Annotated in this window: 55 protein-coding genes and 3 pseudogenes (1 of these 58 only partly in view); 27 read left to right on the top strand and 31 right to left on the bottom strand. The window is 66.7% G+C overall.

The window, feature by feature from the left end; all coding sequences use genetic code 11:
* The 5 genes from LGN19_RS33355 to LGN19_RS33335 form a co-directional block, all read right to left on the bottom strand.
* Positions 1-135, bottom strand: the beginning of a protein-coding gene (locus LGN19_RS33355) for a polysaccharide biosynthesis tyrosine autokinase (RefSeq protein ID WP_226219499.1). The gene continues 2,160 nt to the left of window position 1, outside the view; only the first 135 of its 2,295 coding nucleotides appear in the window; the start codon lies at positions 133-135; its stop codon lies off the left edge, out of view.
* A complete protein-coding gene (locus LGN19_RS33350; RefSeq protein ID WP_226219497.1) occupies positions 132-611 on the bottom strand; it encodes a low molecular weight protein-tyrosine-phosphatase in 480 nt (159 codons plus the stop codon). The genes LGN19_RS33355 and LGN19_RS33350 overlap by 4 nt, the downstream gene beginning before the upstream one ends.
* Entirely contained in the window at positions 608-1,777 is a 1,170-nt protein-coding gene (locus LGN19_RS33345; RefSeq protein WP_226219496.1) for a polysaccharide biosynthesis/export family protein, read from the bottom strand. The genes LGN19_RS33350 and LGN19_RS33345 overlap by 4 nt, the downstream gene beginning before the upstream one ends.
* Before the next feature lie 52 nt (positions 1,778-1,829).
* Entirely contained in the window at positions 1,830-3,242 is a 1,413-nt protein-coding gene (locus tag LGN19_RS33340) for an undecaprenyl-phosphate glucose phosphotransferase (RefSeq protein ID WP_226219495.1), read from the bottom strand.
* Between the two features lie 586 nt (positions 3,243-3,828).
* Positions 3,829-4,845, bottom strand: coding sequence for a 1-aminocyclopropane-1-carboxylate deaminase (locus LGN19_RS33335; RefSeq protein ID WP_226219493.1), 1,017 nt, complete (start codon positions 4,843-4,845; stop codon positions 3,829-3,831).
* Between the two features lie 188 nt (positions 4,846-5,033).
* Between LGN19_RS33335 and LGN19_RS33330 the strand changes: the two genes are divergently transcribed.
* The 3 genes from LGN19_RS33330 to LGN19_RS33320 all read left to right on the top strand — a co-directional run bounded on the left by LGN19_RS33330 (position 5,034) and on the right by LGN19_RS33320 (position 8,046).
* Complete coding sequence (locus LGN19_RS33330) at positions 5,034-5,534, top strand: Lrp/AsnC family transcriptional regulator (protein ID WP_122949689.1); 501 nt, start codon at positions 5,034-5,036, stop codon at positions 5,532-5,534.
* 244 nt (positions 5,535-5,778) lie between these two features.
* Entirely contained in the window at positions 5,779-7,500 is a 1,722-nt protein-coding gene (poxB, locus tag LGN19_RS33325) for a ubiquinone-dependent pyruvate dehydrogenase (RefSeq protein WP_226219491.1), read from the top strand.
* 105 nt (positions 7,501-7,605) lie between these two features.
* Positions 7,606-8,046 (top strand): GNAT family N-acetyltransferase, encoded by a 441-nt coding sequence (locus tag LGN19_RS33320; protein WP_122948628.1) that lies wholly within the window; start codon positions 7,606-7,608, stop codon positions 8,044-8,046.
* Positions 8,047-8,128: 82 nt separating this feature from the next.
* On the opposite strand, the gene LGN19_RS33315 is transcribed toward LGN19_RS33320, so the two are convergent.
* Complete coding sequence (locus LGN19_RS33315; protein ID WP_226219490.1) at positions 8,129-9,046, bottom strand: LysR family transcriptional regulator; 918 nt, start codon at positions 9,044-9,046, stop codon at positions 8,129-8,131.
* A 119-nt stretch (positions 9,047-9,165) separates the two neighbouring features.
* Between LGN19_RS33315 and LGN19_RS33310 the strand changes: the two genes are divergently transcribed.
* From LGN19_RS33310 to LGN19_RS33290, 5 genes are all read left to right on the top strand, one after another.
* Entirely contained in the window at positions 9,166-10,149 is a 984-nt protein-coding gene (locus LGN19_RS33310; RefSeq protein ID WP_226219488.1) for an aldo/keto reductase, read from the top strand.
* 227 nt (positions 10,150-10,376) lie between these two features.
* Entirely contained in the window at positions 10,377-10,967 is a 591-nt protein-coding gene (locus LGN19_RS33305) for a class I SAM-dependent methyltransferase (protein ID WP_122948631.1), read from the top strand.
* Between the two features lie 152 nt (positions 10,968-11,119).
* A complete protein-coding gene (locus LGN19_RS33300) occupies positions 11,120-12,556 on the top strand; it encodes an alkaline phosphatase (protein ID WP_122948632.1) in 1,437 nt (478 codons plus the stop codon).
* A 32-nt stretch (positions 12,557-12,588) separates the two neighbouring features.
* Positions 12,589-13,980, top strand: coding sequence for an alkaline phosphatase (locus tag LGN19_RS33295; protein WP_122948633.1), 1,392 nt, complete (start codon positions 12,589-12,591; stop codon positions 13,978-13,980).
* Positions 13,981-14,012: 32 nt separating this feature from the next.
* Positions 14,013-14,765: a hypothetical protein gene (locus LGN19_RS33290; RefSeq protein ID WP_174956753.1), complete on the top strand. Its 753-nt coding sequence runs from the start codon at positions 14,013-14,015 to the stop codon at positions 14,763-14,765.
* 129 nt (positions 14,766-14,894) lie between these two features.
* On the opposite strand, the gene LGN19_RS33285 is transcribed toward LGN19_RS33290, so the two are convergent.
* The 5 genes and pseudogenes from LGN19_RS33285 to LGN19_RS33265 all read right to left on the bottom strand — a co-directional run bounded on the left by LGN19_RS33285 (position 14,895) and on the right by LGN19_RS33265 (position 20,174).
* The gene (locus tag LGN19_RS33285; RefSeq protein ID WP_226219486.1) at positions 14,895-16,034 is read right to left on the bottom strand and encodes an acyltransferase family protein; all 1,140 of its coding nucleotides are present in this window, start codon (positions 16,032-16,034) and stop codon (positions 14,895-14,897) included.
* Positions 16,031-16,840 (bottom strand): OXA-1043 family class D beta-lactamase, encoded by an 810-nt coding sequence (blaOXA, locus tag LGN19_RS33280; protein WP_226219485.1) that lies wholly within the window; start codon positions 16,838-16,840, stop codon positions 16,031-16,033. Before blaOXA ends, LGN19_RS33285 begins: the two co-directional genes overlap by 4 nt.
* A gap of 325 nt (positions 16,841-17,165) precedes the next feature.
* Positions 17,166-17,420 (bottom strand): annotated as a pseudogene (locus LGN19_RS33275) (porin); the annotation flags it as partial.
* 108 nt (positions 17,421-17,528) lie between these two features.
* Positions 17,529-18,518, bottom strand: a complete 990-nt coding sequence (locus LGN19_RS33270) for an RDD family protein (RefSeq protein WP_226219483.1) — start codon at positions 18,516-18,518, stop codon at positions 17,529-17,531.
* A gap of 504 nt (positions 18,519-19,022) precedes the next feature.
* Positions 19,023-20,174 carry a porin gene (locus LGN19_RS33265; protein ID WP_226219482.1) on the bottom strand — a complete coding sequence of 384 codons (1,152 nt, stop codon included), beginning with the start codon at positions 20,172-20,174 and terminating at the stop codon, positions 19,023-19,025.
* Between the two features lie 570 nt (positions 20,175-20,744).
* Between LGN19_RS33265 and LGN19_RS33260 the strand changes: the two genes are divergently transcribed.
* The 3 genes from LGN19_RS33260 to LGN19_RS33250 all read left to right on the top strand — a co-directional run bounded on the left by LGN19_RS33260 (position 20,745) and on the right by LGN19_RS33250 (position 23,654).
* Positions 20,745-21,782, top strand: coding sequence for an ABC transporter substrate-binding protein (locus LGN19_RS33260; RefSeq protein WP_011356435.1), 1,038 nt, complete (start codon positions 20,745-20,747; stop codon positions 21,780-21,782).
* Between the two features lie 70 nt (positions 21,783-21,852).
* Positions 21,853-22,818, top strand: coding sequence for an ABC transporter permease (locus LGN19_RS33255; RefSeq protein ID WP_226219480.1), 966 nt, complete (start codon positions 21,853-21,855; stop codon positions 22,816-22,818).
* Between the two features lie 14 nt (positions 22,819-22,832).
* Positions 22,833-23,654: a quaternary amine ABC transporter ATP-binding protein gene (locus LGN19_RS33250; RefSeq protein WP_226219479.1), complete on the top strand. Its 822-nt coding sequence runs from the start codon at positions 22,833-22,835 to the stop codon at positions 23,652-23,654.
* 50 nt (positions 23,655-23,704) lie between these two features.
* Here the strand turns inward: LGN19_RS33250 and LGN19_RS33245 are convergent, their stop codons facing one another.
* The 3 genes from LGN19_RS33245 to LGN19_RS33235 form a co-directional block, all read right to left on the bottom strand.
* Positions 23,705-24,172, bottom strand: a complete 468-nt coding sequence (locus LGN19_RS33245) for an immunity 22 family protein (protein WP_226219477.1) — start codon at positions 24,170-24,172, stop codon at positions 23,705-23,707.
* Between the two features lie 161 nt (positions 24,173-24,333).
* Complete coding sequence (locus tag LGN19_RS33240; protein WP_226219475.1) at positions 24,334-24,897, bottom strand: hypothetical protein; 564 nt, start codon at positions 24,895-24,897, stop codon at positions 24,334-24,336.
* 76 nt (positions 24,898-24,973) lie between these two features.
* Positions 24,974-25,681 carry a hypothetical protein gene (locus LGN19_RS33235; RefSeq protein ID WP_226219474.1) on the bottom strand — a complete coding sequence of 236 codons (708 nt, stop codon included), beginning with the start codon at positions 25,679-25,681 and terminating at the stop codon, positions 24,974-24,976.
* Positions 25,682-25,790: 109 nt separating this feature from the next.
* On the opposite strand from LGN19_RS33235, the gene LGN19_RS33230 reads away from it, so the two are divergent.
* Positions 25,791-26,693, top strand: a complete 903-nt coding sequence (locus tag LGN19_RS33230; RefSeq protein WP_122948644.1) for a LysR substrate-binding domain-containing protein — start codon at positions 25,791-25,793, stop codon at positions 26,691-26,693.
* 39 nt (positions 26,694-26,732) lie between these two features.
* On the opposite strand, the gene LGN19_RS33225 is transcribed toward LGN19_RS33230, so the two are convergent.
* From LGN19_RS33225 to LGN19_RS33205, 5 genes are all read right to left on the bottom strand, one after another.
* Complete coding sequence (locus LGN19_RS33225; RefSeq protein WP_226219472.1) at positions 26,733-28,400, bottom strand: GMC family oxidoreductase; 1,668 nt, start codon at positions 28,398-28,400, stop codon at positions 26,733-26,735.
* A gap of 15 nt (positions 28,401-28,415) precedes the next feature.
* Positions 28,416-29,633, bottom strand: coding sequence for a mandelate racemase/muconate lactonizing enzyme family protein (locus LGN19_RS33220; protein ID WP_174914157.1), 1,218 nt, complete (start codon positions 29,631-29,633; stop codon positions 28,416-28,418).
* Positions 29,630-30,967 carry an MFS transporter gene (locus tag LGN19_RS33215; protein ID WP_175218995.1) on the bottom strand — a complete coding sequence of 446 codons (1,338 nt, stop codon included), beginning with the start codon at positions 30,965-30,967 and terminating at the stop codon, positions 29,630-29,632. The genes LGN19_RS33220 and LGN19_RS33215 overlap by 4 nt, the downstream gene beginning before the upstream one ends.
* Positions 30,968-31,099: 132 nt before the next feature.
* Positions 31,100-32,524 (bottom strand): aldehyde dehydrogenase, encoded by a 1,425-nt coding sequence (aldA, locus tag LGN19_RS33210; RefSeq protein WP_226219470.1) that lies wholly within the window; start codon positions 32,522-32,524, stop codon positions 31,100-31,102.
* 324 nt (positions 32,525-32,848) lie between these two features.
* Positions 32,849-33,787 carry a LysR substrate-binding domain-containing protein gene (locus LGN19_RS33205; RefSeq protein ID WP_011356424.1) on the bottom strand — a complete coding sequence of 313 codons (939 nt, stop codon included), beginning with the start codon at positions 33,785-33,787 and terminating at the stop codon, positions 32,849-32,851.
* Between the two features lie 213 nt (positions 33,788-34,000).
* Between LGN19_RS33205 and LGN19_RS33200 the strand changes: the two genes are divergently transcribed.
* Entirely contained in the window at positions 34,001-34,876 is an 876-nt protein-coding gene (locus LGN19_RS33200; RefSeq protein ID WP_226219468.1) for a LysR family transcriptional regulator, read from the top strand.
* Positions 34,877-35,049: 173 nt separating this feature from the next.
* Here the strand turns inward: LGN19_RS33200 and LGN19_RS33195 are convergent, their stop codons facing one another.
* The 4 genes and pseudogenes from LGN19_RS33195 to LGN19_RS33180 all read right to left on the bottom strand — a co-directional run.
* Positions 35,050-35,403 (bottom strand): hypothetical protein, encoded by a 354-nt coding sequence (locus LGN19_RS33195; RefSeq protein WP_226219466.1) that lies wholly within the window; start codon positions 35,401-35,403, stop codon positions 35,050-35,052.
* Entirely contained in the window at positions 35,400-36,158 is a 759-nt protein-coding gene (locus LGN19_RS33190) for a hypothetical protein (RefSeq protein WP_226219464.1), read from the bottom strand. The genes LGN19_RS33195 and LGN19_RS33190 overlap by 4 nt, the downstream gene beginning before the upstream one ends.
* Before the next feature lie 75 nt (positions 36,159-36,233).
* Positions 36,234-36,953, bottom strand: a complete 720-nt coding sequence (locus LGN19_RS33185) for a hypothetical protein (RefSeq protein ID WP_226219463.1) — start codon at positions 36,951-36,953, stop codon at positions 36,234-36,236.
* A gap of 235 nt (positions 36,954-37,188) precedes the next feature.
* Positions 37,189-37,317, bottom strand: a pseudogene (locus LGN19_RS33180) (transposase); the annotation flags it as partial.
* Positions 37,318-37,391: 74 nt separating this feature from the next.
* On the opposite strand from LGN19_RS33180, the gene LGN19_RS33175 reads away from it, so the two are divergent.
* The 3 genes from LGN19_RS33175 (at position 37,392) to LGN19_RS33165 (ending at position 39,270) form a co-directional block, all read left to right on the top strand.
* Positions 37,392-38,594, top strand: a complete 1,203-nt coding sequence (locus LGN19_RS33175) for an RNA-guided endonuclease InsQ/TnpB family protein (RefSeq protein WP_175219005.1) — start codon at positions 37,392-37,394, stop codon at positions 38,592-38,594.
* 122 nt (positions 38,595-38,716) lie between these two features.
* Positions 38,717-38,974 (top strand): type II toxin-antitoxin system ParD family antitoxin, encoded by a 258-nt coding sequence (locus LGN19_RS33170; RefSeq protein ID WP_122948656.1) that lies wholly within the window; start codon positions 38,717-38,719, stop codon positions 38,972-38,974.
* A gap of 2 nt (positions 38,975-38,976) precedes the next feature.
* Positions 38,977-39,270, top strand: a complete 294-nt coding sequence (locus tag LGN19_RS33165) for a type II toxin-antitoxin system RelE/ParE family toxin (RefSeq protein WP_413227261.1) — start codon at positions 38,977-38,979, stop codon at positions 39,268-39,270.
* A gap of 161 nt (positions 39,271-39,431) precedes the next feature.
* Here the strand turns inward: LGN19_RS33165 and LGN19_RS33160 are convergent, their stop codons facing one another.
* The 4 genes from LGN19_RS33160 to fae form a co-directional block, all read right to left on the bottom strand.
* On the bottom strand, positions 39,432-40,766 hold the full coding sequence (locus LGN19_RS33160) for an MFS transporter (protein WP_226219572.1): 1,335 nt from the start codon (positions 40,764-40,766) through the stop codon (positions 39,432-39,434).
* A gap of 170 nt (positions 40,767-40,936) precedes the next feature.
* Positions 40,937-42,388 (bottom strand): NAD-dependent succinate-semialdehyde dehydrogenase, encoded by a 1,452-nt coding sequence (locus tag LGN19_RS33155; RefSeq protein WP_226219462.1) that lies wholly within the window; start codon positions 42,386-42,388, stop codon positions 40,937-40,939.
* Between the two features lie 38 nt (positions 42,389-42,426).
* The gene (locus LGN19_RS33150; protein WP_122948660.1) at positions 42,427-43,449 is read right to left on the bottom strand and encodes an aldo/keto reductase; all 1,023 of its coding nucleotides are present in this window, start codon (positions 43,447-43,449) and stop codon (positions 42,427-42,429) included.
* Between the two features lie 41 nt (positions 43,450-43,490).
* Entirely contained in the window at positions 43,491-44,015 is a 525-nt protein-coding gene (fae, locus tag LGN19_RS33145; protein WP_011356415.1) for a formaldehyde-activating enzyme, read from the bottom strand.
* A 326-nt stretch (positions 44,016-44,341) separates the two neighbouring features.
* Between fae and LGN19_RS33140 the strand changes: the two genes are divergently transcribed.
* From LGN19_RS33140 to LGN19_RS33130, 3 genes are all read left to right on the top strand, one after another.
* Positions 44,342-45,259: a LysR family transcriptional regulator gene (locus tag LGN19_RS33140; RefSeq protein ID WP_122948662.1), complete on the top strand. Its 918-nt coding sequence runs from the start codon at positions 44,342-44,344 to the stop codon at positions 45,257-45,259.
* Positions 45,260-45,617: 358 nt separating this feature from the next.
* Positions 45,618-45,968 (top strand): hypothetical protein, encoded by a 351-nt coding sequence (locus LGN19_RS33135; RefSeq protein ID WP_226219570.1) that lies wholly within the window; start codon positions 45,618-45,620, stop codon positions 45,966-45,968.
* Positions 45,969-46,109: 141 nt separating this feature from the next.
* Positions 46,110-46,670: a hypothetical protein gene (locus LGN19_RS33130; RefSeq protein ID WP_226219461.1), complete on the top strand. Its 561-nt coding sequence runs from the start codon at positions 46,110-46,112 to the stop codon at positions 46,668-46,670.
* On the opposite strand, the gene LGN19_RS33125 is transcribed toward LGN19_RS33130, so the two are convergent.
* Positions 46,671-47,546, bottom strand: coding sequence for a LysR family transcriptional regulator (locus LGN19_RS33125; protein ID WP_006485479.1), 876 nt, complete (start codon positions 47,544-47,546; stop codon positions 46,671-46,673).
* 161 nt (positions 47,547-47,707) lie between these two features.
* Between LGN19_RS33125 and LGN19_RS33120 the strand changes: the two genes are divergently transcribed.
* Both LGN19_RS33120 and LGN19_RS33115 read left to right on the top strand, forming a co-directional pair.
* Positions 47,708-49,027, top strand: coding sequence for a DUF3422 family protein (locus LGN19_RS33120; protein ID WP_226219459.1), 1,320 nt, complete (start codon positions 47,708-47,710; stop codon positions 49,025-49,027).
* Positions 49,028-49,061: 34 nt separating this feature from the next.
* Positions 49,062-49,265, top strand: coding sequence for a hypothetical protein (locus LGN19_RS33115; protein ID WP_122948666.1), 204 nt, complete (start codon positions 49,062-49,064; stop codon positions 49,263-49,265).
* A 64-nt stretch (positions 49,266-49,329) separates the two neighbouring features.
* Here the strand turns inward: LGN19_RS33115 and LGN19_RS33110 are convergent, their stop codons facing one another.
* Entirely contained in the window at positions 49,330-49,785 is a 456-nt protein-coding gene (locus LGN19_RS33110) for a DUF3304 domain-containing protein (RefSeq protein WP_226219457.1), read from the bottom strand.
* A gap of 85 nt (positions 49,786-49,870) precedes the next feature.
* Positions 49,871-50,767 carry a transcriptional regulator CynR gene (cynR, locus tag LGN19_RS33105; RefSeq protein WP_226219456.1) on the bottom strand — a complete coding sequence of 299 codons (897 nt, stop codon included), beginning with the start codon at positions 50,765-50,767 and terminating at the stop codon, positions 49,871-49,873.
* Between the two features lie 113 nt (positions 50,768-50,880).
* Here cynR and LGN19_RS33100 point away from each other — a divergent pair, with 113 nt between their 5' ends.
* From LGN19_RS33100 to LGN19_RS33090, 3 genes are all read left to right on the top strand, one after another.
* A complete protein-coding gene (locus LGN19_RS33100) occupies positions 50,881-51,540 on the top strand; it encodes a carbonic anhydrase (protein ID WP_043178750.1) in 660 nt (219 codons plus the stop codon).
* A gap of 30 nt (positions 51,541-51,570) precedes the next feature.
* Entirely contained in the window at positions 51,571-52,041 is a 471-nt protein-coding gene (gene cynS / locus LGN19_RS33095; RefSeq protein WP_226219454.1) for a cyanase, read from the top strand.
* A gap of 106 nt (positions 52,042-52,147) precedes the next feature.
* A complete protein-coding gene (locus LGN19_RS33090) occupies positions 52,148-52,615 on the top strand; it encodes a nucleoside deaminase (protein WP_226219452.1) in 468 nt (155 codons plus the stop codon).
* Positions 52,616-52,777: 162 nt separating this feature from the next.
* Here the strand turns inward: LGN19_RS33090 and LGN19_RS33085 are convergent, their stop codons facing one another.
* Complete coding sequence (locus tag LGN19_RS33085) at positions 52,778-53,140, bottom strand: hypothetical protein (RefSeq protein ID WP_226219586.1); 363 nt, start codon at positions 53,138-53,140, stop codon at positions 52,778-52,780.
* Between LGN19_RS33085 and LGN19_RS33080 the strand changes: the two genes are divergently transcribed.
* The 3 genes and pseudogenes from LGN19_RS33080 to LGN19_RS33070 form a co-directional block, all read left to right on the top strand.
* Positions 53,118-54,239 carry an ABC transporter ATP-binding protein gene (locus LGN19_RS33080; protein ID WP_226219568.1) on the top strand — a complete coding sequence of 374 codons (1,122 nt, stop codon included), beginning with the start codon at positions 53,118-53,120 and terminating at the stop codon, positions 54,237-54,239. The genes LGN19_RS33085 and LGN19_RS33080 overlap by 23 nt on opposite strands.
* A 10-nt stretch (positions 54,240-54,249) precedes the next feature.
* Complete coding sequence (locus tag LGN19_RS33075) at positions 54,250-55,236, top strand: ABC transporter permease subunit (RefSeq protein WP_226219450.1); 987 nt, start codon at positions 54,250-54,252, stop codon at positions 55,234-55,236.
* Positions 55,233-55,419 (top strand): annotated as a pseudogene (locus LGN19_RS33070) (putrescine ABC transporter permease PotI); the annotation flags it as partial. The gene LGN19_RS33075 and the pseudogene LGN19_RS33070, both read left to right, overlap by 4 nt.

The following is a 55,419-nucleotide window of genomic DNA, read 5'->3' as shown; positions in this document are numbered from 1 at the left end:
CGTGCCGGCGCCGATGCAGGCGGCGGTTGTCAGCGCGATCAGCCAGCGTTGGGACACGAGCACGTCGACGACGCCGGCGAGGTCGAGCTCGGCGCCGCGATCGTGCGATCGTTCGCGGGAAACGGGAGAGGTCATCGATTCGGTCCGGAAAGCGGGGTGGAGGGGGAGGCGGCCGGCGCGATGCGCGCGCACCACGCGTCGACACCGCGCTCGATGAGCCGCAGGCTGCGTTCGAACGATGCGCGCGGGCCGAGATACGGATCGGGCACGTCGACGCCGTGAGCGGTGCCGCCGAGGCGGAACACACGGCCGCACAGGAACGGGTGGCGGCGCTCGAGCCAGCGCTTCTGCGCGAGATCCATCGTCAGGATCAGGTCGGCGCGCGTGACGTGCCGGGACATCACCTGGCGCGCGCGGTGCGTGGCGAGGTCGAGGCCGCGCTCGCGCATCAGGTCGATGGCGTGCGGGTCGGCCGGCTGGCCGTCGAGCGCGCCGATGCCGGCCGACTGCACGTCGACACCGGGCAGGCGCGCGGCAAGCAGTGCCTGCGCCATCGGGCTGCGGCAGACGTTGCCGACACACACGACGAGCAGCGTGGCGATCGCGCTCATTTGACGGCGAGCGCCGCGGTGGCGCTGGTGCTGACGCCGGGCAGCAGCAGGCTCAGCACGCGGCTGAAGCGCACCAGGCCGTTGCCGTCGACGTAGACGATGTCCTTCGGCTGCAGCGCGAACTCGTTGGCGAGCACCATCGACACGGGCGAGCGCGCGTCGAGGTGGAACACCTGCGGATCGCCCGTCTGCGAGCCGCGGATCACGAACATCTGCGCGGCGTCGGCGGTATTGGCGTTCACGCTGCCGGCCTGCGACAGCGCGTCGGACAGCGTCAGCCGGCCGTCGCGCTGCGGCACCGCGAGCGATGGCTTGTTCACTTCGCCCATCACGTACACGCCGTAGTCGCTGCGTGCCGGCACGTGCAGCAGGTCGCCCGCGGCCAGCACGACGTCGGCGGGATTGCGGCCGTCGCGCAGCATGCGCGTCAGGTCGAGCGGATAGGACACGCCGTCGCGCACGAGCGTCATGCGGCTCTGGTCGGCGGCCGTGCCGAGCCCGCCCGCGCGGCCGAGCGCTTCGTAGAGCGTCATCGGCACGTCGTTGACGGGCTGCGCGCCCGGCGTGCGGACTTCGCCGTCGATATAGACCTGCTGCGAGCGGAACGACGCGACGCGCAACGTCACTTGCGGATTGCGATAGACGCGCGACAGCGCGGCGGCGATGCGTGCCTGCGCGGCGTCGGCGGTAAGACCCGCGACCGGCACGCTGCCGGCGAACGGGAACGCCAGGTTGCCGTGCGGATCGACGACGAAGCCCGCGACCGGATCGGCCGCGCGCGGTGCGTTCTGCTGTGCCGAACCTTGCGCGGCAGCGAGTTCCGGGTGATCCCAGACGGTGATCTGCAGCACGTCGCCAGGGCCGAGACGGTAAGCGCCGGGCGCGGCCGCCAGCCGGTCGGACGGCAGGTTCTGCCGCTGCACGGCCTGGGCGTCGAGCTGGCGAATCAGGCTCGCGTCGATCGTCGTGATCCGGAACGGCAGGGCGCTCCCGTTGGCGGTGACGTTGCCGGCAGGCTGGCCGTCGGTGGCGGCGGGCGGTGCGCTCATCTGCATGCCGGGTGCGAATGCACAGGCCGACAGCGCGACGCTGACCGTTGCGGCCAGCAGCGTGCGCATGCGGTAGGGACGAGCGGATCCAGCCCGCTCGATCATGGCGGAAGTCATCAGTGATCCTTATCGTGGTGCGGCGGCGCGCGGTGGCGGTGCCGCTTGCGTATCAGTACGCGTTGCGGTGAGACCAGCCGCGCAGCGCGGTGGCCAGGACGATGTGCATGTCGAGGGCGAACGACCAGTTGCGCAGGTAGTGGAGATCGGCTTCGACGCGGCGCTGCATTTTTTCCAGGCGGTCGGTCTCGCCGCGCAGGCCGTTGATCTGCGCCCACCCGGTGATGCCGGGCTTGACGCGGTAGCGGTGGATATAGCCGTCGACGATCTTCCGGTAGAGGTCGTCGTGCTCGAGCGCGTGCGGGCGCGGGCCGACGACCGACATCTCGCCGCGCAACACGTTGAGGAACTGCGGCAGCTCGTCGAGGCTCGTGCGGCGCAGGAACGCGCCGACCCGCGTGATGCGCGGATCGTCGCGCGTCGCCTGGCGCACTTCGCTGCCCGCTTCGTGCAGCCGCATCGTGCGGAACTTGAAGATCGTGAACGCCTGGCCATCCGCGCCTTTGCGCTGCTGGCGGAACAGCACGGGGCCGTTCGACGACAGCCGGACGGCCGCCGCGATCGCGAGCAGCAGTGGCGCCATGGCGACGAGGACGGTGGCCGCAAACACACGATCGAAGATCGCCTTGTGCAGCAACGCACGCGACGACAGCGGCGACGCGACCAGGTTGATCGCCGGTGCGCCGACGAGGTCGATCATCTCGCCGTCGAACATCGCGAGCTTGCTGACGTCGGGCATGAAGCGGATGTTGACGAGATCGTCGCGGAATGCGTCGAGCACGGCCATCACGATGCGTGCCTCGCCGATCGGCAGCGCGAGCCAGACTTCGGGAATTGCGTGCGTGCGGACATGCCGGGCGAACGTCTCGAGATCGCAAAAGCGCGGCATGCCGTCGGGGCCCGTCGTGCTGGTGCTGGCGATATCGAACATCGCCGCCGCGCGGAAGCCGGCCGACGGCACATCGGCGATGCGATCGAGCACGGCGTCGCGATGGGCGCCAGTGCCGACGATCGCGACGAGGCGATCGCTTTCCTGCGGGCGGCCGATCCGTTCGAGCGTCGTGCCGGCGACGATGCGCGACGCGACGAGCGCGATGCCGCTCATCGCCGTCCAGAGCAGGTGCCAGGGCAACGGAATGGCCAGGGTCGGCGCGAGTACCTGCATCACGAGCGCCGCGCCGGCCTGTGCGATCAGCCACGCGAACGCGGTCAGCAGCGCGGTGCGGAGCCTGGGGGGGCGCGTCGGCGCCGCGTAGAGGCGGAAGGCCGGAAACAGCACCAGCGCGAAGGTCGCGGCGCACGCGACGGCGGCCAGTTCGGACGACCGGTCGCCGTCCGGGCCCGGCAATACCAGCGCGGCGGCCAGCGCGCCGGACGAAATCAGGGCGACGTCAGCCATGCGCGCGATCAGGCCGCCTGCGGCACGCGCTGCATGCGCGTGCCGTGGTTCGAATGAAGTATCCATATACCCTCCTGCTGCCGTTCTGATTTAAAGGGACGCCCGTCGTCCCGATCGCGACGCGAAACCGCGAGCCCGGCCGAAGCGGAGCGCGGCCGCTGTTTCCACTGCATGGGAAATGCCATCGGGGAAGGAGACGCTGCCTGGGGTGCCGGTCGACCGGATGAATTGCAACGGCGCTTCTCGTGCCTGGCGCCATGAAGGGCGAATGCTTGCGAAACGTTGCGACCGACTCGACGGGGTTAATTTTCAGGAAGCAGGGGCTTGATTTAAATAGAACGCCTACTAAATGCCGTGGAAATGGATTAGTACGTGTACGAATCCGTAGGATTTATCTGTGAGGGCGCGCATGACGGCGTCAGACTTGTCTTCAGAATGACGCGCAATGGCGGGTCGTCGAGGCGAACGAATCGCAGCAAGCGGAGCGCCGCGTGCGAACAAAGCGAGGATTGGGGACAGCCGACGGAATGGGGCGCAGGACGGAGGATGGAGGACGGAGGGCGGGCACAGCAGTAACGGCGATCCGGGCAATCGCCGCGATCGGGGGGGCGGCACGCGATCCTCTGCGCGCCGGCGTTTCATCCCGATCCCGTCACCCGTTCCGGAAAATCTCGCTATAGGCGCTCAACGCCGGCACGCCGCCGAGATGGGCATACAGTACCTTCGACCCGGGTTCGAATTCCCCGAGCCGTACCTTGTCGATCATCCCGTGCATCGATTTCCCTTCATAGACCGGATCGGTCAGCATGCCTTCGAGCCGCGCACACAGGCGAATCGCTTCGAGCGTGCCGTCGTTCGGCAGCCCGTATTCGGGGCCGGCGTAGCGTGTGTCGAGCACCACGTCCGCTGCGGTGATCGGCCGGCCCAGATCCACGAGCTCGGCCGTGTGCCGCGCAATGCGCGTGATCTGCTCGTGCGTGCGCTCGGGCGTGGCCGACGCGTCGATCCCGATCACGCGGTCGGCGCGTCCGTCGGCCGCGAAGCCGACGACCATCCCCGCCTGCGTGCTGCCCGTCACCGAGCACACGACGATGTAATCGAACTTGAAGCCGAGTTGTGCCTCCTGCGCACGCACTTCTTCCGCGAAACCGACGAAACCGAGCCCGCCGAGCGGATGCTCGGAGCAACCGGCCGGAATCGGATACGGCTTGCCGCCCGCCTGCCGCACGCTCTCCATCGCTTCTTCCCAGCTGCGTCGAATGCCGATGTCGAAGCCGTCCGACACGAGCCGCACGTCCGCGCCCATCATGCGCGACAGCTGGATGTTGCCGACCCGGTCGTACACCGGATCGTCATAGTTGACCCAGTGCTCCTGCACGAGCACGCACTTCATCCCGAGATGCGCGGCGACGGCGGCGACCTGGCGCGTCTGGTTCGACTGCACGCCGCCGATCGACACGAGCGTATCCGCGCCCTGCGCGAGCGCGTCGGGGACGAGGTATTCGAGCTTGCGCGTCTTGTTGCCGCCGAACGCGAGGCCGCTGTTGCAGTCCTCGCGCTTCGCATACAGCTCGACCCTGCCGCCGAGGTGCTCGCTCAGGCGCTTGAGCGGCTGGATCGGCGTCGGGCCGAACGTGAGCGGATAACGGGGGAAACGTTGCAGGATCATCGACGAACTCCGGAGGGCGGTGAAGGTGGCTGCGGTGTCCGGGCGCGGCCAGCGGCGGCATCCCGATGGAAAAATGATAGGGATGACGGCAAGAAATGAGCTTGCGAAATAAATCTCCACGGCCTACGTTATCGAAGGAGATCGCGTATTCAAAACAATTTGAATGCGCTGAAACGGAGATTGACGCAATGAAATTAGAGAGAGGCGGCACCGCGCCGGCCGACGCCGCACCGACGCTCGATCGCATCGACCGCGCGATCCTGCGGCAACTGCAGCAGGACGCGTCGATCTCCAACGTGAGCCTCGCGGCGAAGGTGAAGCTGAGCGCGCCGGCGTGCCTGCGGCGCGTCGAGCGGTTGAAGGAAATGGGGCTGATCCGCGGCATCGTCGCGTTGCTCGACCCGAAGCCGCTCGGTGCCGGCATGCTGGTCGTGATCGGCTTCGTGCTCGATCGCTCGACACCCGAAGCGTTCGCCGCGTTCGAGCAGGCCGCGCAGAAAGTGTCGGGATGTGTCGAGTGCCACGTCGTGACCGGCGAATTCGACTACTTCATGCTCGTGCGCACGCGCGACAACGAAAGCTTCAACCGGCTGCACGCCGAACAGTTGCTGTACCTGCCGGGCGTGCGGCAGGTGCGCTCGTTCATGGTGCTCAAGGAGATTCTGTCGACGCATGCGCTGCCGCTGTAGGCACGCGTGTTCAGCGCATGCACGTCGGACCGGCGCCGGGCCTACCCGCCAACCTGTCCGCTTGCCGACGAAACCGCGACAGTCTCCCGACGCTGCCGACAGGTACTGAACGAAACGCGCGCTCGCGCGTCGCACCTTCACGACGCGGCTTGAACCGATCGCGTATGCTCGTCCCGTCGGCGGCGCGAGCAGGCCGCCGGAGCCGGTTCATGCATGTGACGACCCATCAACGAGCGAGGGCACCATGGCAAGACAGACGATGGCGGAATATCTGGCGAAGACGCTGGCGGCAGCGGGTGTCGAGCGCATCTGGGGCGTGACGGGCGACAGCCTGAACGGCCTGTCGTTCAGCCTGAGCCAGATCGGCTCGATCCGCTGGATGCACACGCGGCACGAGGAAAGCGCCGCGTTCGCGGCCGGCGCGGACGCCGCGTCGACCGGGCGGCTCGCGGTGTGCGCGGGCAGCTGCGGCCCCGGCAACCTGCACCTGATCAACGGACTGTACGACTGCCACCGCAATCACCAGCCGGTGCTCGCGATCGCCGCGCACATTCCATCGACCGAGATCGGCCTCGGCTATTTCCAGGAAACCCATCCGCAGGAGCTGTTCCGCGAATGCAGCCATTTCGCGGAGCTCGTGACCAACGCGTCGCAGTTCCCGCGCGTGCTCGCGCGCGCGATGCGCACCGCGATCGACGAGCGCGGCGTCGCGGTGATCGTGCTGCCGGGCGACATCGCGCTCGGCGACGGCCCGGAAGAACTGCCGGCGTGGAGCGAATCGGCGCCGCCGTCGATCCTGCCGGCCGATACCGATCTCGACCGGCTTGCGGCGCTGCTCAACGCGTCCGACGCGGTCACGCTGCTGTGCGGCAGCGGCACGCAAGGCGCGCACGACGAGGTGGTCGCGCTGGCCGATACGCTCGGCGCGCCGGTCGTGCATGCGCTGCGCGGCAAGCAGTTCGTCGAATGGGACAACCCGTTCGACGTCGGGATGACGGGACTGATCGGTTTCAGCTCGGGCTATCACGCGATGGAATCGTGCGACACGCTGCTGATGCTCGGCACGGATTTCCCGTACCGGCCGTTTTATCCGTCGAACGCGAAGGTCGCGCAGATCGACTGGAAGGGCTCGCAGCTCGGCCATCGCGCACCGCTCGCGCTCGGCCTCGTCGGCACCGTGAAGGAAACGATCGCGGCGCTGCTGCCGCGCCTCACGCGCAAGACGCAGCGGCGTTTCCTCGAGAACGCGCTGAAGCACTACGCGGCCGCCCGCAAGGGGCTCGACGATCTCGCGGTGGCCGAGCCGCCGGGCCGCGCGATCCATCCGCAGTACCTGACGAAGATCGTCGACGAAGTCGCGGCGGAAGACGCGATCTTCACGGCCGACGTCGGCACGCCGACGCTGTGGGCCGCGCGCTACCTGACGATGAACGGCAAGCGGCAACTGCACGGTTCGTTCAATCACGGCTCGATGGCGAACGCGATGCCGCAGGCGCTTGGCGCGCAGGGCGCGCATCCGGGGCGGCAGGTCGTGTCGCTGTCCGGCGACGGCGGGCTGTCGATGCTGCTCGGCGATCTGCTGACCGCGCGGCAGCTCAAGCTGCCGATCAAGATCGTCGTGTACAACAACAGCCTGCTCGGCTTCGTGTCGATGGAGCTGAAGGCGGCCGGCTATCTCGACACGAACGTCGACCTGAGCCCGACCGATTTCGCGGCGATTGCGAAGGGCGCGGGCATCTTCAGCGTGCGCGTCGAGCATTCGGAGAGCGTCGAAGAGGCGCTGCGCATGGCGTTCGCGCATGACGGGCCGGCGGTGGTCGACGTCGTCACGTCGAAGTACGAGCTTGCGATGCCGCCGAAGATCGAACTCGCGCATGCGAAGGGCTTCAGCCTGTTCATGCTGCGCGCGATCCTCAGCGGGCGCGGCGACGAGATCGTCGAGCTCGCCCGAACCAACCTGCGGTGAGACGGCGCCGCGCTGCGATGCTTCGCGCCGCGCGCGCGGCGTACCGCGTCGACGAACGCATCGGGGTGCGTTCGTCCCCGCAGACGAATTGAACAACACGAAATCATGGCAATCGAAATTCGCGCCTACGAGGCATCCGACCTGCACACGCTGTCGGCCATCTGGTTCGACGCATCGCTGCTTGCGCATCCGTTTCTCGGCGAGGCGCGGCTGCGCGAGCAGCGCACGCTGATCGAACAGGTTTATCTACCGACGGCGGAAACCTGGGTCGCGTGCCGGGCCGGCGAACCGGTCGGCTTCATCGGCCTGCTCGACGCGTCGATCGGCGGCTTGTTCGTCGCGCCGGCGATGCAGGGCCACGGGATCGGCCGCGCGCTGGTCGAGCATGCGCTCGCGCGCAAGGGCACGCTCGAGCTCGAGGTGTACGCCGACAATCGCGATGCCCATGCGTTCTATGCGCGGCTCGGCTTCGACGAAATTTCGCGGCGCGACGAGGACGACGAAGGCTTGCCGTTCGCGAACATCCTGATGCGCGCCACGCGCTGAGCGTGCGGGTACGTGCCTGCCGCGTGCCGCGCGGCACGGAATCCGCCGTGAGGAGGTTCCGGTGCGTTGGCGTGTGCTGCGCTCAGTCCGGTGCCGCTTCGCGCCCGGCAGCCACCCACTCGCGCACGGCCTCGACGAACAGCCGCAGCGCCGCCGGCGGATGCCGGTTCGCCGGATAGTAGAGGCACAGCGCGCCGAAATCCTGGCTCCATTCCGGCAAGACCTGCACGAGCCGCCCGGCGGCGACGTGATCGGCCACGCGCGACTCCGTCACCCATGCGATGCCGATACCGGCCAGCGCGGCCTCGATCATCAGCACCTGGTTGCCGAGCGTCATCGGCCCGTCGACATCCACGCTGACGCGCTTGCCCTTGCGGATCAGATCCCATCGATAGAGCGCGCCGCTTTCGAACCGGTAGCGGATGCACCGGTGCTGCACGAGATCCTGCGGACGCGCCGGTGGTGCGTGCCGCGACAGGTAGTCGGGCGACGCCACCGCGACGAAGCGGATCGTGTCGCCGAACTTCACGGCGATCATGTCGCGCGGTACGTCTTCGTGCACCCGGATGCCGGCGTCGAAGCCGTGCTCGACGATGTCGATCAGCCGCGAATCGGTGACGAACTCGACGTGGATGTCCGGATAGCGGGCGACGAACGCGGGCAGCACATGCCGGATCAGCGGGCGCGCCGCCGCTTCCGATGCGCTGATCCGGATCTGGCCGGACGGGCGGTTGCGGGCGGTGGCCGCGTCGTTCAATGCATCCTCGAGATCGGCCACCGCGGGCCGCACGCGCAGCAGCAACTGCTCGCCGGCCTCCGTCAGCGCGACGGAGCGCGTGGTGCGGTTGAACAGGCGCACGCCAAGCCGCGCTTCGAGGTGGCGCACCGCATGGCTCAGCGCCGACGGCGACACACCCAGGATGCGCGCCGCGCCGCTGAAGCTGCGCTGCTCCGCGATCGTGATGAAGGTCGTCAGTTCGCCGATGCCGGTGCGGAGCATTTGTGAATTTTCCTCAGTAACGCATGAAAGGCTACGCCGATTGTTGAGCAGTATCCATCAACCTACACTGGCTTCCTCGGCATTTCGTCGAACCTTTTCATCTTCAGCAGGAGAGCGTCATGCAAAAGCGCATGCTTGGTAAGAGCGGCCTCGAAGTCTCGTCAATCGGGCTCGGCTGCATGGGATTGAGTTACGGCTACGGCCCCGCCACCGACAAGGCGAGCGGCATCGCATTGATCCGCGCCGCGTTCGAGCGCGGCGTGACGTTCTTCGACACGGCGGAAGCGTATGGCCCGTTCGTCAACGAGGAACTGGTCGGCGAGGCGGTCGCGCCGTTTCGCGACCAGGTCGTGATCGCCACCAAGTTCGGTTTCGAGGACGGCCAGCCGATGAAGGGCGTCGACAGCCGGCCGTCACATATCCGCGACGTGGCCGACGCGGCGTTGAAGCGGCTGAAGGTCGAACGCATCGACCTGTTCTACCAGCATCGCGTCGATCCGAATGTACCGATCGAGGATGTAGCCGGCACGGTCAGGGACCTGATCCGCGAAGGCAAGGTCGCGCACTTCGGGCTGTCGGAAGCCGGTGAGCAGACGATTCGCCGCGCGCACGCGGTGCAGCCGGTTGCCGCGCTGCAAAGCGAGTATTCGCTGTGGTGGCGCGAGCCGGAGGCGCGGATCCTGCCGACGCTCGAGGAGCTCGGGATCGGCTTCGTGCCGTTCAGCCCGCTCGGCAAAGGCTTTCTGACCGGCGCGATCGATGCGAACACGACGTTCGCGGAGAACGATTTCCGCAATGTCGTGCCGCGCTTCTCGGAGGACAACCGCAAGGCGAACGCGGGCCTCGTCGACCTGCTCGGCCGGATCGCGACCGACAAGGGCGCGACGCGCGCGCAGATCGCACTGGCTTGGCTGCTGGCCCGCCAGCCGTGGATCGTGCCGATTCCGGGCACGACGAAGCTGCACCGGCTCGACGAGAACGTGGGCGCGGCGGAAGTCGTGCTGACGGACGACGATCTCGCCGCGATCGAGACGGCGCTGCAGCAGATCAGGATCGTCGGCGAACGCTATCCCGCGCACTTCCAGCAGCGTATCGATCGCTGAGCGGGCCTCCGGCGGCCGGTCGGGCACGAATTGATCAGGGGAATCAGGGACAATCTTCACGTCGTCTTAAGTTTGTGTTTCCTAGAATCGATTTGAACGTCGCTCTTCCTGCGACGGACCGATTCGTCCAGGAGGATGCGCATGCCGAAGCAACGTGTCGCCGTAACCCTGTTCCACGAAGCCATCGGCACGTCGAGGCCGACCGCGCAACCGCTCGAGGGCTGCCCATGATGTGGCCGAACGCGTGGCGTGTCTCGGCACTGTTCGTGCGCGAGTGGGTCGGCCGTCCGGCCGCGGTGGGCGCGTTGTGCCCGAGTTCGCGGCAGCTGGCGCGCGAGATGGCCGACGCGGTGCCGGACGGCGACGGGCTGGTAGTCGAGCTCGGCGGCGGCACCGGCGCGATCACCGCGGCGTTGCTCGAACGCGGCGTCGCGCCACGGCGCCTCGTCGTGGTCGAGCGTTCGCCGGCGTTCGTCCAGCATCTGCGGCGGCGCTTTCCGGGTATCTCGATCGTGTCGGGCGACGCGCGGCAGCTCGAGCGGCTGCTGCCGCCCGATGCGCGCGTCGACGCGATCGTGTCGTGCCTGCCGCTGCGCACGCTGCCGCGTCAGGACGTGACGGCCATCGTCGACCAGTGCCATCGCGTGCTGTCGGCCGATGGCGTGATGATTCAGTTCACGTACGACCTGCGGCCGCCCGGCCGTCATCCGCTGGGCGATTCGGCATTTGTTGCCTGCGGCAGCCGGATCGTCTGGGCAAACATTCCGCCCGCGCGCATCGTGACCGTGCGCGGCATCACCGCCGAACACGCGGAATGACGCCGCCGCGCGGGGCGCCCGACCGTGGCGCCTCGCCGTTTCCTTTCATCAATCCTTCTAACCCTTCCAATTAGCATTCATATTGCCGTCACATCAGGTTCCTACCATCGCCTTTCATTTCGAAAGCAACAATGGCGGGGGGAACCGGCAACATGAATCGAATCAAACTGGCGGCGCTGCTGTGTGCGGGCGCCTTTGCACTGGCCGGATGCGGCAGCGACGACGGCCCGACCAGCAGCACGTCGCCCGCGCCCGTGCAGGCGGCCGCGCGCAACGTAATCTTTTTCCTCGGCGACGGCATGGGGATCACGACGATGACGGCCGCGCGCATCTATGCGGTCGGTGAAGACGGCGCGCTGACGATCGACACGCTGCCCGAAACCGCGTTCGTGAAGACTTATTCCAACGATGCGCAGGTGACGGACAGCGCGCCGTCGATGTCGGCGTACATGACCGGCGTGAAGACCAACAACGAAGTGATTTCGATGTCGCCCGACACGAAGGCGATCGAGCCGACCGCGAGCCTCACCGGCAACTGCGGCGCGAACAACGGCAAATCGGCAACGACGCTGCTCGAGATCGCGAAAGCGCAGGGGCTGGCCACCGGTGTCGTGACGACCACGCGCGTCACGCATGCGACGCCGGCCGCGACGTATGCGCACGTGTGCCATCGCGACGCCGAGAACGACATCGCCGCGCAGCTCGTGCCGGGCGGCGCGGGCTACAACGGTGCGCTGGGCGACGGCGTCGACGTCGTGCTCGGCGGCGGCACGCAATTCTTCGTGCCGAAGGACGGCGGCGGCAAGCGCACCGACGGGCGCAACCTGGTCAACGAGCTGAAGGCGAAGGGCTATGCGTTCGCGCAGAACCGCGACGACCTGCTGGCCGCGGATGCGACGAAGGGCGGCAAGCTGGTCGGCCTGTTCTCGTCGAGCCACATGAGCTACGACCTCGATCGCGGCGCGACCAAGGAGCCGAGCCTCACCGACATGGCGACGCGCGCGCTCGACGTGCTGCAGAAGAACCCGAACGGCTATTTCCTGATGGTCGAGGGCGGCCGGATCGATCACGCGCTGCACGACACCAATGCGAAGCGCGCGCTGCAGGACACGGTGGCGTTCGACAACGCGATCAAGGCAACGATCGACAAGGTGCGCAAGACCGATCCCGACCTGAAGAACACGCTGATCGTCGTCACGGCCGACCACGACCACACGCTGGTGCTGAACGGCTATGCGGCGCGCACCGGCAAGACCGAGGCGGGCAAGCCCGGTGTGCTGGGCGTGCTGCGCAGCTACCAGACGGGTGCGGTCGCGAAGGACGCGGACGGCGCGCCGTACACGATCATCGGCTTCGGCAACGGCGAGAACCGCGTGCAGGGCAGCCGCGCGGGCACCGCGCTCACCGATGCGGTGACGGGCGCCGACGATTATCGCCAGGAGGCGGTCGTGCGGATGGACAAGGGCAACGAGACGCACGGCGGCACCGATGTGTTCCTCGGTGCGATCGGCCGCGGCGCGGATGCGTTCCACGGCGTGATCGAGAACAACAAGGTGTTCGAGCTGGTGCGCAACGCGGTGCAGCTGTGAGCGCCGACCATACGGGTACAGGGGAATACAGGATGTCGACCATCAAGTGCATCGCGGCGGCGCTGGCCGTCGCGGGTTTCGCGTGCGGCGCGGCGCAGGCCGCCGGCCAGGCGAAGAACGTGATTTTCTTTCTCGGCGACGGCATGGGGCCGACGACCGTGACGGCGAGCCGGATCTACAAGGTCGGTGAGTCGGGGCAACTGACGATGGAGAAGCTGGCCCGCACCGCGCGCGTCAAGACCTTCTCGAACGACGCGCAGACGACCGACAGCGCGCCGTCGATGGCCGCGTACATGACCGGCGTGAAGATGAACAACGAAGTGCTGTCGATGTCGTCCGACACGCGTGCGGTTGCGCCGGGCAACGACGCCAACGGCAACAAGACCGTCAACAACTGCGCGCCGGGCAACGGCCAGCCGGTCGCGACGCTGCTGGAACTCGCGAAGGCACGCGGCAAGGCGGTCGGCTCGATCACGACGACCGAACTCACGCACGCGACGCCGGCCGCGACCTACTCGCACATCTGCCATCGCGATGCGCAGTACGACATCGCCGCGCAGGCGGCGCCGGGCGGCGCGGGCTACAACGCGGCGTTGGGCGACGGCGTCGACGTGCTGATGGGCGGCGGCCGCAATCACTGGACGCCGTTCGATCCGGTGGCCAACAAGCGCGGCCGCGCGGACGGGCGCAACCTGCTCAACGAGATGAAGGCGAAGGGCTACACCGTCGTCGCGACCAAGGACCAGCTCGCGCAGGCCGGCAACGGCAAGCTGATCGGCCTGTTCAGTTCGACGAGCCATCTCGAATACGAACTCGATCGCGCGGCCGGCAAGGGCGAAGGGCCGTCGCAACCGAGCCTCGCCGAGATGACGTCGAAGGCGATCGACGTGCTGTCGAAGAATTCGAACGGCTACTTCCTGATGGTCGAGGGCGGCCGGATCGATCACGCGCTGCACGGCACCAACGCGAAGCGCGCGCTCGAAGACACGGTGGCATTCGACGAAGCGATCCGCGTCGCGCTGTCGAAGGTCGACCTGTCGAACACGCTGATCGTCGTGACGGCCGACCACGACCACACGATGACGATCAACGGCTATTCGAAGCGCGGCAACCCGATTCTCGACATCAGCCGCAACTATCGCGACGGCCAGCCGAGCAAGGACGCCGACGGCAATACCTACACGACGCTGGTGTTCGGCAACGGCGCGAACCGGCCGAACGTGCGCGCGTCGGTCGATTCGGCCACGGCGACGAACGAGGCGTATCTGCAGGAAGTCGGCGTGCGGATGGGCAGCGCGGGCTCGGAGACGCACGGCGGCGGCGACGTGATGCTGTTCGCCGACGGCGCGGACGCGAAGGCGTTCAAGGGCACGATCGACAACACGAAGGTGTTCGGTCTCGTGCGCTCGGCGTTCGGTTTCTGATCCGTTGACTTCATGAGGAACGGGAACGCCCGATGAAACGTCAGCTTCTCTGTGCGCTCGCTTGCGGGTGGGTTGCGCTACCGGCCCTTGCAGCGGCCGATTTCGACGCCGTGCTGCTGCACGAGAGCCGCACGGTGTCGGCCGACGGCGTGACACGCACGACGCTGTATCGCGAACGGATGGTGCGGCGCGACGGGCACGTGTGGGTCGAGCGTGTGCTGCCCGTCGCGGTGGCGGGTAGCCACGACGACGATCACGACCATGACCACGACGCGGGCGGCGCACGTGAGAAACCGCCGCGCGCCGGCGTGCAGCCGGCCGCCGCGCATGCCGGCCACAAGCACTTCAACTTCCAGGCGGCCGCGCGGCACGTGACGTCCGACGGCAAGACGACGCGCATCGAGTATGTGGATGCGGCGAACCGGACGGTCGTCAGCGTGCCGCCGGCCGAGTACGAAACCACGGGCTTCGACGGCTCGTGGGACAACGCGTACTACGTCACGCCGCCGTCGCAGTTGAAGCGGCTCGCGGTGGCGAAGCGTGGCGACGCGCCCGGCACGCGCTGGTACGAGCAGGCGGTCGACACGCCCGGCGCGCGCGGCGTGAACCGGATCCTGTGGAGCGAGAAGTGGCAGGCGCCGCTGTCGGTCGAGTACCGGAGCGCCGACGGCCGCGTCGTGCGCAAGCTGACGCTCACGCCGACGCCGGCCGCACGGCGGGAGACGTTGCCGTGGCAGACGCTCGCCAGCTATACGCGCAAGGAATACGCGGATTATCTCGACTGATCGACGATTTCGACCATCTGTACGCGGGACTTGCGGTCAGGCCGGCCGGTATCGTCAAGCGATACGGCCGGGCCCTGGCCGATTTTTTATTTCTTCTCGTGGCGCCGCGGCAGCGATCGCCGATGCGGGCTAGGAGCGCGCGCCGTCCGGCACGCGCGCGGAAGGCCGCGACGCGACCCGCTTGATGAAGCGGTCGAGCGGTGTCGCATAGCCACGCCCGATCGCCGCGCTCAGCGCCGCCGACAACGCCAGATACGCGATCAGCAACAGCAGCTTCGTGTCGCCATGCGTGGCCGACGGCGGCCAGAACGTGCGCAGCCCGCCGAGCACGATCAGGTGGAACAGGTACAGCTCGTAGCTCAGCTTGCCGGCCCGGCACAACGGCGCAAGCAGGCGGCCCTGCACGCGTTCGCCATTGACGTGCGCGCCGATCAGCAGCACGGCCGTGCCGAGCGCCATCGCGGTGACGCCGGCGACGTGGCTTTCCGCGATCGGCCAGGCCAGATAGAGCGCGGCCATCGCCGCCGCGACGGGCCACTGCACGAGGGGCGCGGCCAGCCGCTGCCAGCTTGCGCGCTCGGCCAGCAGCGCGGTGCAACAGCCGATCGCGATCCCGTCGAACGACGCGAAGTACGCATAGAGGAACCCGCCTTCTTCGCCGGCGTGCGTGAAGCGGTACATGGGCCCGATCGCGGCGATGACCACCCAGAACGCGACCAGCCGCGCGTCACGGCGCAACGCGACGCACAGCAGCGGGAACGACAGGTAGAACACCTCTTCGACCGACAGCGACCACAGCACGCCGAGCGCGTAGTTGACCCACCCGTATGCGCCGATCAGCACGTTCATCCAGAACGTCAGCGATGCGAGGTTCACGAGCCAGAACGACACGGCGATGCCCTCCGGCGCATGGTTCTGGAAGATCGGCACGCCGGCCGCCGCGAGCCCGTTGACGAGCGCGAGCAGCAGGAGCAGGCACGGGACGATGCGCGCGACGCGCGACACGTAGAACGCGCGCAGGTCGACCGCGCCGAGGTGGCCCCAGCGGCGCCGCGCATTCGACGTGATCAGGTAGCCGGAGATCACGAAGAACATCGTCACGCCGTAGTTGCCGTTGCGTGCCACCGCGTGCACCGCATCCCAGCCGACCATGCGCGCAAGCGACGTGTCGCGCAGCGAGTAAGGAATGTTGAAGTGATGCAGCAGGACCAGCAGGATCGACACACCGCGCAGCAGGTCGATCCGCGCGTTGCGCGGGCCGGCGCTCATTGCGGCCTGCCCGCTTCGGCGAGGGCAGGCAGCGCGTCGAGGAACGCGTCGCGCGAGCGCATACCGGCTCCCGGCTGCTGCTGGTGGTCGTCCTGGATCAGGTTCGCGAACACCAGCGTGCGCGGCCCCTTGGTCGCCCAGCCGACGAACCATCCATACGCATGCTTGCCGTCGTACTTGAGGCCCGGCGAGCCGGTGCCCGTCTTGCCGTGCACGATCCAGCCGCCCGGCTGCGCGTCGAGCAGCGTGATGCGTTCGGTCATGTCGTACGCGTGCGCGCTGACGGGCAGCGTGCGGTTCACGATCTTCCGCATGAAGCCGACCTGTTCGAGCGGCGAGATCTGCAGCGACGAGTTGGCCCACGCACCCATCACGCCGCTCAGCTCGCCCTGCTTGCTGGTGACGTCCGCGTTGCCATAGCCGAATGCGTTCGTGTATTGCTGGAAGCGTGCCTGACCGAGTGCCTGCGCGACCTGCTCCGAATACCAGAAGATCGACAGCTTCATCCAGCGCGCCGGATCGGTCGGCTCGCGCCATGGCGCGCCGCCCCAGTCGGGGTAGCCGGCGTGGAAGTCGAGCGTTGGCGTGTGCTCGTTCTTCAGGACGCCGGCGTCGTAGCCCATCAGGCTGATCGCCACCTTGAACGTCGACGCCGACGTCACGCGCTTTGCGCAGTCGCCTTGCTGCACGAGCACCTGGCCGGTGGCGGCGTCGGCGACGACGGTGCAGATCGGGCGGGCTTGGGAAGACGCGGCGGCCAGAAGGCCGGCGGCGAAGGTGAACAGCGCGCGGCGCCAGTGTTTCAAGTGACACTCCTCGGGGATGTGCGACCTGCGCGCGGTGCGGGCGGAAGGCGGCAGGTCGTGCGCAATGAAGGCGACGGCCGGCATCGAGGATCGAATGGATGGCGTCCGTTGCGAAGGTGCACAGTGTATCGACGGATGGCCGTCCGTTGACCTGTCACGGTTGACGGGGCGCGCGCGTTTTCTAACGGGGCTTGCCGCATCGACCCTGTCACGCACGGCCGCGCCCATGAAAAAGCCCGCCGGCAGGCTTGCGCTTGCGGGCGGGCAAAGACATTTCGGGCCGACCGGCGCGGGTGTCGCGTGAAGAACGGCGAACCGGGTTGCGTCAGAACTTGTGGCGCAGCGCGACGCGCACGGCGACCTGGTTCGACGTCGACGTCGATGACGGCGCGTCGGTACCGGGGATGAATGCGTTGTCGAGGATCGAGTTCGTCTTGTCGCCGGCGATGTGCTGGTACGTGGCCTGCGAGTAAACGTCGGTGCGCTTCGACAGGTTGTAGTCGGGCACCGGCCTGGCCGAATGGATCTTCGGCTTCGCATTGCAGGTCGACGCGTCGTACTTGTCGAGCGACAGCACGTACGGCCAGAGGGATCCGAAAAAAGCGTCAATGGCCGCTAGATGGCGCCGTAGACAACCGGGGCGCCCCCGAGCGGCAGGTCGATGCCGATGTCACTCATTCCTGCTTCCTCACGTCGACTCGGTGCCGACCGTCGCGGTCCATTCGGCAGGCGAGCGACCCATGAAAAACTGGTTTCGCCACGTCGCAATGCCAAGATTGACCGAGCGGACGCTCATCACGTTGACGCGATCCTGTTTTCGCAGCCAGGCCGACGCGGAAAGCGCTGCGTGCGCGACAGCGGTCGCCCCGGCCTTGTTCAGCAGTGTCGGTGTGCTCGCGAGCACGGTGATGGTGGCGATCGCTTCCGGCGTCTGGCCCGCCGGACCGCTCACCCGCATGTTGCTGATCCAGACGCCGCTCTGGATCACGCCCGGAACGGTGGATGCCGCACGCTGGATCTGACGGATATCGGCCATGCGATCGTCATCGATCAACCGCGTTGTCGCAAAACGACTGCCGGCGAACATAAGCAGGCCAAGGACGGCCAGGATCACCCAGTGCTTCCGGCCAACCGGCGCGGCATGCTCGACGGGGGCCGCGACACGCACGACCCGGCTGGCGGTGAGCAGATCCTGGACGGACTGCCGGCTCGGCAGGTTGAAAACCAGCAGATACAGCAATGCCAGGCACCAGAAGAACACGACCGCGCCGTTTGCGGTGGCGAGCCATTCCATGCCCGGATCGCGAAGCGCGGGCAGGTCGATAAAGCCGATGCCGCCGAGTATCAGCGGAACGGCGATCAGCGCGTACCGTGCCCACGCGCGAACGTACCCGGGACCGGATTCGTCAGGGGCGGCGCTATCGGCAACACGGATCTTCATCACCCGCTTGCCGAGCGACTGGTGCCGATGCCCGCCCTCGAGCAGGCCAAAGTAGATGGAACCGATCAGGAAGCCGATCAGCCTTCCCCATTCGCCAATCGTCGAAAGCGCATCGAAGAACAGGATCGCGATCGCCAGCCCGATCAGCCCGAGCAGGATTGAATCGATCGAAAAGGCGGCGGTTCGTCGCCAGAAGCCGGCGGCGCCATGTGATTTTGGGTCTTCATTGCGCTCCATTGCCGTCGCCCTCGATGCGTTATGTTCGTCGAGCCGTTTGGGCTCTTTGCGGCGCGCGGCCGCAGGATTGGATAGGCCGATACCGATACGATCGTGACAGGCAGATCATATCGACCGGCTTGACGCAAAATTGCAAACTATTGTGAGCAATGCGCAAGCGCGAACGGGCTTCATGCCGCCTGCGGCTGATCGGCGATCGACCCGAACGCGGCGAGGCGTGCACTGCCCGACGGGCAGCGCAAGCGCGGCGAGCGTATCGGCCGGGCGCGGGATCGAGACGGGCCCCAGCGGACATGCAAGGCTGGAAACGATTGTCGGGGATATTCGTGCGGTCGTCGAACGCGTGTGTCCGGTTCGACGCGGTAGCCGCTGTCTCGCATGCGCGCCGCCCATTGGCGATGAACCATGAAAAAGCCCGCCGGCAGGCTTGCGCTTGCGGGCGGGCAAAGACACCTCGGGCCGACGGGCGCGGGTGTCGCGTGAAGAACGGAGAACCGAGGTGCGTCAGAACTTGTGGCGCAGCGCGACGCGCACGGCGACCTGGTTCGACGTCGACGACGGCGCGTCGGTACCGGGGATGAACGCGTTGTCGAGGATCGAGTTCGTCTTGTCGCCGGCGATGTGCTGGTATGCGGCTTGCACGTACACGTCGGTGCGCTTCGACAGGTTGTAGTCGGCCATCAGCCCGGCCGAATGGATCTTCGGCTTCGCGTTGCCGGTCGACGCGTCGTACTTCTCGAGCGACAGCACGTACTGTGCGCCGACCATGAACGCCGGCGTGATCTGGTACGAGCCGTTCAGCTCGAAGTTCTGGTACTTGATCGCACTGACCGTCGCGCCCGGTGCAATGATCGCGCCCGGGTTGCCGAGGTAGCCGTTGCCGGTCGGGTTCTTGTAGTTCGAGTTCGTGTACGCGAAGCCGACCGTCGCCTGGCCGAACGTGTAGTTGATGCCCGCGCCGAACACGCGCATGCGCTCGGCGATGTAGCTCGCGTCGTTCGCGGTGATCGCGCCGGCCGAGCCGTCGCCCGGGTGGTTCGCCTGCAGGTACGCGGCGCCGATCAGCAGGCCGTTGTTCTGGTACTGCGCGCCGAAGCTGTACGCGCGGTTGTCCGAGAAGTTCGTGCTGTTGCTGAAGCTGTACGCGCCGCCGAACTGGAAGCCGCCGAAGTTCGGGCTCGCGTACTTCACCGTGTTGTCGAGTCGGAACGAGTTGTCGGTGTTGTCGTTGTCGAACGGGTGCGCGAGCAGGTAGCCGCCCCAGTTGCCGTTCGCCGTGGTTGGCGCGAGATAGTCGACGACGGAGTCGTACTGGCGGCCGAACGTCAGCGTGCCGTACTGCGTCTGGCTCAGGCCGACGTACGCCTGGCGGCCGAACATGCGGCCGCCCTGGTTGAGCCGGCCGGTGTTCACGTCGAAGCCGTTTTCGAGCTGGAAGATCGCCTTCATGCCGCCGCCAAGATCCTCGCTGCCCTTCAGGCCCCAGCGGCTGCCCTGCGCGTAGCCGCTCGCCATTTCGTAGACGTGTCCGGTGCCGACGTTGTTCGTGTAGTTCAGACCTTCGTCGATCACGCCGTACAGCGTGACGCTGCTTTGCGCGAACACGGGGGCTGCGAAGGTTGCCGTTACGGCGAGCGCCGTCAGGGTCTTTTTCATTGAGAGATCTCCGGGATATCCAGCTTGTATCGGTTGTCGTGAGCGCGTCCGGCGAGGCGCGCCCCGTCATCCGGGGCGACCCGGTGCAGCGCGTACGGCGCCGGGTCGCGCTAGGCGCGGCGGCGCGGCGACCGGCAGCGTCGGGTCGTGTCTCCTCCGATGACTCCGCGCATTCTTCCCAAGCCGAAAAGGAATCGAAAGCGAGTAATTTCGATGGATGGGATCGGGTTCGCCAATGGGGGCGCGACAGGCCGTTTCGACAGCCGAAACGGGGTGCGCGGCGCGGCGGCTCGACGCCGGTCGCGCAACGGCCGAACGGGGGGCGACACAGCGCGCGCGGGGCCGTGCGGGGGCTCGCGATGTCGGCCGAGAGGCCCGTCCGGCGGGCCTGACAGGGTGCGCAGGGATCGATTGGCGCCGCCGATTGCAATGATCGGAATTACTCGTTTCCCTAAACATATTGGCGGCTGAAACATGCAGACTGACCGGACGTGACTGGATTCGCGATTCGCCGGTCGCCGCGCATGCCGCGACGCACAAACAACAGATTCGATTTGGAGACGACCCACCATGCAGATTCGACGACTGAAAACGGTCCTTCTCGCCGCCGCGGCGATCCTGTCCGCGCCCGCGGCCCACGCGGCCGGCGGCGCGTGTGCCGACGGCAAGACGGTCCATTTCGCGGGCATCACGTGGGAGAGCGGGTCGTTCGCGACGGAAGTGCTGCGTCAGATCATGGAGAAGGGCTACGGCTGCAAGACGGACGTCGTGCCGGGCAGCACGGCCGCCACCGAAACGGCGCTCGCGCGCAACGACCTGCAGATCTGGGCCGAGCAGTGGACGGGTCGCAGCGAGATCACCGCGAAGGCCGTGTCGTCGGGCGCCGTGAAGCTGATCGGCGACACGCTGCCGGGCGGCACGACGGAAGGCTGGTTCGTGCCCGACTACGTGGTGAAGGGCGATCCGGCGCGCAATATCAAGCCGGTCGCGCCGGGGCTCGTGTCGGTCGACGATCTGCCGAAGTACAAGCAGGTGTTCGCCGACGAGGAGGAACCGGACAAGGGCCGCTTCCTGAACTGCCCGACGGGCTGGGACTGCGAGCGCGTGAACACGCGCCTCTTGCGCGTGCTGAAGCTCGACCAGTCGTACACGAATTTCCACCCGGGCACCGGTGCGGCGCTCGACGCGGCGATCGCGTCCGCGTACCAGCGCGGCGCGCCGATCGTGTTCTATTACTGGGGCCCGGCCGCGCTGATGGCGAAATACAAGTTCACCGCGCTGAAGATGCCGGCCTATAACGAAGCATGCTGGAAGACGTTGCGCGACGAGAGCAGCACGCACCAGTGCGCGTCGTCGTACATGGTGTCGCGGCTGACGGTCGGCGTGTCGAAGCCGTTCGCCGATGCGAACCCCGATCTCGTCGGTGTATTCGGCAAGGTGCGTTTTCCGATGGACTTCCTGAACCAGACGATCCTCGAGATGACGACGAAGAAGATCGATGGCGCGGCGATGGCCACGCAGTTCCTGAAGACCCGCCAGGACATGTGGAAGCAGTGGGTGCCGGCCGACGTCGCGCAGAAGATCGCAGGCAGCCTGAAGGGCGCGTAACCAGCGCGCGGCGGCGGGCTCGCGCCTGCCGCCGCCGTCACGCGCCTTCGCGGCGCGACGGAGAACGGACATGAACGGCTTCTTTCTGCACCTGTCGATCGCCGACTGGGTGAACAGCGCGCTCGAGACATTCGTCGCGCAATACGGCGACAGCTTCCATCATTTCAGCATACTGGTGCTGCGCTACCTGCTCGTGCCGCTCGAAGGCGCGCTGCGTGTCGCACCGCCGTGGCTCGTGCTGTTGGTCGTCGGCGCGATCGCGTGGAATGCGACGCGCCGCATCGGCCTCGGCGTGCTCTTCATGCTGCTGCTCTACGCGATCGGCTGCTTCGGCCTGTGGGACAAGCTGATGCAGACGCTCGCGCTGATGCTCGTCGCGACGGTGCTGTCGGTCGCGATCGGCGTGCCGCTCGGCATCCTTGCGTCGCGCAGCGCGTGGCTGCGCCGGATGCTGCTGCCCGTGCTCGACGTGATGCAGACGCTGCCGAGCTTCGTGTACCTGATCCCGGTGCTGATGCTGTTCGGGCTCGGCAAGGTGCCCGCGATCCTCGCGACGATCATCTACGCGCTGCCGCCGCTGATCCGCCTGACCGATCTCGGCATCCGCCAGGTCGATCCGGACGTGACGGAAGCCGCGCGTGCGTTCGGTACGACGCGCTGGCAACTGCTCGTCAACGTGCAGTTGCCGCTCGCGCGGCCGAGCATCATGGCCGGTATCAACCAGACGACGATGATGGCGCTGTCGATGGTCGTGATCGCGTCGATGATCGGCTCGCGCGGGCTCGGCGAGGACGTGCTAGCGGGCATCCAGACGCTCGACGTCGGCAAGGGCACGCAGGCCGGCCTCGCGATCGTGATCCTCGCGATCGTGATCGACCGGATCAGCCAGGGCTTCGGCCAGGAGCGGCGCGCCCGGCGGCGGCTCGCGCAGCAGCGCCGGCAGAAGGGCGCGTCGCGCGTGCCGTACCGGCTGCCGCGCAAGGCGTCGTCGGCGGGCGTCGATTCGAATCAGGCGACGCAGTCGTCGCGTGCATAGGAACGGAGACATACATGGCGACCATCGACGTCAAACACGTGTACAAGCTGTTCGGGCCGCAGGCCGCGCATGCGCGCGTGCTCGACCTGCTGCGCGCGGGCAAGCGCAAGGCCGACGTGCTGGCCGAAACGGGCTGCAACGTCGGGCTCAACGACGTGAGCCTCGGCATCGAGTCGGGCGAGATCTTCGTGATCATGGGGCTGTCGGGCTCCGGAAAATCGACGCTCGTGCGGCACTTCAACCGGCTGATCGAGCCCACGGCCGGCGAGATCGTGATCGACGGCAGCGACGTGATCAAGCTCGACGCGCACGGGCTGCGCGAGCTGCGCCGCTTCAAGGTCAGCATGGTGTTCCAGAACTTCGGGCTGCTCCCGCACCAGACCGTGCTCGACAACGCCGCGTATGCGCTGCGCACGCGCGGCGAGAAGCGGCATGACGCGGCCGAGGCCGCGCGCAACTGGCTGACGAAGGTCGGGCTCGACGGCTATGGTGATCATTATCCGGACGAGCTGTCGGGCGGGATGCGGCAGCGTGTCGGGCTGGCGCGTGCGCTCGCGGCGGATACCGATGTGCTGCTGATGGACGAGGCGTTCTCCGCGCTCGATCCGCTGATCCGTACCGAAATGCAGGATCAGCTGCTCGAATTGCAGGCGACGCTGTCGAAGACGATCGTGTTCATCACGCACGATCTCGACGAAGCGCTGCGCATCGGCGACCGGATCGCGATTTTGCGCGACGGCACGCTCGTGCAGGTCGGGACGCCGGACGATATTCTGTCGCGGCCGGCGGATGAGTATGTGCGAAGGTTCGTGGAGAAGCGGTCGAGTGTGAATTGACGCGGGAAGCGACACGAAAAAGGGGGGCACAGGGTGCCGCCCTTTTTCGTTCATGCGGGCCGGGCCGATGTCAGGCCGGTGCGCGTATCGAATTCATAGGCGCCCACGTAGTCGAGCGAAGCGTTTTCCGGCGTCATGACGACGTTGGGCGAGTACGCGCCGATTGCACTGTCGGCGACGAGGTCGGCAGGAACGGCATGTACCCATGCCGATACCCAGGAAGCGCCACGCAGCAATTGCTGGACGGGAACGGGATCGCCGCGATGAATGGCCTCGATGCATCCCGGTTCGTAGCCGCGCAGCCCGACTTCCGTCATGAACGCCGAAGGAATACCGTCGCCGTCCTCGGTGTACCGCTCGTCGATGAACGAGCGCATCTCCGCGAACGAGCGGAATCGGCCGCTGGAAATGAACAGGTGAACGGTAACGATCATCGGTGGCCTCGTCGGGCGTGAGGTGGTGGGCGGGGAGCGCCGGCGCACGCGCACGATGATACGCGCGTGCGCGATGCCGGGCACCTCTCTGCACGACCGTCTCGCCCCGCAACACATTCGCCGGAATCAGGTCAGTGCCCTTCCTTCGAGACTGGCATCGCCGGCGCGTTGACGCTGTCTGACGTGATGTCGGGGACCACTGGTGGCATCGACGGTCAGCGAGCCCGGACCGGCGCAAAGCGGCATTACTGGCCGCTGCCGGCCACGGTCGACTCGATGACGGTCATGTCGAGATGTCGCACGCCATACGGGCCGACCAGTTCGTTGACGCGAACGACGCCCGACGCCGCACCGTCGGGAAGGTCGAGGTCGCGATTGCAGACGAGCGCAGGTGAGCCGAGGCCGGGGTCGGCGAAGGTGATGCGGTATCCGCAGCCTTTCGTCTGGTGGGCGCCCGGCACGAACGCGGCGTCGAAGGACTGCGGCGAATGCGAGGTTGCCCTGACCAGCAGCAGGAGCGAGAACTGGCCGGATATCATGCCGAGCCCGCCGCACATGAAAGCGGCGATCAGCAGATCCCTGATCGAGCTCTTCGTTCTGAGATCGCGCGAGAAATGCACCCCGAGCAGCGCAAAGGCGATGATGGACGCCATGCGAATGCGGTTTGCGCCGGGCCAGTCGCCGACCGTGCAGTGCCACGTCAGTGGCAGCGTAACGAACCCCACCAGCATCGGCACCAGGACTATGGCGGGGAAGGCAAGCGCGTGCGCTCGCGTGATGTATTTCTTCGGGGTTTGCGGGGTGGCCATCGGAACCGGAGCCTGCTGCATCTGATCGGAATGTTCCGCGCATTATGACCGACCGGCGGCCCATGGCCAGGTGTGGCTACGGCTCGATCGATCCATACCGCGGATAGCGCCCGCTTCCGTAATTGTCAGGTGTCCTGCATTTCTGGTAGCTCTGCATCAGCCGGAACGCAGCCTTCTCCCGATCCGTCTCGTCGCCTTCCTGAAGCCAGAGCGCATGGCTTTTCTCCGCGAGCACGACGAGCAGGCGCCGCCTGGCGGCCGACAACGCCGAACGATCCAGCAGGTCGCAGACGAGATTGGCCGTGACCACGCCGAACAACCTGTGGTGCTCATGGCAGTCGCTGGAGGCGAGCAGGTGCATCGCTTCGGCGAAGGCCGTTTCTGCTTCCGCCACCGATCGCTGCAGCGTGATCGCGGGGAGCGCAAGCGCCGTGATGTAGACGCGATCGTCGGCGTCGAACCTGTCGAGTGACGCATTCGCGTCCTCCAGTCGCTCGAGTACCGCATGCTGGCGGTCGATGCGCCGGAGCGAGTCGGCTGGTGCATCCTCGTGCGCGTCTACGAGTTGGTCGAGATAGCCCATTCCCGCCTGCCAGTCGCCGAGATGCTCGCCGAAGACGTGCGTCGCGAGCGCCGCCAGTTCGACGAGATCCTGCGCATCCATCGGGAACGCAAGCCGCTCCCGCAAGCGCGCGGCAACCGCGGTCGGCTGCTTCGTATGGTCGTGCCAGTCCCGTAACAGCGACTCGCGTAATTGCTCGTCGTGCTCCTGCGTCGTCTCCATGCGTTCCTCCGTTCGGTTGCTCGAATGGTAGGAGCGGGATTGGCGTGTGTACAGTGCAGGTTTGGCAGATATATGATGCATCCGATGCAAATCTGCGAGGAGCGCGGCATTGAACCGGATCGACCTGAACCTGCTGCTGGCGCTGAAAGCGTTGATCGACGAGGAAAGCGTGTCCGGCGCGGCACGCAGTCTTGATCTGAGCCCGTCAGCGATGAGCCGGACCCTTGCCCGTGTCCAGGACGCGATCGGCGACAAGGTGCTGGTGCGCGCGGGAAAGGGCATGGTGGCGACCGAAACGGCGCGGCGGTTGAAGGAGCCGCTCGACCGCATCCTGCAGGATGTGGAGCTGTTGCTCGGCGCACAGCACCGGTCGATCGACGCGCAGCGCGTGTTCAACATCAGCGCGAACGACGGGTTCATCGATTCGTTCGCGGTACCCATCATCGCGCACGCGCACGATGCATGGCCGCATGCAAGGCTGCGCTTCCTGCCGAAGCACGAGAAGACCGTGGCGCGCCTTCGCAGCGGGGAAGTCGATATCGAAATCGGCGTGGTCGGCGAGACGGGGCCGGAGATCATGATCCGCAAGCTGTTCGACGACCGCATGGTCGGCGTGCTGCGAAAGGGCCATCGGCTGGCGCGGCGCCGGATGACGCTCGATGCTTATCTGTCCGTGCCGCACATCAGCGTGTCGCGCCAGGGGCGCTTTCACGGGCCGATCGACGATGCACTGAGCGAGCAGGGGCGCGAGCGCAACGTCATCGCGGTGGTGCCGAACTTCAAGTCAGGCATCGAGCTCGCCCAGCGCTCGGACTGGATCGCTCACGTGCCCGAGAAGCACACCGCCCAGGCCCGGCAGGACGTCGTGACGTTCGACCTGCCGGTCGCGACCCCCGCGCTCGCGATCTCGATCATGTGGCATCCGCGCTTCGAACGCGACGCGGTGCATGCCGGGCTGCGGGACCTGATCGTGAACGTGTGCAGACAGGTCGTGGACGCCACGAACCGCTGATGTTTGGCGGTAGCGACCGTCGAACCTGCCGGGACCGCGTCACTGTACGACGGTCTCCCGTTGCGTCGATTGCACGCCGGCCATCTCCGCCGTCAACGCATCCGCCAGAATCAGATCCGCGCCTTTCTCCGCGACCATCATCGTCGGCGCGTTGATGTTGCCCGACGTGATGTTCGGGAACACCGACGCATCGACGATCCGCAGCGCCTGCAGCCCATGCACGCGCAGCGATGCATCGACCACCGACGTCGCCGCGTCGGGCCCCATCGCGCACGAGCCGCACAGGTGGTAGATCGAACCGGACTGCTCGCGGAAATACTGCAGCATCGCCTCGTCGGAATCGACCTGCGGCCCCGGCGAGATTTCCTCGACTGTCATCGATTTCAGCGCGGGCGCACGCATCAGCGCACGAATCACCTTGCTGCCCTGCACGGCTTCATCGAGATCCTTCTGCGTGGTCAGTGCGTTGATGTGGATCTTCGCGGCCTCTTCCGCGCGGTTCGACGCGATCTCGATCGCGCCGCGACTCGTCGGCCGGCACGGGTTGAACGCGATCAGGAAGCCGGAATAAGGCTCGGGCTTGATGCTCGCGCGATCGCTCTTCGGGATCCGGTACGACAGCGGGTTGAAGTACAGCTGGAGGTTCGGCTCCGGTGCGCCGTCCGTGCCGCGGAAGAAGCCGCCGGCCTGGTTCACGCTCATCGCGAGCGGGCCGCGCTTCGTCAGCAGGTAGCGCAAGCCGATCTTCATCTTGCCGATGAGCGTACCCATCTCGTCGTTCAGCGTCGGCCGGTTCGCCTTGAAGTAGAAGCTCACGCACAGGTGATCCTGCAGGTTGCGGCCGACGGCCGGCAGCGCATGCACGAGCGGCACGCGGTGGCGCGCGAGCAGCGCCGGATCGCCGACGCCCGACAGTTGCAGCAGCTTCGGCGTATCGACCGCGCCGGCCGCGAGGATCACCTCGCGCGCGGCGACGAGCGTCTCGTCGCCGTGCTCGCCCGCGACGACCACACCGGTCGCGCGCATGCCATCGAACGTCACGCGCCGCACGAGCACGCCCGAGCGCAGCGTGAGGTTCGCACGGCCCAGTGCGGGACGCAGGTACGCGAAGCTGCTGGAGCAGCGTTCGCCGTGCTTCGTGTTCAGGTCGTAGATGCCCGCGCCTTCGAACTGCGCGCCGTTGAAATCATCGGTACGCGGCAGGTTCAGTTGGCTGCAACCCTTCAGGAACTCGTGGACGATCGGATGCACGTCGGCCTTCATCGACGTGATGTGGATCGGCCCGGTCGAACCGTGATGCTGCGGATCGGTCGCGCCGGCCGCGTGGGTTTCGAGCTTGCGGAAGTAGGGCAGCACGTCGTCGTACGCCCAGCCCGGATTGCCGGCTTTCGCCCAGTCGTCATAGTCGCTGCGCTGGCCGCGCACGTAGACCATCGCGTTGATCGAGCCCGACCCGCCGACCACCTTGCCGCGCGGGCAGTACAGCTTGCGGTCGGCGAGCTGCGCCTCGGGCTCGCTGTAGTACATCCAGTTGTAGCGGCGGTTGTAGTAGGTCTTCGTGAAGCCGACCGGCACCTTGAACCAGAACGACGCGTCGCGCTCGCCCGCTTCGAGCAGCAGCACCGAGTGCCGGCCCGCTTCGCTCAGGCGGTTCGCGAGGATGCAGCCGGCCGAGCCCGCGCCGACGATGATGTAGTCGTAGCTCATGTCTGTCCTTTGCGCTCAGCCCTTCGCGGGGGCGAGATCCTTCACGTCGACGGGGTGTTCGCCCATCTGCAGGTGCAGCCGTTCGCCGGTGTACGGCGTGTGGCGCTTCACGACGTCCATGTCGAGCTCGATGCCGAGGCCCGGCTCGTTCGACGGGATGATGTAGCCGTCTTCCCAGCGGATCGGCGTCTTCACGACCTCCGCGTGGAAACCGCCCCACGTCATGATGCTTTCCTGGATCAGGAAGTTCGGCGTGCAGGTCGCGAGCTGGATGCTCGCGGCCGCACCCACCGGGCCGTTGTACAGGTGCGGCGCGATCTGCGCGTAGTGCACTTCAGCGAGCGTCGCGATCTTCTTCGCTTCGAGCAGGCCGCCCACGCGCGCGACGTTCAGTTGCAGGATCGACGCGCCACCGGCTTGCAGCAGCTTGTGGAATTCGTACTTGGTCGTCAGGCGCTCGCCGGTCGCGATCGGAATCGACGTGTGCTTCGCGACTTGCGCGATCGCTTCTTCCTGGCCGGGGGGAACCGGCTCCTCGAACCACAGCGGGTCGTATTTCTCGAGCCGCTTTGCGAGCCGGATTGCCGACGACGGCACCATCTGCCCGTGCGTGCCGAACAGCAGGTCGGCCTTGCTGCCGACGGCTTCGCGCACTTTTCGGCAGAACGTCTCGCAGCGGTCGAGCACTTCGAGCGAGAGCTGGTGGCCCGAGTAGGCCGTGTACGGGCCGGCCGGATCGAACTTGACGGCCGTGAAGCCGAGCTTCACGTTCTCGGCCGCACATTCGGCGGCGAGGTCGGGGTCGTCGTAGTCGTATTCGCCCTTCGCGTTCTTCGGGTACAGGTACGTGTACGAGCGCAGCCGCTCGTGGATCTTCCCGCCGAGCAGTTCATACACGGGCTTGCCGGCGGCCTTGCCGATGATGTCCCAGCACGCCATTTCGAGGCCGCTGACCACGCCCATCATCGTCAGGTCCGGACGCTGCGTGAAGCCGCTCGAATAGGCCTGGCGGAACAGCCGTTCGACGTGATGCGGGTCGCGGTTCAGCAGGTGGCGTTCGAACACGTCGTCGATGATCGGGGCCATCGCCTTCGGGCCGAACGTCGCCGAGTAGATCTCGCCGACGCCTTCGATGCCGTCGTCGGTCTTCAGCTTCACGAAGATCCAGTACATCCCGCCGACATGCGGCGGCGGCACGGCGACGATATGGGTTTCGAGCGAGACGATCTTCATGCGGACTCCTGGATACGGTTGAGGCGGTATTTGAGGATGGCGGCGGCGCCCGCGCCGCACAGCGCGATGGCCGCGATGTAGCCGAAATAGAGCTGGTAGCCGTGCGCGCCCGGGTAGGCCTGCGTCACGTAGCCGTTGATCAGCGGCACAAACACGTCGGGTGAATAGCCGAGCACCGAGATCAGGCCGATCGCGAGGCCCGCGCAATGCGTCGGCACCTTGCAGTCGTCGAGCAGCGACCAGTACAGGCCGCGGATCGCGTAAGTGAGGATGCCGATGAACAGCACGAGCACGACGAGCATCGCCTGCGGGCTGTGTGCCGGTGCCGCGATCAGCCCGACGAGCGACAGTGCGGCGAGCGTGAGCGCCCAGAACAGCACGGACACCTTCGACACGCGATCGCCGAGGAAGCCGCCGCCGATGCCGCCGACCGGGCGCATCCACAGCTTGAGCGTCGTGATGAAGCCGGCCGCCGTTGCGCTGAGCCCGAAATTGCCTTCGTGCAGGTACGCGGAGAAGCTGTAGGTCGCCCAGAACACCTGGTAGCCGCAGAACACGATCGCGGCGACGAGCCACAGCTCGGGGATCGACGCGAGTGTCTTCAGGTCGGTCAGCACGTTGCCTCGGCGGTCGCTACCGTTGCGGCGCTGTTGCGCGGCCGTGCGATCGCTCGCGTGCGACGGATCCTTCACCAGCGCGAGCAGCACGCCGAGCGCGATGCAGACGAACGCGTACAGGTGCACGACGAGCCGGAAGCCGGCTGCATCGGTGCCGCCGTGTGCCTGCGTCACGTACGCGAACAGCGTGATCGCGATCGTTGCGAGCAGCGCCTCGACGAGCCCGCGGCCGCCGTCGAGCAGGCCGAAGAAGCGACCCTGTTCGTCGGGGCCCGCGATCATGTTCACGCGCTTGATCACGGCGGCCCAGAACGTGAGGCCGGTGGTCAGCCCCCAGCCGCCGAAGATCAGCACCAGCGTGTCGAACGACGGCCCGGTCGCGTAGACGAGCCCGAGCGCGCCGGTGGCGAGCAGCGAGAAGCAGATCAGCCAGCGCGGCGACAGGCGGTCGGCGAGCCAGCCGCTCGGCAAATAGCTGATCAGGAAGATCGTGCCGAGCGACGAATACAGGTAGCCGAGCTGCACGTCGTCGATACGGAAGAACTGCAGCATCGTCGGCTGGTACACCTGCCGCAGATACAGCATCGGGTAGATCGCGCCCGCGGCAATCACGAGCAGAAGCAGTTGCAGGTAGCGTTGCGTGCGCGAGCTTTGCGACGCATGTGCGTCGTCGTGCAACGCGAGCGACGCGGCGGGCGTCGACGGTTGGGTCGGCATGATGTCTTCCTCCATCAGGCGTCCTTGATGCGGAGGCCTGCAGATTTCTTATGTTCTGGTTGGGTCAGGGGCGGCGCGCGCGGCGTGGTGTTCTAGTGCGCGCGCCGGAAACGGAGCGTCGGCGCGGCGGCGTCAGTACTTCATGACGACGAGGCGCGTCTGCGTGAATTCGAGCATCCCGTGCTTGCCGTCGTCGCCGCCGAGGCCCGAGCGCTTCCAGCCGGCGTGGAAGCCCTGGTACGGGTCGGCCGGTGTGCGGTTCACGTACAGCTCGCCGGCTTCGATCGCATTCGCGACGGTCATCGCGGTGCGGTAGTGCTCGGTGTAGAGCACCGACGACAGGCCGAACTGGTGGTCGTTCGCTTGCGCGATCGCTTCGTCGATCGTCGTGTAGCGCAGCACGGGCATGACCGGGCCGAAGGTTTCCTCCTGCACGATCTCCATGTCCTGCCGGCAGTTCGTCAACAGCGTGGCCGGATAGAAGAAGCCCGGGCCGGCCGGGATCACGCCGCCGGTTTCGAGCGTCGCGCCGGCCGCGACTGCACGTTCGACCATCCCGTGGATGTGCGCGCGTGCCGATGCGCTGACGAGCGGGCCCATCCGCGTGGCGTCTTCCGCACGGTCGCCGCTGCGCACGGCCGCCATCTTCTCCTTCAGCAGCGCGACGAAGCGGTCGTGCACGCTGTCGTGCACGTACACGCGCTCGATCGCCGTGCAGAGCTGGCCGCAGTGCGTCGTCTTCGACGCGACGAGCGCAGCGGCCGCGCGTTCGAGGTCGGCGTCGGGCTCGATGATCGCGGGCGTCTTGCCGCCGAGTTCGAGCGACGGCTTCGCGATGTTCGCCTTGCAGTAGTCGAGTACCTTGCGGCCCGCGTTCACGCTGCCGGTCAGCGTGATCATGCCGACCGCCGGATGCGTGCACAGCGCTTCGGCCGTCGCGTGGTCCATCGTCAGGATGTTGATGACGCCCGGCGGGAAGCCGGCATCGTCGGCCGCCTTCGCGATCTCGAACGCGGACACCGGCGTGTGGTTGCTCGGCCGCACGACCACGGTGTTGCCGGCGATCAGCGCGGGCGCGACCTTGCGCAGCAGCGTGTAGACGGGATAGTTGAACGGGATCAGGCACGCGACGACGCCGATCGGCTCGCGCTGCAGGAACAGGTTTTCGTCGGGCGTGTCGCTCGGAATGATCTCGCCCTCGATCCGGCGTGCCCACTCGGCGTGGTAGCGCGTGATCTGGCCCGCGTAGACGGCTTCGTTCGACGCGTCCTCGACGCTCTTGCCGGATTCCTGCGCGAGCGCCGCGCCGATCTCGGGCGCGCGTGCGGTCAGTGCGTCGGCGAAGCGGTGCAGGTACGCGGCGCGCTCGGCGCTCGGCAGCTTGCGCCATGCCTTCTGCGCGGCGGCTGCGGCGTCGACGGCGGCGAGCGCGTCGGCCGGCGTCGCGGCCGGCACGCGCGCGAACGGCGCTTCGGTGGCGGGATTGCGGACGACGATGAACGTGTCGCTTTCCGGGGCGACGAAACGGCCGTTCACGTAATTGCGTTCGGTGCGCATGAAGTGACTCCTCCGATGAATGCAGGCGGATCGCTTCGAGTGGCGACACGCGTGGCACGGGATGGAGGCCATTCTGTTCATGCGTTTAGCGCACGGCAAACGACTTATTTTTGTGCCGGGCATGAGAAAAACGCACGTTACTCGGCGGATCGGCCGGAGTCGCCCGTCGGGCAAGGCTGCGGCGGCGCGGGCCGGGGCGGGGCCGCCGGTGGCCGGGAAGGATTTTCAGACGGGGCCGGATGCGGATGGGCGTGGAAGCCGGTAAGGTGTCGCCCGCGGCCGGTGGTCGACGGCGATCGACGGCGATCGGGTCGGGGCGCGTGGTCAGGCCAGCGGCACTTGCGGCAGTGGCGACGACGGTTCGAGATGGCGCTTCGCGAGCCAGACTTCCTGTTGCAGCCAGTCGCGGAACTGGACGATGTGCGGCAGGTTCGTCTGCTCGGGCCGCGTGACGAACCAGTACGACTGGTGGCCATCGACGTGCACGTTGAGCACCTGCATCAGTTGCCCGGTTGCGAGTTCGCGCGCGACCATGTGGCGGTCGGCGATCGTGATGCCGAGGCCGTCGATCGCCGCGCGGATCGCGTGGTCGAGCAGGTCGAATTCGTAGCCGCCGCGCGTGTCGACGTCGGCGATACCGGCGGCCTTCAGCCAGTGCTGCCAGGTCAGGTAGCGCTGGTCGTCGGTGGCGAGCACATGCAGCAGCGTGAAGCGGTTCAGGTCGATCGGCGCGCCGTCTTGGCGCAGCCGCGCATACAGCGCGGGCGCGCAGACGGCGATATGCTGCTCCTGCATCAGCAGCGCGTTGTCGAAGCCGTCCCATTCGCCGTCGCCGAACCGGATCGCGCAGTCGAGCACGCGCGATTCGCCGAGGCTGTCGTGAATGCGGGTCGTGAGGCTCAGCTCGAATTCGGGATGCGCATCGCGCAGCCGGCCGAGGCGCGGCATCAGCCAGCGCGCGGCGAAGGTGGGCGGCACGTTCGCGCGCAGGCGGTTCAGGTGGGTTTTTTCCTGCAGGCTGCGCACGGTCAGCTCGATCTTGTCGAACGATTGCTGCAGCGCGCGCAGCAGCACGCGGCCGGCCGCCGTCAGTTCGAGCTGGTGATGGCGGCGCTCGAGCAGAGTTTCGCCGAGCTGGCCCTCGAGCTGGCGAACCTGGCGGCTCACCGCGCTCTGCGTCACGTTGAGCAGTTCGGCCGCGCGCGTGAAGCTGCCGGTGCGGCCGGCCATCTCGAAGGCTTTCAGCGCATTCAGCGCTGGCATCTTGCGTCTCACGGGGCGGTGTCGTGTTTGGTGCGGGATGCTTATTGTAGGCGGGTGGCGAGGGCGCGGGGACGATGAATCGCGGCGACGGAGGGCGCCGGGGTTTGACGGTATGGCAGTCGGCGCGCCTTGCTGTGACAAGGCTGGCCGCAGGAGGGCCGGCGATGCCGGCCGGCAACGACACGAACGATACGAACGAAAGGGACACACATCATGCGACGCCTGCCATCGTTGATCGCGCTGCGATTTTTCGAGGAGACCGCGCGTCACCTGAGCTTCAACCGCGCGGCGGTCTCGCTGTGCGTGACGCAGGGGGCGGTGAGCCGGCAGATCCGGCTGCTCGAGGAAGCGCTCGGCGCGCGGCTGTTCGAGCGCGATCACAAGGGCGTGCGCCTGACCGATGCCGGCCAGCGGTTGCTGCCGTTCGTCGGGCAGGCGTTCGACACGATCGAGCGTGGCGTCGGCGAAATCGCTGCGACGCGGCCGGGTGCGAAGCGGCGGCTGACGGTGTCGCTGCCGCCGACGTTCGCGACGCAGTGGTTCTCGCCGCGGCTCGGCACGCTCGCGGAGGCGCTGCCCGACGTCGAGCTGTCGATCCGCACGGAGCCGGCTGACGATTGCCATTGCCACATCCGCTTCGGGCGCGCGGCGCGCGCGGGGATGCAGTCGGAGCTGCTGATGATGGAGCGGCATGCGCTCGTCGGCGCGCCGCGCTATCGCGGCGATGCGCTCGACGTGCTGCTCGGCCGGCTGCCGTCGTTGCATGTGCTGCACGAAGGCAAGCGCCTGACGCTGTGGGCCGACTGGTGCGAGCAGGCGGGCGTGCCGCTGGCGCGGATCGGCGACGGTATCGAGTTTTCGACGCTCGAACAGGCGATCCGCGCGGCGCGCAAGGGCGCGGGGCTCGCGGTGGTCGACCTGAACATGATCGAGGAGGAGATCGGCGAAGGCAGCCTCGTGCGGCTGTCGCCGGTGCAGCCGATCGGGCCGTTTGGGTATTGGCTCGATGTCGAGCCGGAGAGTGTCGCGGTCGAGCCGGTGGTCGCGTTTGCGGCGTGGTTGCGGGGGCAGGCGGGAAGGAGGGGGTAGGGCGGGTGCCGCGATGCTGAGACGCGGCTGATCTTTCTGTGGAAACAATCGGATCAGTCCGCGCCTGTCGTGCTGTGCTTCCTGCTTGGGTGTCTGTCAAAGATCGTTACGAGCTGAAGACTGGCTGGATCGTCGTCGCAGCGAACCGTGCGGTTGCGTTCCATTGCCGCGGGTTACAGGTCGGGGTCGTGCCCGAAGTGCATGAGTGTTTCCCGGCGCCCCCAGAATTCTATGTCGGCGATCGTTTCGACAGGCATCTGGCACTTCGAGAGATCGATGCGCCCGACGTTGAAGACGGCGCGGCGCGGTGGGGATACCGGCATGTTGGCCGTCCGCGTGTCGTGCCCGACGGCGGACTTGCGCATGACGCGCGCCAGGCTGTGATGGAGTTCGGTTGCGACCAGCGCGTCGAGGAGTTGCCTGGCTTCGGAGCTGAGGGCGAGGCGATGCCGGGTCACCGGCCGGTCGCGCTTCGCCGCGGGGCGCGTGATCCGGAATCCGGCAATCGGCGTGTGCTTTGCGTTCATTCGTAAATCCCCTTTTCGATCAAGTATCTTTGCAGCGCCCGCACGGAGGTGCCGTGCGGTGTGACGTCGAATGTCATCCAGCGATGTGATCCCGCCACGCGCCAGAAATCTCGGCCGAATCGCGTCGCATAGAGCGCGCGCAGCGACCGGAGCGATCCGTCGGCAAGACCGACCGGGTGCCCCTGGAAATACTGGAACAGCGCCGCTTCATCGCCGCACTTGTCGGGAATGGGCGCGTCGAAACCGAACCGTGGCCATGCGTAATACCCGAATAACCGGCGGCCGCCCGGTTTTGGCGCTGCCTTCCGGCCCCCTGCTGCGAATGCAATGATTCGAGTGATGTCCAACGTATCAGACGCCCTGACGATCCGCCACAGCATCGCCGCGCCGAATCCCGCGATTGCGTGATCGACGAGATCGATCGTCTTGAGTTCGAGTAGGGATGTGTCCGATTCTCGACGGACCGACACGCGGTTTTCGGATCGGATCCAGGTGGGATTCGTGACCGAGAAGGTCAACTGGCCTCTGCTGTCGAGATAGGCTTGAATGTCCGATCCGGCGGGCGCTCCGCACAACGAAACGAGCAGTGCGTCAGGGACGTCGCCGTTCACACCAAGAAACGCGGAAATATCGAGATCGTTTCGATCGACCTCGAGCCGATCGTCGAAGTACGACGTTTCGTATGGCAGAACATGACTGAGATCGACGGGTCGAGCGGGCATGGCTTCCGGCGATGAGTGGAAAGCCCCCAGCATATCGGCGCGAATCCGGCGGGCAGAGTCCGCCAAACGGCTAATCGCGAGACGGAGCGATCGCCCGTCCCGCCCGCCTTACGACCAGTCGAACGTCAGCAGCGCCACGCGGCTGGCCGGCTCGTAAAACAAGAGAATCGAGTCTGCGCCCATCGCGCGGTATTCCCAGCCGGTGACGCTGGCGACGAAGCGAAAGCGCGCCCCGTCGGGGCCGATCGGCCGGATGTTGTCGGGATCGCTATCGTCGATCGGAAAATCCGAGGTGCCCGACCAGTTGCCCCAGCCGACCGATCCGCCGAGCTGGTCGATCAGGTTGCACGGTTCTTCCTGGCTGAAATCGCGCTCGTCCGGCGCGTACTGGTTGGACGAGTAGAGCACGCCGTATTCGGCGAACCGCTGGCGCGCGGCTTCGATGCTGGCCTGCTGCTCGGCGTAGTGCGCCTCCAGTCCCTCGCGATAGCCCGCGTCATGCGCGCCGGGCGGGTTTTCCAGATAGAAGTAGCGCGGGTCGCCGAGCAGTGTGTAACGGTTGTTGTCGTCGAGCCGGAATGCGATCCAGTTCGCGCGCAGATAGTCGTTGTGGTACGCGGCCGTGTCCTGCCCGACGAGCCTGTCGTACGGTTCGATGGGGCTGAGCAGGTGGATCCAGCCCTCCCACGACGGATTGACCGCCGACAGGTCGATCGACACGAGCGGATGCAGATGGCGCGCGAGTGCGGCGTTGGACTCGGCAAAGACGTCGGTGTCTGGCGGGTAGACCTTCAGGCCGGGTTGTGGCGTGACGATGTCTTCAATCATGATCGGTGCTCGCACGGGGAGGGTCCGGTAAGGCTACACGAGTGAAGGCGGAAATGTCCGGCGCTAAGGCAGCCCGCCTGAAGCACGTCCGGTTCCGTCCATCCGCCTTATCGGCACGTCGAAAGCATTCGCGCCGACCCCCTGGAGGTCGCCTTGTTGATCTGAATGCGTGTCAAACATCGTACTTCAAGGCGGGGAAGGATAGGGTAGACGCCGTAGGCGTCCTTTCGGGCGGCTAGTGGGGCGCTTTCTGTTGGTCGATGTATTTGCGAATGATTTCGACAGGCGCTCCGCCACAACTTCCGGCGAAGTATGACGGAGACCCCAGCGCGCCGCCCCACAACTTTTTACGAATGCTCGAGTAGCACTTGAAAGACGTAATAGCGACCACGTCGAATGGCTTGACTCGCTCTTGTGTGCCAGACATACAATCGTCCGATGCGACGACTCCAGGCCTTCAAGTTCGAACTGATGCCGAACGGCGAGCAGCAGCGCGATATGCGCCGCTTCGCCGGAGCGTGCCGGTTCGTCTACAACAAGGCACTGGCGTTGCAGAAGGAGAACTACGAGGCGGGCGGCAAGTTCATTGGCTACGTAGCGATGGCCAAGCATCTGACGGAGTGGCGTAACGGAGGCGAAACGCCATGGCTCAAGGGCGCACCCGTTCACCCGTTGCAACAGGCTCTCAAGGACATGGAGCGGGCCTACAAGAACTTCTTCGCCAAGCGAGCGGCGTTTCCGAAGTTCAAGAAGCGCGGCCAGCGCGACAGTTTTCGCTACCCGGACCCCAAGCAATTCAAGCTCGACCAGCCCAATGGGCGCATTTTCCTGCCCAAGCTGGGCTGGATGCGGCTGAGGCTGTCGCGTCCCGTGCTGGGCGAACTGCGCAACGCAACGGTCAGCTTCAACGCGGGCAAGTGGAGTGTCTCGATCCAGACCGAGCGGGAGGTCGAGCAGCCGGTGCCCCATGCCACCCGCGTGATCGGCATCGATGTGGGCATCGTCCGCTTCGCCACGATGAGCGACGGCACGTTTATCGCACCGCTCAACAGTTTCAGGAAACATGAGGCTCGTCTGCGCCGATGCCAACGTGCGATGAGCCGCAAGGTCCAGTTCAGCAATAACTGGATAAAAGCCAAGGCCAGAGTCCAGCGCATCCATGCGCGGATCGGCAATGCGCGCCGCGACTACCTGCACAAGGCCACGACCACGATCAGCCAAAACCACGCGATGGTGTGTATCGAGGACTTGCAGGTTCGGAATATGTCCAGGTCGGCGGCGGGTAGCACCGATGCACCGGGCAAGAACGTTCGGGCCAAGTCCGGTCTGAATAAGGCCATCCTCGACCAAGGGTGGTTCGAGTTCAGGCGGCAGTTGGAATACAAGCTGGCTTGGAATGGCGGCTGGCTGGTGGCGGTCCCGCCCGCGAATACAAGCCGGACGTGTCCGGCTTGTGGATACGTGAGTGCGGATAACCGGACCGCGCAGGAAAAATTCGCTTGTGTCGAATGCGGTTACGCGGAGAACGCCGATGTCGTCGGCGCTCTGAACATTCTGGCGCGGGGACACCGCGTTGCAGCCTGTGGAGAGCCGGTGAAGTCGGGCCGCTCAATGAAGCAGGAACCCGCTGAGGCGATCTGAGATAAGCATCATCATTTCAGACGCGGTAGGAATCCCCCGTCTTCAGGCGGGGGAGGATGTCAAAATAGTTGATAGCTGGGATACGCTGGATGCATCGAATTCAATCCGGTCGGGAGGTTGACATGATCACTGCAGAATTGGGGCAGCAATTGGAAGCTTACGTCGCGAAGCTGGTCGAATCGGGGCGCTACGGATCCAAGAGCGAAGTGCTTCGCGAAGGCGTGCGCCTGATTCAGGATCGCGAGGCACAGCTGAACGCGCTGGACGCGGTGATCGCGCGCAGCCTGTCCGATGCGGAAGCCGGACGCGGCGCCGATGCGGCGGAAGTCTTCGATCGTCTCGAGGCGAAGTATCGGGCCCAGGCGGATCGGCAGGCCTGACCGTGCGCCTGTCCGATTTTGCGATTGCCGAACTCGAAGCGATCGCGGATTACATTGCACGCGACAACCCGCAACGCGCCGTGACGTTCGTGCGGGAAATTCGCGACAAATGCCTGGGCCTGGCCGGGATGCCGCTGGCGTTTCCGCTGGTGCCGCGCTTCGAGCGTCACGGCGTGCGGCACCGCGTGTACGGCAACTACCAGATCTTCTATCGGGTCGTTGTCGATCCGCCGACGCGGATCGACATTCTTCATATCCTGCACGGCGCGCGGGACTACGCGTCGATTCTGTTCTGAGCGAACGCCCTCATCGCATCGTGTCCGGAATGAACGAACCCGGCCACGGCCCGGTTCGTCCGAATCGCACTCGGCATCGCCGCAGCGCATCAGCGGCGTGTCGATGCGAAAGCCTCGATTGAGCGCGATGAAGCAGGCGAGCACACCACCCGCCGCCCTCGTCAATGCCCCGACGCCTCCTCCAGCGTCAGGTGCTTCGTCTCCGGTGCCCACGCGATCGACACGATCATCCCGACCAGCAGCACGCCCGCGAGCGCGAACATCGTCGCGTGAAAGCCGAGCGTCGCGATACCGACCGGCAGCAGGAACGTGCCGATCGCCGAACCGAGCCGGCTGCATGCGATCGCGAGACCCACGCCGCTCGCACGCACTTCGGTCGGGAAGCACTCGGGCGGGAACACGCCGACGAGGTTGCTGAATGCCGACATCGTCAGCGTGAAGACCGCGAACGCGACGATCATCGCGATGGCCGCCGACGACGGCAGCACCGCCAGCGCGACGAGCGACGCGCACGTCACCGCGAACGAGCCGATCAGGAAGCCGCGCCGCGACAGCCGGATCGTCAGCCAGATGCCGATCAGCGCGCCCAGCACGAGGAAGCCGTTCAGCAGCAGGTCCGCGCCGAAACCTTCGGCAAGGCCGATCGTCTTCAGGATCGTCGGCAGGAACGTGTAGATCGCGAAATACGGAATCACGAGGCAGACGAAGAACGCGCAGTTGAAAACCGTGCGGCGGATCAGGTCACGCTGGAACAGCCGCGAGAAGCCGCCGTGCGCATGCGGCTCGGTCGAACCGTCGAGCATCACGTGCGGCCCGAAATGCTTCGCGACGATCGCACGCGCCTCCTGCACGCGCCCTTTGCCGAGCAGCCAGCGCGGCGATTCGGGCGTGCCGATCCGCAGCACCAGCACGATCAGCGCGGGCAATGCCGCCGACGCGAGCAGCCAGCGCCAGGCGTCGGGCGTGGCGTCGCTGTACGCGAGGCCGAGCACGTTCGCGGCGACATAGCCGATCGTCCAGATCACGCTGAACGATCCGAGCAGCGCGCCGCGATGCTTGCGCGGCGAGAATTCGGCGAGGATCGCATGGCCGACCGTGAAGTCGCCGCCCATCCCGAAGCCGATCAGCACGCGCAGCAAACACAGTTCGAGCGGAGACGTGACGAAGAACTGCGCGAACGCGGCCGCCGTGATGATCACGAAGCTCGTCAGGAAGATCTTCTGCCGGCCCATCCGGTCGGACAGCCAGCCGAACACGAGGCTGCCGAAGAAGATGCCGATCAGCGCCGAGCTGCCGATCATTCCCATCCAGAACGCGTCGATCGGCATCTGCTTGCCGAGCGCTGCCAGCGCGTAGCCGATCGTGCCGAGCGTGTAGCCCTCGGTGAAGTGCGCGCCGAACGTCAGGCCGGCGATCTTCAAGTGGAAACGGTTGAGCGGCACGTCGTCGAGTGCGACGGGGCGGTGCGGCACATCGGCGCCACGCGACAGCGGCAATGCGCGGGCCGTGCCGGATTGAACGTTGGCTTGAGTCAAGCTGCCTCCTGGATTGTTATCGGGTGCGCAGCGGCGCGCGCAGGCGGAACGCCGCCGCGAGCGTCGTGCGAGGCGCCGCGCGGCCGGGCGGCGCGCGGCGCGGGTCGACCGCGGGGAGCGGCCGGTGGTGGTCAGCGGCCGAGGCCGGCCATCAGCGTGTACTTGAGTTCCACGTATTCGTCGAGGCCGTACTTCGAGCCTTCGCGGCCGAGCCCCGATTGCTTGACGCCGCCGAACGGCGCGACTTCGGTCGAGATGATCCCGTCGTTGACGCCGACCATCCCGCTTTCCAGCGCACCCGACACGCGCCATGCACGGCCGAGGTCGCGCGTGTAGAAGTACGCGGACAGCCCGAACGGCGTGTCGTTGGCCGCGGCCACTGCCTCCTCCTCGGTCGAGAAGCGGAAGCAGCCGGCGACGGGGCCGAAGGTTTCCTCTTCGGCGATCAGCATGTCGGCCGTCATGCCGGTCAGCACGGTCGGCTCGTAGAACGTGCCGCCGAGCGCGTGACGCTTGCCGCCGATGAGCGCGTGCGCGCCCTTCGCGGTGGCGTCGGCCACGTGCCGCTCGACCTTGCCGAGCGCCGCCTCGTTGATCAGCGGCCCCTGGTCGACTTCACCCGCGAGCGCGTTGCCGACGCGCAGCTTGCGCACGGCGTCCGCGAGCTTGCGCGTGAACGCGTCGTACACGCCGTCCTGCACGAGAAAGCGGTTCACGCATACGCAGGTCTGGCCGGTATTGCGGAACTTCGACGCGATCGCGCCTTCGACCGCTGCATCGAGATCAGCATCGTCGAAGACGATGAACGGCGCGTTGCCGCCGAGTTCGAGCGACAGCTTCTTCAACGTGTCGGCCGACTGCTTCGCGAGCAGCTTGCCGACCCGCGTCGAGCCCGTGAACGACAGCTTGCGCACGACGGACGAATGCGTGAGTGCCTCGCCGATCGCCACCGCGTCGCCCGACACGACGTTGAACACGCCGGCCGGCACGCCCGCGCGCTCGGCGAGCACCGCGAGCGCGAACGCCGACAACGGCGTTTCCTCGGACGGCTTCAGCACCATCGTGCAGCCGGCCGCGAGTGCGGGGCCGGCCTTGCGCGTGATCATCGCGAACGGGAAATTCCACGGCGTGATCGCCGCGACGACGCCGACCGGCTCGCGCGTGACGACGATCTGCGCATTCGGCTTCGGGCTCGGGATCACGTCGCCGTACATGCGCTTCGCTTCTTCCGCGAACCATTCGAGAAAGCTCGCCGCGTACGCGACTTCGCCGCGCGCTTCCGCGAGCGGCTTGCCTTGCTCGCGTGTCAGCAGCTCGGCGAGCGCGTCGCGATTTTCCAGCATCAGCTCGCCCCAGCGCTTCACGCGGGCGCCGCGCTCCTTTGCGGTCAGTGCGCGCCAGGCCGGAAACGCGCGCGCGGCGGCGTCGATCGCGCGCTGCGCGTCGTCGGCGCCGCCCTTCGCGACCTTCGCGATCGTCTCGCCGGTCGCCGGGTTCAGCACCGGATAGGTCGCGTCGCTCGCGCCGTGCGCTTCGTGCCATTCGCCGCCGATGTAATGGCCGGTCCTCAGAAATTCGTTCATGGTGTGTCGTTCCTTCAATGCCTCGGAGCCTCAGTGCCTCAGTCCGCCGCGAAACTGCCCTGCGCCGGACGCGACTCGCGCGCGATGCGCTTGCCGGCCGTGTAGTCGTTGATCAGGTCGCACGGCGTGTAGTTGCGTTCCAGCTCGTGCAGCTCTTCTTCGGTGAGTTGCGTCTCGAGTGCGCCGAGCGCGCTGTCGAACTGCGCGACGGAATCCGCGCCGACCAGCATGCTCGCGACGCCGGGACGGCTCAGCACCCATGCCTGTGCGATCTGCGCGGGCGGCACGCCGCGGCGCTTCGCGACCTTCGCGACCGATGCGGCGATTGCGAGCGACGAAGCATCGCCGTACATCTGCGCGGTGAAGAAGTCGGTCTGATTGCGCGTCGATTGCGGCTCGCAGGTGAGCAGGCCGCGCGCGAGCGGGCTGAACACCGACACGCCGACACCCTGGTCGATGCAGTACGGCACCATCTCGCGCTCTTCCTCGCGATACGCGAGGTTCAGCTGCAGCTGCATGTTGATCGGCTTGTCCCAGCCGTTTCGTTCGCAGGCCTGCATGATCTTTGCGAACTGCCACGTGTACATCGTCGATACGCCGATATAGCGCGCCTTGCCCGCGCGTACGATGTCGTGCAGCGTGCTCATCGTTTCCTCGACGGGCGTGTTCACGTCGAAGAAGTGCAGCATGAAGATGTCGACGTAATCCATCCCGAGGCGCTTCAGCGACCCGTCGATCCCGTCGAGCACGTGCTTGCGCGAATGGCCGCCCGCGTTCGGGTAGCTGCCCATGTCGTAGCCGACCTTGGTCGTCACGACGAGCTCCTCGCGGCGCGCGTTGCGCTTCAGGATGCGGCCGACCACTTCCTCGCCGACGCCGGTCGAATAGAAATCCGCGAGATCGATGAAGTTCACGCCGGCGTCGAGCGCGCGGCGCACGATCGGCTCGCTCTGCGCTTCATCGAAGATCCAGGGCTTCCATTCGGGGGTGCCCATGTTCATCGTGCCGAGACACAGGCGGGACACCTTCAGGCCGGACTGGCCGAGGCGGACGTATTCCATGTTTCCTCCAGGTGCGGCCTTGTGTCGGCCGCTTGTCGTCGTCAGTTTTTCTTCGGGGTGTAGAACGGGTTCGACACGTCGCGCGCGGCGGCGAACACCGCGTCGCGATGCGGCAGCCCTTCCATCGCCGCGACGATCGCATTGCGGCACGCGCGATAGTTGTTCTCGAACACGGCATCGAGATCGTCGGTCTGCGGGTTCACCCAGTTCGCCGACACGACGACCCAGTCGTTCTCCGCTTCGGGCGGCAGCGTGCCGTTCTCGAGCGCTTCGGCCACGGCTTTCGCAATGCCGGCCTGCGACGCGCCCCACGTGGCATTGCCGTGGAAATCGCTGGCGATCTGCGCCTTGTTCACGTACAGCGTGAGCGGCTTGGTCGGCACGCCCGGCTGCGCGATCACGACGAACGGTGCATGGCCGGCCGACGGCGTCGCGAGTGCGGTCGCGAACGCTTGCCCGGCCGGGCCGTTGCGCGGGCCGACCAGCACGTTGATGTGCGCGAGGTTGACGCCGGGGCCTTCGAAGCCTTCGCCGATGTAAAGCTGCCTGGGTTGGGATGCGGTCATTGCGGTGTCTCGTCGATGAGGTTGGGTGTGAGGCGATTGTGGTGGGCCGCGGCGCGGCCGGTGAATCGATGATTTCTGATCGGGCTATGAGTTTTCGTCGTCTCCGGGAAAGCCCTGAGCCCGGCACGCGAATGCCCGCCGGGCGGGCCTCGGCCGTTGTCGTGACGGCGGGCGGGGCGGGATCGGCGGGTGGGCATTCGCGTACCGGCTCCGGGTTTGTCATACCCGGGCAGGGGTTGGAGGGCCGGGCGCATCTGGACAACAATCGGCGTACTCCGAGCCCTATCTTTCGTCTTCCCTTCTTTTTTCGAAAGCGAGTAATTCCGATGGCTGCCATTCAAAGGCCCGATTGGTCGAAGCTCAGTTCGCTCGATCCGGAGCTGATCCGGGCATTCGTCGCGGTGGTCGAGAGCGGCGGCTTCACCGCGGCGGCCCGGCAACTGCATCGCACGCAATCGACGATCAGCCTGCGCATCCGCACGCTCGAGGAGCGGCTCGACACGCACCTGTTCATGCGCAACAGCCGGCGGCTCGAACTGTCGCGTGACGGCGAGAATTTCCTGATCCATGCGCGCCGGATCATCCAGGTGCAGAACGACGCGATCCTCGCGCTGAAGCAGGCGAGCAGCGACCGTGGCGTCGTGCGCTTCGGGTTGCCGGAGGACTACGCGGAGCTGTGGTTGCCCGACCTGCTGAAGTCGTTCTATGCGATGCGGCCAGGCGCGCGCTTTCATGTGCATTGCCGCACGTCGCTCGAATTGCTCGAACGGTTGCAGGCCGGCGAGCTCGACGTCGCGCTCGTCGTGCGGCATGGGCCGAACGCGGGCGGCCGGCTGCTGGGCCGTCACGACGTCGTGTGGGCCGCGCACCAGGACTTCGCGCTCGGCCCGCAGGCGTCGGTGCCGCTCGCGCTGTTTCCGGAGACGTGCTGCTACCGGCAGCGCGGGCTGCAGGCGCTCGCGACGGCCGAGCGGCCGTATCACGTCGTCTATACGAGCCAGAGCCCGACCGGCATCAAGATCGCGGTGAACCACGGCGCGGCCGTGACGATGATCGATCGCTGCACGCTGCCGGAGAACTGGCGCGTGCTCGACGAGACGGACGGGCTACCGCCGCTGCCGGCAGCCGATCTCGAACTGCATCGCTCGCCGGGCATCTGCGATCCGCTGACCGACGATCTCGTGTCGCTGATCGAATCGATGGTCGACGAGCGGCGGCGCGCGTCGCTCGAGGCGTTCGCGTAGCGGGGCGGCCGCAGTGTAGGCACGGCTGGCGCGAGCTGTTGCACGCGACTACCGTATGCGCATGACGGCCGCACGGCCAGCCGCCAGTCGAGAGTCGAGAGTCGAGAGCCGAGAGCCGAGAGCCGAGAGCCGAGAGCCGCCAGCCGCCAGCCGCCAGCCGCGAGCCGCCGGCCACCGGCCACCGGCCACCGGCCACCAGCCACCAGCCACCAGCCACCAGCCACCAGCCGCCGGTCGGCACTGCGTTGTGCGCCGCATGCGGTTTTTGCACCGCCGCGTCGTTTTTTTGCACGACGTTTATGCGGTCTCTTCTAAGCTGGGGAGGTGTCGAACAGCCGAGACGGCTTCCGTCCGCTCCATGACCTTCATTCATCCCGTTCCCGCCTTCAATGTCGCCGGCCGCCAGTTGCGCGCCGGCGCACGCAACAACGTCATTCCTTTCCCGCCGCCGCGCCCTCGCCTGCAGTTGCCCGTCACGCTGACGGCCGACTCCGGTGAACGCGCGCACACCCGGCTCGCGGCGCTGCTGCATTCCCCGCTCGGTGTGTACGTCGTCAGCGCGCGCGCCGTGCGCGACGTGGTTCACGTGCACTTCGACATCGCGCCGGAAGACCTGGATTTCACGCTGCACATGCTGATCGCGCAGCAGGCCGATGCGGTGATCGGGCCGGTCGCGCGCCGGTTGCGGGTCGGACCGAAGGCGCGGTGAAGCGCTGGCGGGTGGATACCCGCTCGCCGATGGCGCGCGTGATTCGCGGTCGGGGCGTCAGTCGCCGCGCCGGCCGCGAACAGGTGGCGGATAGGCGTGCGCCGCGTTGCGCGCGGCGCCGATCCTGAATACGGAGTGTTCATGTATCTCACGGAAGAAGTCCCTGTCGCGCGGCCGGCCAGCCGTCGCGTCCGGACGGCGTCGCTGCCGTCGGGCCAGCAACTCGCGCGTCAGCTCGTGACGACGGTGCGCGTGGCCGAAGTGCTGCTGCATCAGGCGATCGTCGTGCCCGACGGGCATCAGTGGTCGGTCGACACCGAGCGGGTCGATGCGGCCGGCGGGCCGCTCGCGGCCTGGGAGACCTGCGTGATCTGGCGGATCGGCAAGGTGTTCGCGCCGACGGTGAGCCCGGCCGCGCGCGTCAACGATCGCGACCAGATCGCGGTCGAGATCCGGCTCTGTCTGCCTGAACAGGACTACGTGGCCGAGCGGCGCGTGAGCACGTTTGGCCGCTGCCACGGCAACCGCTTCGGCGCGACGCTGTCGGTCGCGTCGGGCGCGCAATGGGGCTGGCAACGCACGGAGCACGTCGCACCGGAACGCATGCAGGTGCGCGGAGCTACGCTGGAAGCGCTCGTCGATGCGGTGGCCGCGAACGTCAACGCGGCGCTGGGCGCGGCCGGGTTCGTCGCGACGCGCTGATCACGCGTCGCCGGTCTGCCCGGTCTGGCGCTGCAGGTCTTCCATCAGCTGTTCAGCGAGAAAGTCGCACGGCGGCCGCTTCGATTTGGTGCTGCGCGCGAGGATCAGTTCGAGCGGCGGCAGGTCGGGCAGCCCGTGCGAGCGGCCGAGCATCGACAGTTGCGCGGGAATCGCACAGCGCGCGAGCGGCGCGACCGCGAGGCCGGCCTCGACCATGCTGAGCAGCCCGAGCAGGCTCGGGCTTTCATAGGAGGTGCGGTACGGCACCTTCGCGCGTTCGAGGCTGCGGATCGCGTTCTCGCGCGCGACGCTGCCCGGCATGAACACCGCGATCGGCAGCGGCCGCTCTTCCCACACGCGCGGCCCGTTCGTCATCGCGGCCCACGCCATCGGCTCGTGGCGGATGAAATCGCCGGACAGCCCCTTGATCCGCGTGCCGCAGACGAGGTCGACCGTGCCTTCCTTGATCAGCGGCGCGAGCGCGCTGCTCGGCAGCCCCATCACCTGGATCTCGACCTTCGGGTAGGTTGCCGAGAATTTCTTCAGGACCGACGGCAGCAGCGACGACGCATAGTCGTCCGGTACGCCGATCACGACCTTGCCGGTCACTTCCGGCCGCACCACGGCCGCCCACGCCTCGTCGCGCAGCGCCAGCATTCGTCTGGCGAATCCCAGCAGCACCTCGCCCTCGCGCGTCAGCACGATGCTGCGCGGTTTGCGCACGAACAGCGGCCGCCCGATCGCGTCTTCCAGGCTCTTGATCTGCATGCTCACGGCCGACTGCGAGCGGTTCACGGCCTCGGCGGCGCGGGTCATGTTGCCGGTCTCCGCGACGGCGACGACGGTGGCCAGCACGTCGTGATCGAGCATCTTCATGGGTATCAGGAAAACTGAACGTAACGATCAGCATTATGCGTTTTTATTGTTGCTGTGTGTCTGCCATAGTGCGATCACGCTGACGTTTCGCCCGAGGGCGGCGCGGCGCCCCGGCCGGTCGATCCGGCGTGCAGGACTGAACAGGAAAGCGTGGTGTATCGATGATGGACCATCCGTTGCGCGCCGCACTGGCCGCGGAATTGCATGCCCGGCCGTTCCTGCGGCTCGCCGAAGCCGTATCGCTCACGCATTACGCGATCTACGCGGACGGCCAGCCCGACATCCACGAAACGCTGCTGCACGCGCTGTGCCGCGACACCGGTATCGCCGCGCCGCACGAAGGCGCGACGCACTACGCGGTGCAGTCGCCGAGCAGCTGGCACCTGAAGTGGGAACGCCATACCGAATTCTCGACCTTCACGTTCGTCGCGCCGCGTCGCGACACCGGCTATTTCGACGATCTCGCGATCGAAGGCATCCCGGCCGCGTGGTTCGCGAGGCTGGCCGGCATCCGCTTCGTCGCGGTACGCATGGAGCTGCTGACGGGCGACGCCGCGCGGCTCGTCTGCGGCGACCTGCGCCGCTGGATCGACGGCCCCGCGCTCGTCGGCAGCAACGTGCTTGGCGGCGGCAAGGTGTTCTGCGACTGGCATGTGCGCGACGACGGCTTCATGCGCTTTCTCGTCGTCGACGAGGATTTCCGCGAGGAGCAGGGTGGCCGGCTGCTGCAGCGCCTGTATGAAATCGAGACCTACCGGATGATGGCGCTGCTGGCGTTGCCCGTCGCGCGCCGGATGAGCCGCGAGCTCGACGAGATCCACGCGGCGCTGCACACGCTGATGCAGCGGATGGACGCGAGCGGGGCCGACGGCGACGACACGGCACTGCTCGTCAAGCTCACGCATCTCGCGGTGCGGGTCGAATCGCTGTCGGGATCGGGCGCGCGCTTCAGCGCGTCGCGAGCATACGAAAAGCTCGTGCTGGCGCGCATCCACGAGTTGCGCGAGGAGCGTATCGAAGGGATGCCGACGATCGCCGAATTCATGGAGCGGCGCTTCGCGCCGGCGATGGAAACCTGCCGCAGCGTATGGGCGCGCCATGAGCAGATCGCCGCGCGGATCGCGCGGGCGGTCGACCTGCTGCGCACGCGCGTGAATCTCGCGCAGGAAAAGGACGTGACGCGCCTGCTGGCCGGAATGGAGCGCACCGCGCGCAATCAGCTTCATCTGCAGCACGCGGTCGAAGGGCTGTCGGTGGCGGCTATTTCGTACTACGTGCTGTCGCTCGCGACGGCGGCGTTCAAGGCGCTGCACGTGATGAACCTGCCGGTCGATCCCGAACTGGCGGAGGGCCTGCTGATCGCGCCGGTCGTGTTCGCGGTGATTCACATCACGCGGCGCACGCGCGCGCAGCTGGCGCGATCGGAGGCCGCGCATGACGGTACGCCGGTGCACGCGGCGGTATTGAAGCAGGTTGGTTAGAACATCAAAAACATGATCAGGTAAAGGAGTGGAGATGACTTTTTCGCAGACACAACCGGGCTTTTACAGTGGTTTCGATGCCGCGTTCGACGAGCCGGCACCGGATGAGCCGGGCACGCCGGAAGCGCCGCGCGTGACGTCGTATCAGGCCGTGCTGCAGGAGCCGATGACGTCGCTCGTCGGGAATACGATCGACCGGCCGGACGTCGCGGCGGTGGCGATTCTCGGGTACAACTGACGCAACGCCGGGCGCGTAACCCGCCCGCCCGGCCGCGCGGCGTCCGCCCGCTGCCGCTGCGCGGTCAACCGCCGGCGCGCATGCGCGGCATCGTCGGGTACGCGACCCATCGGGCGTCGATCTTGCGCCCGGGCAGGAAATGAAACTCGAGGTAGCCGTCGTGCCGGTTCGGCAATGCCGGCACGGCGACGTCGGTTTCGACGATTTCAGGCGCCTGGTTCCGGGCGTCTTCTTCGGGCGTCAGATCGTACGTGATCCTGACGTGCCAGGTTTTCTTGCCGCGCGGCACGCTCATGCAGCACACGGTGCCGCCCCCGCCGCCGAACTGGCGCGCGTGCACGCTGCCGGCGCCGAAGCCGTCGACCACGAAGCTGTAGACGCCACGATCGGTGTAGTTGAATCCCACGACCCGATACGGGCCGTCGGCACGCGTCTGTGCGTGGACCCACCAGGCTGCGCCCACCAGCAGCGCGGAGATGGCAAGCGGGTTGAGCGTCATGCGGCGTAACAGGTTCGACATGTCGATGTTCCCCTGAGTCGGTTTGCTTTCGACGAGCGGTTGCGGGCGGTGTCCGGGCGCGTGACGCGTGCCCCGGCGGCCGAGATCATCGCGCGCGCCTGACAGGCCCGGCCCCGTGCGCCAGCGCCAGTTCGACGAACGCACGCGCGGCCGCACTCCGGTACGCGCCCTTGCGCTGCAGCAGCACGGCCGTGCGCCGCAGGACGGCCGGATCGAGCGCGATGGCGACGAGATCGTCGTGCCCGGCCGCGATCGTCGCGGGCAGCAGCGTCGCGAGGTTCGTGCGGCGCACGATCTCGATCACCGCCCCCAGCGAATTCGCTTCCATCAATACGCGCGGTCGCACGTCGTGCTCGCGGAAATAGCGGTCGATCTGCACGCGTGTCGCGAACTCGGCCGTCAGCAGCACGAGCGGCGCATCGTGCAGCGCGCGCAGGCCGGCCTTGCGTTTCGCGGCGAGCGCATGCCGACGGCTCACGACGAGCGCGAGCGTTTCGACCAGCAACGTTTGCGCTTCGATATCCGCCGTCTGCACCTCGTCGAACGCGATGCCGACATCGAGCTCGTCGTCGACGAGCAACGCCTCGATACGCTCCTGCGACATCTCGCGCACCGACAGCGACACGTCCGGGTAGCGGCCGTGAAACGCCTCGACGAGCGGCCCGACGAGATAGCTCGTGAAGGTTGGCGTGACCGCGATCCGCAGCGAGCCGCGGCTCAGATCCTGCACGTCATGAATCGCGCGCCGGCCTTCCGCGAGATCGTGCAGCGCCTGCCGCGCATAGCGGAAATACACGTCGCCGGCATCGGTCAGCCGCGTCACGCGCCCGCTGCGGTCGAACAGTTGCGCGCCGAGCGTCTCCTCGAGCTGGCGGATCTGCTGGGACAGCGCGGGCTGCGACACATGCAGCGCGGCGGCCGCGCGCGTGAAGCTGCGATGCTCGGCGACGGCCAGGAAGTAATGGATATGGCGCAGCAGCATGGCGGCTCCTATAAGTCCTGCTTATCTGGTGGATCATAAATCAGTCTTTTACGTTATTGGAAGTGCAGCGTAACCTGCCCTTCATCGATTTCACCCGCACCGGAGAACACGCGATGAAGGACATCATCGAAGGCTTCCTGAAGTTCCAGCGCGATGCGTATCCGGCGCGTGCCGCGCTGTTCCGCGATCTCGCGCGCAGCCAGAATCCGCGGGCGCTGTTCATCTCGTGCTCGGACAGCCGGCTCGTGCCCGAACTCGTCACGCAGCGTGAACCGGGCGACCTGTTCGTGATCCGCAATGCCGGCAATATCGTGCCGTCGTACGGCCCCGAGCCGGGCGGCGTGTCGGCGTCGGTCGAATACGCGGTGGCCGCGCTGCGCGTGACCGACGTCGTGATCTGCGGCCATTCCGATTGCGGCGCGATGACCGCGATCGCCACCTGCCAGTGCATGGACCACATGCCGGCCGTCGGCCACTGGCTGCGCTACGCCGATTCCGCGCGCGTCGTGAACGAGGCGCGCACGCATCGCAGCGAACGCGAGCGGATCGACTCGATGGTGCGCGAGAACGTCGTCGCGCAACTGGCGAACCTGAAAACGCACCCTGCCGTGCGGCTCGCGCTCGAAGAAGGGCGGCTCGCGTTGCACGGCTGGGTATACGACATCGAATCGGGCTGCATCGACGCCCATGACGGCGCGACCGGCCGGTTCGTCTCCCTGGCGGACCATCCCGAGGTTCGTGCCACGCCCGCGACGCTCCCCGTCGCGGCCTGAATCGCTCCCACCCCACCACGAGGAATTGCCATGATCCAGTCCCAGCACAGTCAGACTGCCCGCCACGCGCTTGCCGAGATCGTCGTGCTCGCGAAGGCGCGCAAGAACCTGTCGTTCGCGCAGCTCACCGAAGGCACGGGCCTGAGCGAAGCGTTCGTGACGGCCGCGCTGCTCGGCCAGCATGCGCTGCCGGCGGACGCTGCGCGCAGCGTCGCCGACAAGCTCGGCCTCGACGACGACGCGGTGCTGCTGCTGCAGACGATCCCGCTGCGCGGCAGCATCGACGACCGCGTGCCGACCGACCCGACCATTTACCGCTTCTACGAAATGCTGCAGGTGTACGGCACGACGCTGAAGGCGCTCGTTCACGAGAAGTTCGGCGACGGCATCATCAGCGCGATCAATTTCCGGCTCGATGTGAAGAAGGTCGACGATCCCGAAGGCGGGTCGCGCGCGGTGATCACGCTCGATGGCAAGTACCTGCCGACCAAGCCGTTCTGACGCCGGTGCGGTGCCGCTGCAGCGGTGCCGCGCAGGTTCCCGCCCGACGTGCGTCGGCTGCCGGCCGGCGCACGGCCCGCCATTCCGTTTCAACGAGGACGCAGCCATGGATTTTGTGAAACGCACGATCGATCTTGCGATGAAGAACGTGGAAGAGGGCGGCCGCCCGTTCGCGACGGTAATCGTCCGCGACGGCGAGGTCGTCGCGGAGAGCCCGAATCTCGTCGCGCAGACCAGCGACCCGACCGCGCACGCCGAGATCCTCGCGGTGCGCGATGCGTGCCGCAAGCTCGGCACCGAGCACCTGACCGACTGCGAGATCTACATTCTCGCGAGCCCGTGCCCGATGTGTCTCGGCTCGCTGTACTACTGCAGCCCGAAACGCGTGATCTACATCACGACGCGCGAGGACTACGCGCCGTTCTACCGCGACGACCGCAAGTATTTCGAGCTCGACACGTTCTATGCCGAATATGCAAAGCCGATCGGCGAACGCCGGCTGCCGATGGTGCAGCAGAAGCACAGCGATGCGATCGGCGTCTACCGGCGCTGGAAGGAACTGAACGCGAAGTGACTTGACCCGCGCGGCGCACCGGCCGCGCGTGGCAGCCGCCCGGCTGCTCGTTTTCCCCACCCTCCGTATCACCCGGCGGCGCCCGTGCCGCCGGGCGCCCGCGCTGCCGCACGGGGCCGGCTCGTGCCCCCGTTTTTCAGTCTCCCCAAACATCGATCCCGTTCAATGTCCGGAACGGAAATCCGCGATCCAAAAGGTTTTTGACGGGTTTAAAAATTCGCACTGGAGACGACAGAACCGTGCGGAAAGCTCGATGAAAACCGATGAAATCTTCATGACAGCCAACGCGACGACCCCGGTTGGTCGTAACTGATGGCCACCGATCGCCGTGCGTTCCCCCACACCTGTTTCGTTGCGCCATTCGTTCCGGACGAGGAATCGCTCGATTCCTCTCCACCAGCACCGCGCGGCCGCCCGGCCGGTCGTGCCTGACGCCTGAGATTCGCTTACCTGCTTAAAACGGACCATCATGAAACGGGATTCATTCAGTACACCTGATGCGATGCATCGCCCGACGACGGACATGCTCAAGCCGAACGACGCGTTCGTGCGCATCGAAAATGTCGTGAAGAAATTCGGCGACAGCACGGCCGTCGACAACGTGAACCTGACGATCGCGAAGAACGAGCTGTTCGCGCTGCTCGGCAGCTCGGGCTGCGGCAAGTCGACGTTGCTGCGCATGCTCGCCGGGCTCGAGACGGCCACCTCCGGCAAGATCTTCGTCGACGGCGAAGATCTCGCGTCGCTGCCGCCGTACCGCCGCCCGGTGAACATGATGTTCCAGTCGTACGCGCTGTTCCCGCACATGTCGGTCGAATCGAACGTCGCGTTCGGCCTGAAGCAGGAAGGCACGCCGAAGAACGAGATCAAGGAGCGCGTGGCCGATGCGCTCGCGCTCGTGCAGATGAGCAAGTACGCGCAGCGCAAGCCGCACCAGCTCTCCGGCGGCCAGCAGCAGCGCGTCGCGCTGGCCCGCTCGCTGGTCAAGCGCCCGAAGCTCCTGCTGCTCGACGAGCCGATGTCCGCGCTCGACAAGAAGATCCGCCAGAAAACCCAGCTCGAACTCGTGAACATCATCGAGAAGGTCGACGTGACCTGCGTGATGGTCACGCACGACCAGGAAGAGGCGATGACGATGGCGAGCCGCCTCGCGGTGATGAGCGAAGGCAAGATCGTGCAGATCGGCGCGCCGGGCGAAGTCTACGAATTCCCGAACAGCCGCTTCTCCGCCGAATTCATCGGCTCGACCAACCTGTTCGAGGGCCGCGTGGTCGAGGACGAACCCGATCACATCTTCGTCGAGAGCGACGACCTCGAAGCGCGCATGTACGTGAGCCACGGCATCACCGGCCCGCTCGGGATGCCCGTCGGCATCTCGGTGCGTCCGGAACGCATTCACGTGTCGCGCGAGAAGCCGGGCTCGAAACACAACTGGGCACGCGGCGTCGTCACCGACATCGCGTACATGGGCAGCTACTCGCTGTACCACGTGCGCTTGCCGAGCGGCAAGACGGTCGTGTCGAACCTGTCGAGCTCGCACCTGTTGAACGACAACGCACCGGCGTGGAACGACGACGTGTTCGTGTCGTGGTCGCCGGCCAGCGGCGTCGTGCTGACGCAATGAGGACGCCACGATGAGAACCTCTGCTTCCACGCCCTCCACGCCGGTGTCGACCGGCGCCGCGAGCACCGGCGCCGGACGTGCCCGCCCGGGCCGCTTCGACCTGCTGTCGCGCTTCCTGCCGTCCGGCCGCAGTGTCGCGATCGGCGTGCCGTTCGTATGGCTCGCGATCTTCTTCGCGCTGCCGTTCGTGCTGGTGCTGAAGATCAGCTTCGCCGACCAGGTGATGGGCATCCCGCCGTACACGTCGCTCGTCGAGATCAAGGACGGCGTCGTGCACTTCGCGCTGCAGCTGTCGCACTACGCGTTCCTGCTGCAGGACGACCTGTACATCGCGACCTACCTCAGCTCGCTGAAGATGGCCGCCGTGTCGACGGTGCTGTGCCTGCTGATCGGCTATCCGATGGCTTACTACATCGCGCGCTCGGAACCGAACCGCCGCAACGTGCTGATGATGGCCGTGATGCTGCCGTTCTGGACGTCGTTCCTGATCCGCGTGTACGCATGGATCGGGATCCTGAAGGATGACGGACTGCTGAACCACACGCTGATCGCGCTCGGCATCATCCACACGCCGCTGCGCCTCTACCACAGCGATGCCGGCGTCTACATCGGGATGGTCTATTCGTACCTGCCGTTCATGGTGATGCCGCTGTACGCGCACCTCGTGAAGATGGACCTGACGCTGCTCGAAGCCGCGTACGACCTCGGCGCGAAACCGTGGGTCGCGTTCACGCGGATCACGCTGCCGCTGTCGAAGAACGGGATCATCGCCGGCAGCCTGCTGGTGTTCATCCCCGCAGTCGGCGAATACGTGATTCCCGAGCTGCTCGGCGGCGCCGACACGCTGATGATCGGCCGCGTGATGTGGGATGAATTCTTCAACAACATGGACTGGCCGATGGCGTCCGCGGTGACGGTCGCAATGGTGATGCTGCTGCTGGTGCCGATGGCGCTGTTCCAGTACTACCAGGTCAAGGAACTGGGGGACGCGAAATGATCAAGCCGAGCAAACCGCTGTCGACAGGCGTTCTCGCCTTCGGCTTCCTGTTCCTCTACATCCCGATCATCAGCCTGATCGTGTACTCGTTCAACGAGTCGAAGCTGGTGACGGTGTGGTCGGGCTTCTCGCTGAAGTGGTACTCGGCGCTGCTGGACGACGACGAGCTGCTGACCGCCGCAT

It is taken from the genome of Burkholderia sp. AU30198 (assembly GCF_020419825.1).
Lineage (GTDB): Bacteria > Pseudomonadota > Gammaproteobacteria > Burkholderiales > Burkholderiaceae > Burkholderia.
The sequence above is the reverse complement of the archived record's forward strand: the minus strand, read 5'-3'. Positions and strand labels throughout refer to the sequence as shown.

Coding starts and splice junctions, on each gene's coding strand:
- LGN19_RS33175 (WP_175219005.1), top strand. CDS start 37,392: ATGCGACGACTCCAGGCCTTCAAGTTCGAACTGATGCCGAACGGCGAG.
- LGN19_RS33330 (WP_122949689.1), top strand. CDS start 5,034: ATGAAATTAGAGAGAGGCGGCACCGCGCCGGCCGACGCCGCACCGACG.
- LGN19_RS33205 (WP_011356424.1), bottom strand. CDS start 33,787: ATGCCAGCGCTGAATGCGCTGAAAGCCTTCGAGATGGCCGGCCGCACC.
- LGN19_RS33150 (WP_122948660.1), bottom strand. CDS start 43,449: ATGGAATACGTCCGCCTCGGCCAGTCCGGCCTGAAGGTGTCCCGCCTG.
- LGN19_RS33220 (WP_174914157.1), bottom strand. CDS start 29,633: ATGAAGATCGTCTCGCTCGAAACCCATATCGTCGCCGTGCCGCCGCCG.
- LGN19_RS33350 (WP_226219497.1), bottom strand. CDS start 611: ATGAGCGCGATCGCCACGCTGCTCGTCGTGTGTGTCGGCAACGTCTGC.
- LGN19_RS33295 (WP_122948633.1), top strand. CDS start 12,589: ATGTCGACCATCAAGTGCATCGCGGCGGCGCTGGCCGTCGCGGGTTTC.
- LGN19_RS33310 (WP_226219488.1), top strand. CDS start 9,166: ATGCAAAAGCGCATGCTTGGTAAGAGCGGCCTCGAAGTCTCGTCAATC.
- LGN19_RS33345 (WP_226219496.1), bottom strand. CDS start 1,777: ATGACTTCCGCCATGATCGAGCGGGCTGGATCCGCTCGTCCCTACCGC.
- LGN19_RS33285 (WP_226219486.1), bottom strand. CDS start 16,034: ATGAGCGCCGGCCCGCGCAACGCGCGGATCGACCTGCTGCGCGGTGTG.
- LGN19_RS33110 (WP_226219457.1), bottom strand. CDS start 49,785: ATGTCGAACCTGTTACGCCGCATGACGCTCAACCCGCTTGCCATCTCC.
- LGN19_RS33225 (WP_226219472.1), bottom strand. CDS start 28,400: ATGAGCTACGACTACATCATCGTCGGCGCGGGCTCGGCCGGCTGCATC.
- LGN19_RS33200 (WP_226219468.1), top strand. CDS start 34,001: ATGCGACGCCTGCCATCGTTGATCGCGCTGCGATTTTTCGAGGAGACC.
- LGN19_RS33250 (WP_226219479.1), top strand. CDS start 22,833: ATGGCGACCATCGACGTCAAACACGTGTACAAGCTGTTCGGGCCGCAG.
- LGN19_RS33240 (WP_226219475.1), bottom strand. CDS start 24,897: ATGGCCACCCCGCAAACCCCGAAGAAATACATCACGCGAGCGCACGCG.
- fae (WP_011356415.1), bottom strand. CDS start 44,015: ATGACCGCATCCCAACCCAGGCAGCTTTACATCGGCGAAGGCTTCGAA.
- LGN19_RS33090 (WP_226219452.1), top strand. CDS start 52,148: ATGGATTTTGTGAAACGCACGATCGATCTTGCGATGAAGAACGTGGAA.
- cynR (WP_226219456.1), bottom strand. CDS start 50,767: ATGCTGCTGCGCCATATCCATTACTTCCTGGCCGTCGCCGAGCATCGC.
- LGN19_RS33215 (WP_175218995.1), bottom strand. CDS start 30,967: ATGCCGACCCAACCGTCGACGCCCGCCGCGTCGCTCGCGTTGCACGAC.
- LGN19_RS33130 (WP_226219461.1), top strand. CDS start 46,110: ATGTATCTCACGGAAGAAGTCCCTGTCGCGCGGCCGGCCAGCCGTCGC.
- LGN19_RS33080 (WP_226219568.1), top strand. CDS start 53,118: ATGCATCGCCCGACGACGGACATGCTCAAGCCGAACGACGCGTTCGTG.
- LGN19_RS33340 (WP_226219495.1), bottom strand. CDS start 3,242: ATGGATACTTCATTCGAACCACGGCACGCGCATGCAGCGCGTGCCGCA.
- LGN19_RS33315 (WP_226219490.1), bottom strand. CDS start 9,046: ATGCTCCGCACCGGCATCGGCGAACTGACGACCTTCATCACGATCGCG.
- LGN19_RS33305 (WP_122948631.1), top strand. CDS start 10,377: ATGATGTGGCCGAACGCGTGGCGTGTCTCGGCACTGTTCGTGCGCGAG.
- LGN19_RS33335 (WP_226219493.1), bottom strand. CDS start 4,845: ATGATCCTGCAACGTTTCCCCCGTTATCCGCTCACGTTCGGCCCGACG.
- LGN19_RS33235 (WP_226219474.1), bottom strand. CDS start 25,681: ATGGAGACGACGCAGGAGCACGACGAGCAATTACGCGAGTCGCTGTTA.
- LGN19_RS33300 (WP_122948632.1), top strand. CDS start 11,120: ATGAATCGAATCAAACTGGCGGCGCTGCTGTGTGCGGGCGCCTTTGCA.
- LGN19_RS33075 (WP_226219450.1), top strand. CDS start 54,250: ATGAGAACCTCTGCTTCCACGCCCTCCACGCCGGTGTCGACCGGCGCC.
- LGN19_RS33265 (WP_226219482.1), bottom strand. CDS start 20,174: ATGAAAAAGACCCTGACGGCGCTCGCCGTAACGGCAACCTTCGCAGCC.
- LGN19_RS33100 (WP_043178750.1), top strand. CDS start 50,881: ATGAAGGACATCATCGAAGGCTTCCTGAAGTTCCAGCGCGATGCGTAT.
- LGN19_RS33290 (WP_174956753.1), top strand. CDS start 14,013: ATGAAACGTCAGCTTCTCTGTGCGCTCGCTTGCGGGTGGGTTGCGCTA.
- LGN19_RS33190 (WP_226219464.1), bottom strand. CDS start 36,158: ATGCTGGGGGCTTTCCACTCATCGCCGGAAGCCATGCCCGCTCGACCC.
- LGN19_RS33155 (WP_226219462.1), bottom strand. CDS start 42,388: ATGAACGAATTTCTGAGGACCGGCCATTACATCGGCGGCGAATGGCAC.
- LGN19_RS33135 (WP_226219570.1), top strand. CDS start 45,618: ATGACCTTCATTCATCCCGTTCCCGCCTTCAATGTCGCCGGCCGCCAG.
- cynS (WP_226219454.1), top strand. CDS start 51,571: ATGATCCAGTCCCAGCACAGTCAGACTGCCCGCCACGCGCTTGCCGAG.
- LGN19_RS33140 (WP_122948662.1), top strand. CDS start 44,342: ATGGCTGCCATTCAAAGGCCCGATTGGTCGAAGCTCAGTTCGCTCGAT.
- poxB (WP_226219491.1), top strand. CDS start 5,779: ATGGCAAGACAGACGATGGCGGAATATCTGGCGAAGACGCTGGCGGCA.
- LGN19_RS33195 (WP_226219466.1), bottom strand. CDS start 35,403: ATGAACGCAAAGCACACGCCGATTGCCGGATTCCGGATCACGCGCCCC.
- aldA (WP_226219470.1), bottom strand. CDS start 32,524: ATGCGCACCGAACGCAATTACGTGAACGGCCGTTTCGTCGCCCCGGAA.
- LGN19_RS33085 (WP_226219586.1), bottom strand. CDS start 53,140: ATGTCCGTCGTCGGGCGATGCATCGCATCAGGTGTACTGAATGAATCC.
- LGN19_RS33270 (WP_226219483.1), bottom strand. CDS start 18,518: ATGGAGCGCAATGAAGACCCAAAATCACATGGCGCCGCCGGCTTCTGG.
- LGN19_RS33255 (WP_226219480.1), top strand. CDS start 21,853: ATGAACGGCTTCTTTCTGCACCTGTCGATCGCCGACTGGGTGAACAGC.
- LGN19_RS33260 (WP_011356435.1), top strand. CDS start 20,745: ATGCAGATTCGACGACTGAAAACGGTCCTTCTCGCCGCCGCGGCGATC.
- LGN19_RS33170 (WP_122948656.1), top strand. CDS start 38,717: ATGATCACTGCAGAATTGGGGCAGCAATTGGAAGCTTACGTCGCGAAG.
- LGN19_RS33115 (WP_122948666.1), top strand. CDS start 49,062: ATGACTTTTTCGCAGACACAACCGGGCTTTTACAGTGGTTTCGATGCC.
- LGN19_RS33320 (WP_122948628.1), top strand. CDS start 7,606: ATGGCAATCGAAATTCGCGCCTACGAGGCATCCGACCTGCACACGCTG.
- LGN19_RS33125 (WP_006485479.1), bottom strand. CDS start 47,546: ATGAAGATGCTCGATCACGACGTGCTGGCCACCGTCGTCGCCGTCGCG.
- LGN19_RS33185 (WP_226219463.1), bottom strand. CDS start 36,953: ATGATTGAAGACATCGTCACGCCACAACCCGGCCTGAAGGTCTACCCG.
- LGN19_RS33120 (WP_226219459.1), top strand. CDS start 47,708: ATGATGGACCATCCGTTGCGCGCCGCACTGGCCGCGGAATTGCATGCC.